The organism is Paracoccus aminophilus JCM 7686 (assembly GCF_000444995.1).
GTDB classification, from domain to species: domain Bacteria; phylum Pseudomonadota; class Alphaproteobacteria; order Rhodobacterales; family Rhodobacteraceae; genus Paracoccus; species Paracoccus aminophilus.
Genome location: NC_022044.1, coordinates 114,742 through 171,472, shown reverse-complemented (window position 1 = coordinate 171,472; position 56,731 = coordinate 114,742). Strand labels below are relative to the sequence as shown.

50 protein-coding genes and 3 riboswitches (2 of these 53 running past the window's edge) are annotated in these 56,731 nt (G+C 64.4%); of the genes, 31 read left to right on the top strand and 19 right to left on the bottom strand.

The genetic code is table 11. The features are described from left to right. The 7 genes from JCM7686_RS22115 to JCM7686_RS22085 form a co-directional block, all read left to right on the top strand. Positions 1-2,957, top strand: partial view of a hypothetical protein gene (locus JCM7686_RS22115; RefSeq protein ID WP_020953246.1) — the end only. 3,391 nt of this gene lie to the left of the window's left edge; 2,957 of the gene's 6,348 nt are visible here — the last part of the coding sequence; the start codon falls outside the window, past its left edge; its stop codon occupies positions 2,955-2,957. Between the two features lie 96 nt (positions 2,958-3,053). Continuing rightward, a complete protein-coding gene (gene tssK / locus JCM7686_RS22110) occupies positions 3,054-4,388 on the top strand; it encodes a type VI secretion system baseplate subunit TssK (protein ID WP_020953245.1) in 1,335 nt (444 codons plus the stop codon). Further along, positions 4,388-6,238 (top strand): type VI secretion system protein TssL, long form, encoded by a 1,851-nt coding sequence (gene tssL / locus JCM7686_RS22105; protein ID WP_020953244.1) that lies wholly within the window; start codon positions 4,388-4,390, stop codon positions 6,236-6,238. Before tssK ends, tssL begins: the two co-directional genes overlap by 1 nt. Next, positions 6,235-9,873, top strand: coding sequence for a type VI secretion system membrane subunit TssM (tssM, locus tag JCM7686_RS22100; RefSeq protein ID WP_020953243.1), 3,639 nt, complete (start codon positions 6,235-6,237; stop codon positions 9,871-9,873). Before tssL ends, tssM begins: the two co-directional genes overlap by 4 nt. Continuing rightward, positions 9,852-10,601 (top strand): type VI secretion system-associated protein TagF, encoded by a 750-nt coding sequence (gene tagF, locus JCM7686_RS23730; RefSeq protein ID WP_020953242.1) that lies wholly within the window; start codon positions 9,852-9,854, stop codon positions 10,599-10,601. Before tssM ends, tagF begins: the two co-directional genes overlap by 22 nt. Beyond that, the gene (locus tag JCM7686_RS22090; RefSeq protein ID WP_020953241.1) at positions 10,598-11,362 is read left to right on the top strand and encodes a PP2C family protein-serine/threonine phosphatase; all 765 of its coding nucleotides are present in this window, start codon (positions 10,598-10,600) and stop codon (positions 11,360-11,362) included. Before tagF ends, JCM7686_RS22090 begins: the two co-directional genes overlap by 4 nt. Continuing rightward, a complete protein-coding gene (locus JCM7686_RS22085; protein ID WP_020953240.1) occupies positions 11,359-13,464 on the top strand; it encodes a serine/threonine-protein kinase in 2,106 nt (701 codons plus the stop codon). Before JCM7686_RS22090 ends, JCM7686_RS22085 begins: the two co-directional genes overlap by 4 nt. Before the next feature lie 17 nt (positions 13,465-13,481). Here JCM7686_RS22085 and JCM7686_RS22080 read toward each other — a convergent pair whose 3' ends face one another. Then, the gene (locus JCM7686_RS22080; RefSeq protein ID WP_020953239.1) at positions 13,482-13,988 is read right to left on the bottom strand and encodes a MarR family winged helix-turn-helix transcriptional regulator; all 507 of its coding nucleotides are present in this window, start codon (positions 13,986-13,988) and stop codon (positions 13,482-13,484) included. Positions 13,989-14,094: 106 nt separating this feature from the next. Here JCM7686_RS22080 and JCM7686_RS22075 point away from each other — a divergent pair, with 106 nt between their 5' ends. Continuing rightward, the gene (locus tag JCM7686_RS22075; protein ID WP_236635915.1) at positions 14,095-15,669 is read left to right on the top strand and encodes an MDR family MFS transporter; all 1,575 of its coding nucleotides are present in this window, start codon (positions 14,095-14,097) and stop codon (positions 15,667-15,669) included. Positions 15,670-15,816: 147 nt separating this feature from the next. On the opposite strand, the gene JCM7686_RS22070 is transcribed toward JCM7686_RS22075, so the two are convergent. Continuing rightward, positions 15,817-16,704, bottom strand: coding sequence for an NAD(P)/FAD-dependent oxidoreductase (locus JCM7686_RS22070; protein ID WP_020953237.1), 888 nt, complete (start codon positions 16,702-16,704; stop codon positions 15,817-15,819). Between the two features lie 3 nt (positions 16,705-16,707). Beyond that, a complete protein-coding gene (locus tag JCM7686_RS22065) occupies positions 16,708-17,151 on the bottom strand; it encodes an Rrf2 family transcriptional regulator (RefSeq protein WP_020953236.1) in 444 nt (147 codons plus the stop codon). Positions 17,152-17,272: 121 nt separating this feature from the next. After that, positions 17,273-17,472: riboswitch (cobalamin riboswitch) on the top strand. A 126-nt stretch (positions 17,473-17,598) separates the two neighbouring features. Here JCM7686_RS22065 and JCM7686_RS22060 point away from each other — a divergent pair. From JCM7686_RS22060 to JCM7686_RS22040, 5 genes are read left to right on the top strand one after another with little or no spacing between them, the layout of a single operon-like run. Then, on the top strand, positions 17,599-19,527 hold the full coding sequence (locus tag JCM7686_RS22060; protein ID WP_020953235.1) for a TonB-dependent receptor plug domain-containing protein: 1,929 nt from the start codon (positions 17,599-17,601) through the stop codon (positions 19,525-19,527). After that, the gene (locus tag JCM7686_RS22055; protein WP_020953234.1) at positions 19,521-20,387 is read left to right on the top strand and encodes an ABC transporter substrate-binding protein; all 867 of its coding nucleotides are present in this window, start codon (positions 19,521-19,523) and stop codon (positions 20,385-20,387) included. Before JCM7686_RS22060 ends, JCM7686_RS22055 begins: the two co-directional genes overlap by 7 nt. Continuing rightward, positions 20,384-21,385 carry a FecCD family ABC transporter permease gene (locus JCM7686_RS22050; RefSeq protein ID WP_020953233.1) on the top strand — a complete coding sequence of 334 codons (1,002 nt, stop codon included), beginning with the start codon at positions 20,384-20,386 and terminating at the stop codon, positions 21,383-21,385. The genes JCM7686_RS22055 and JCM7686_RS22050 overlap by 4 nt, the downstream gene beginning before the upstream one ends. After that, on the top strand, positions 21,382-22,149 hold the full coding sequence (locus JCM7686_RS22045; protein ID WP_020953232.1) for an ABC transporter ATP-binding protein: 768 nt from the start codon (positions 21,382-21,384) through the stop codon (positions 22,147-22,149). The genes JCM7686_RS22050 and JCM7686_RS22045 overlap by 4 nt, the downstream gene beginning before the upstream one ends. Beyond that, positions 22,146-23,159 carry a DUF6925 family protein gene (locus JCM7686_RS22040; protein WP_020953231.1) on the top strand — a complete coding sequence of 338 codons (1,014 nt, stop codon included), beginning with the start codon at positions 22,146-22,148 and terminating at the stop codon, positions 23,157-23,159. Before JCM7686_RS22045 ends, JCM7686_RS22040 begins: the two co-directional genes overlap by 4 nt. A gap of 42 nt (positions 23,160-23,201) precedes the next feature. On the opposite strand, the gene prpB is transcribed toward JCM7686_RS22040, so the two are convergent. From prpB to JCM7686_RS22020, 4 genes are read right to left on the bottom strand one after another with little or no spacing between them, the layout of a single operon-like run. Further along, complete coding sequence (prpB, locus tag JCM7686_RS22035) at positions 23,202-24,113, bottom strand: methylisocitrate lyase (protein WP_020953230.1); 912 nt, start codon at positions 24,111-24,113, stop codon at positions 23,202-23,204. Positions 24,114-24,116: 3 nt separating this feature from the next. After that, positions 24,117-25,286: a bifunctional 2-methylcitrate synthase/citrate synthase gene (prpC, locus tag JCM7686_RS22030; protein ID WP_020953229.1), complete on the bottom strand. Its 1,170-nt coding sequence runs from the start codon at positions 25,284-25,286 to the stop codon at positions 24,117-24,119. Positions 25,287-25,296: 10 nt separating this feature from the next. After that, positions 25,297-26,838 (bottom strand): MmgE/PrpD family protein, encoded by a 1,542-nt coding sequence (locus tag JCM7686_RS22025; protein ID WP_020953228.1) that lies wholly within the window; start codon positions 26,836-26,838, stop codon positions 25,297-25,299. A 15-nt stretch (positions 26,839-26,853) separates the two neighbouring features. Next, complete coding sequence (locus tag JCM7686_RS22020; protein WP_020953227.1) at positions 26,854-27,246, bottom strand: acyl-CoA thioesterase; 393 nt, start codon at positions 27,244-27,246, stop codon at positions 26,854-26,856. A 119-nt stretch (positions 27,247-27,365) separates the two neighbouring features. Here JCM7686_RS22020 and JCM7686_RS22015 point away from each other — a divergent pair, with 119 nt between their 5' ends. Then, positions 27,366-28,754: a short-chain fatty acyl-CoA regulator family protein gene (locus JCM7686_RS22015; protein WP_020953226.1), complete on the top strand. Its 1,389-nt coding sequence runs from the start codon at positions 27,366-27,368 to the stop codon at positions 28,752-28,754. Positions 28,755-28,824: 70 nt separating this feature from the next. Here the strand turns inward: JCM7686_RS22015 and JCM7686_RS22010 are convergent, their stop codons facing one another. Beyond that, positions 28,825-29,664, bottom strand: coding sequence for a CbtA family protein (locus JCM7686_RS22010; protein WP_020953225.1), 840 nt, complete (start codon positions 29,662-29,664; stop codon positions 28,825-28,827). Positions 29,665-29,675: 11 nt separating this feature from the next. Then, positions 29,676-29,879 carry a CbtB domain-containing protein gene (locus tag JCM7686_RS22005; protein WP_407946446.1) on the bottom strand — a complete coding sequence of 68 codons (204 nt, stop codon included), beginning with the start codon at positions 29,877-29,879 and terminating at the stop codon, positions 29,676-29,678. A gap of 47 nt (positions 29,880-29,926) precedes the next feature. After that, positions 29,927-30,019, bottom strand: a riboswitch (adenosylcobalamin (AdoCbl) riboswitch). Between the two features lie 80 nt (positions 30,020-30,099). Between JCM7686_RS22005 and JCM7686_RS22000 the strand changes: the two genes are divergently transcribed. Continuing rightward, complete coding sequence (locus JCM7686_RS22000; protein WP_020953223.1) at positions 30,100-30,648, top strand: histidine phosphatase family protein; 549 nt, start codon at positions 30,100-30,102, stop codon at positions 30,646-30,648. Between the two features lie 114 nt (positions 30,649-30,762). Here the strand turns inward: JCM7686_RS22000 and JCM7686_RS21995 are convergent, their stop codons facing one another. Then, positions 30,763-32,373, bottom strand: a complete 1,611-nt coding sequence (locus tag JCM7686_RS21995; RefSeq protein ID WP_020953222.1) for an isocitrate lyase — start codon at positions 32,371-32,373, stop codon at positions 30,763-30,765. A gap of 126 nt (positions 32,374-32,499) precedes the next feature. Further along, positions 32,500-34,107, bottom strand: coding sequence for a malate synthase (locus JCM7686_RS21990; protein WP_020953221.1), 1,608 nt, complete (start codon positions 34,105-34,107; stop codon positions 32,500-32,502). A gap of 148 nt (positions 34,108-34,255) precedes the next feature. On the opposite strand from JCM7686_RS21990, the gene JCM7686_RS21985 reads away from it, so the two are divergent. From JCM7686_RS21985 to JCM7686_RS21965, 5 genes are all read left to right on the top strand, one after another. Continuing rightward, positions 34,256-35,713: a helix-turn-helix domain-containing protein gene (locus JCM7686_RS21985; protein WP_020953220.1), complete on the top strand. Its 1,458-nt coding sequence runs from the start codon at positions 34,256-34,258 to the stop codon at positions 35,711-35,713. A 51-nt stretch (positions 35,714-35,764) separates the two neighbouring features. Then, a riboswitch (cobalamin riboswitch) is annotated at positions 35,765-35,959 on the top strand. Between the two features lie 141 nt (positions 35,960-36,100). Further along, a complete protein-coding gene (locus JCM7686_RS21980) occupies positions 36,101-37,111 on the top strand; it encodes an ABC transporter substrate-binding protein (protein WP_020953219.1) in 1,011 nt (336 codons plus the stop codon). Beyond that, positions 37,108-38,148 carry a FecCD family ABC transporter permease gene (locus tag JCM7686_RS21975; protein ID WP_020953218.1) on the top strand — a complete coding sequence of 347 codons (1,041 nt, stop codon included), beginning with the start codon at positions 37,108-37,110 and terminating at the stop codon, positions 38,146-38,148. Before JCM7686_RS21980 ends, JCM7686_RS21975 begins: the two co-directional genes overlap by 4 nt. 10 nt (positions 38,149-38,158) lie before the next feature. Continuing rightward, the gene (locus JCM7686_RS21970) at positions 38,159-38,932 is read left to right on the top strand and encodes an ABC transporter ATP-binding protein (RefSeq protein ID WP_020953217.1); all 774 of its coding nucleotides are present in this window, start codon (positions 38,159-38,161) and stop codon (positions 38,930-38,932) included. Next, positions 38,929-39,345, top strand: a complete 417-nt coding sequence (locus JCM7686_RS21965) for a pseudoazurin (RefSeq protein WP_020953216.1) — start codon at positions 38,929-38,931, stop codon at positions 39,343-39,345. The genes JCM7686_RS21970 and JCM7686_RS21965 overlap by 4 nt, the downstream gene beginning before the upstream one ends. A 36-nt stretch (positions 39,346-39,381) precedes the next feature. Here JCM7686_RS21965 and JCM7686_RS21960 read toward each other — a convergent pair whose 3' ends face one another. The 6 genes from JCM7686_RS21960 to JCM7686_RS21935 are packed head-to-tail and all read right to left on the bottom strand — an operon-like array spanning position 39,382 to position 42,558. Further along, the gene (locus JCM7686_RS21960) at positions 39,382-39,660 is read right to left on the bottom strand and encodes a hypothetical protein (protein WP_020953215.1); all 279 of its coding nucleotides are present in this window, start codon (positions 39,658-39,660) and stop codon (positions 39,382-39,384) included. Further along, the gene (locus tag JCM7686_RS21955; protein WP_020953214.1) at positions 39,657-40,310 is read right to left on the bottom strand and encodes a hypothetical protein; all 654 of its coding nucleotides are present in this window, start codon (positions 40,308-40,310) and stop codon (positions 39,657-39,659) included. The genes JCM7686_RS21960 and JCM7686_RS21955 overlap by 4 nt, the downstream gene beginning before the upstream one ends. Before the next feature lies 1 nt (position 40,311). Further along, the gene (locus tag JCM7686_RS21950; RefSeq protein WP_020953213.1) at positions 40,312-41,706 is read right to left on the bottom strand and encodes an APC family permease; all 1,395 of its coding nucleotides are present in this window, start codon (positions 41,704-41,706) and stop codon (positions 40,312-40,314) included. 1 nt (position 41,707) lies between these two features. Next, positions 41,708-41,878: a hypothetical protein gene (locus JCM7686_RS24840; RefSeq protein ID WP_020953212.1), complete on the bottom strand. Its 171-nt coding sequence runs from the start codon at positions 41,876-41,878 to the stop codon at positions 41,708-41,710. A 6-nt stretch (positions 41,879-41,884) separates the two neighbouring features. Beyond that, positions 41,885-42,262: a hypothetical protein gene (locus JCM7686_RS21940; RefSeq protein WP_020953211.1), complete on the bottom strand. Its 378-nt coding sequence runs from the start codon at positions 42,260-42,262 to the stop codon at positions 41,885-41,887. After that, positions 42,259-42,558, bottom strand: a complete 300-nt coding sequence (locus tag JCM7686_RS21935) for a hypothetical protein (protein WP_020953210.1) — start codon at positions 42,556-42,558, stop codon at positions 42,259-42,261. The genes JCM7686_RS21940 and JCM7686_RS21935 overlap by 4 nt, the downstream gene beginning before the upstream one ends. Positions 42,559-43,195: 637 nt before the next feature. On the opposite strand from JCM7686_RS21935, the gene JCM7686_RS21930 reads away from it, so the two are divergent. The 5 genes from JCM7686_RS21930 to JCM7686_RS21910 all read left to right on the top strand — a co-directional run bounded on the left by JCM7686_RS21930 (position 43,196) and on the right by JCM7686_RS21910 (position 48,315). Next, the gene (locus JCM7686_RS21930; RefSeq protein WP_020953209.1) at positions 43,196-44,083 is read left to right on the top strand and encodes a class II glutamine amidotransferase; all 888 of its coding nucleotides are present in this window, start codon (positions 43,196-43,198) and stop codon (positions 44,081-44,083) included. Between the two features lies 1 nt (position 44,084). Beyond that, the gene (locus JCM7686_RS21925; RefSeq protein ID WP_020953208.1) at positions 44,085-44,768 is read left to right on the top strand and encodes a GltB/FmdC/FwdC-like GXGXG domain-containing protein; all 684 of its coding nucleotides are present in this window, start codon (positions 44,085-44,087) and stop codon (positions 44,766-44,768) included. An 11-nt stretch (positions 44,769-44,779) separates the two neighbouring features. Beyond that, entirely contained in the window at positions 44,780-46,105 is a 1,326-nt protein-coding gene (locus tag JCM7686_RS21920; protein ID WP_020953207.1) for an FMN-binding glutamate synthase family protein, read from the top strand. A gap of 70 nt (positions 46,106-46,175) precedes the next feature. Then, complete coding sequence (glnT, locus tag JCM7686_RS21915; protein WP_020953206.1) at positions 46,176-47,480, top strand: type III glutamate--ammonia ligase; 1,305 nt, start codon at positions 46,176-46,178, stop codon at positions 47,478-47,480. Between the two features lie 187 nt (positions 47,481-47,667). Beyond that, positions 47,668-48,315, top strand: coding sequence for a FadR/GntR family transcriptional regulator (locus JCM7686_RS21910; RefSeq protein ID WP_041528367.1), 648 nt, complete (start codon positions 47,668-47,670; stop codon positions 48,313-48,315). Here the strand turns inward: JCM7686_RS21910 and JCM7686_RS21905 are convergent. Continuing rightward, positions 48,299-49,585: an ABC transporter substrate-binding protein gene (locus JCM7686_RS21905; RefSeq protein ID WP_020953204.1), complete on the bottom strand. Its 1,287-nt coding sequence runs from the start codon at positions 49,583-49,585 to the stop codon at positions 48,299-48,301. The two genes, JCM7686_RS21910 and JCM7686_RS21905, sit on opposite strands and share 17 nt — an antisense overlap. A gap of 165 nt (positions 49,586-49,750) precedes the next feature. Between JCM7686_RS21905 and JCM7686_RS21900 the strand changes: the two genes are divergently transcribed. The 3 genes from JCM7686_RS21900 (at position 49,751) to JCM7686_RS21895 (ending at position 53,529) form a co-directional block, all read left to right on the top strand. Further along, positions 49,751-51,094, top strand: coding sequence for an NAD(P)-binding domain-containing protein (locus JCM7686_RS21900; RefSeq protein WP_020953203.1), 1,344 nt, complete (start codon positions 49,751-49,753; stop codon positions 51,092-51,094). A 59-nt stretch (positions 51,095-51,153) separates the two neighbouring features. Beyond that, positions 51,154-51,438: a hypothetical protein gene (locus JCM7686_RS24565; RefSeq protein ID WP_148292715.1), complete on the top strand. Its 285-nt coding sequence runs from the start codon at positions 51,154-51,156 to the stop codon at positions 51,436-51,438. Positions 51,439-51,723: 285 nt separating this feature from the next. After that, positions 51,724-53,529: an APC family permease gene (locus JCM7686_RS21895; RefSeq protein ID WP_051201749.1), complete on the top strand. Its 1,806-nt coding sequence runs from the start codon at positions 51,724-51,726 to the stop codon at positions 53,527-53,529. A gap of 60 nt (positions 53,530-53,589) precedes the next feature. On the opposite strand, the gene JCM7686_RS21890 is transcribed toward JCM7686_RS21895, so the two are convergent. Beyond that, on the bottom strand, positions 53,590-54,564 hold the full coding sequence (locus tag JCM7686_RS21890; RefSeq protein WP_020953201.1) for a GlxA family transcriptional regulator: 975 nt from the start codon (positions 54,562-54,564) through the stop codon (positions 53,590-53,592). 137 nt (positions 54,565-54,701) lie between these two features. On the opposite strand from JCM7686_RS21890, the gene JCM7686_RS21885 reads away from it, so the two are divergent. The 3 genes in view from JCM7686_RS21885 to JCM7686_RS21875 are tightly spaced (at most 8 nt apart) and all read left to right on the top strand, a layout consistent with a single transcriptional unit that may run on beyond the window. Next, a complete protein-coding gene (locus JCM7686_RS21885; protein ID WP_020953200.1) occupies positions 54,702-55,952 on the top strand; it encodes a sarcosine oxidase subunit beta family protein in 1,251 nt (416 codons plus the stop codon). 8 nt (positions 55,953-55,960) lie between these two features. Further along, complete coding sequence (locus JCM7686_RS21880; protein WP_020953199.1) at positions 55,961-56,254, top strand: sarcosine oxidase subunit delta; 294 nt, start codon at positions 55,961-55,963, stop codon at positions 56,252-56,254. Further along, positions 56,251-56,731: the beginning of a sarcosine oxidase subunit alpha family protein gene (locus JCM7686_RS21875; protein WP_020953198.1), read on the top strand. It continues 2,447 nt past the right edge of the window; only the first 481 of its 2,928 coding nucleotides appear in the window; the start codon lies at positions 56,251-56,253; its stop codon lies off the right edge, out of view. Before JCM7686_RS21880 ends, JCM7686_RS21875 begins: the two co-directional genes overlap by 4 nt.

The window sequence follows — 56,731 nt, the reverse complement described above, 5'->3', positions numbered from 1 at the left end:
GCGGCAACGGCCGTCTTGCGGGATCGGTGACGAACCAGAGCGGAGGCCGGATTCAGGCCGACAGCGGCAATACGCTGAGCTTCGATCAGCCGCTGTCGAACCGCGAAGGTGGCACGGTGACCTTCGCTGGCGGCACGATCGCGGGCGGGATCAACAACAGCGGCACGGTTTCGGGCTTCGGCACGCTCGACGGCTCGATTGCCAATGCGGCGACGGGGCTCGTCTCGATCGCCTCGGGCCAGCAGCTGGGCTTGGCGGGGCAGGTGCAGAACGCCGGTCGCGTCGATCTGGCGGGCACGCTCGCGGGCGGCATCGACAACCTGAGCGGCGGCGCTGTCGCGCTCAATGGCGGCACCGTCGACGGGGTGGTGCGCAATCAGGGCACGCTGTCCGGCACCGGCACGGTGACGGGCGCCGTGGCCAACCTTGCCGGCGGCACGATGCAGCTCGCGGGCACGGTGCGCGGGCAGATCTCGAACCTCGGCAGCCTGATCACCACCGGAGACCTCGGCGCGGGCGCGGTCGTCAACGGCGGCAATGCGCGTGTAAGCGCGGGGACCAAGCTGGCCGTGCGCGATGTCGTGCAAAACGATCAGGGCGGTCATCTGACCGTCAACGGCACCATCCGCCAGCAGACGGCAAGCCGCGCGGGCGAGGCTTTGGCCGCGCCGGTGCCGGGCAAGGCGCTGGTCGTGAACGCGGGCCTCTTGGACGGCGCGGGGGTGATTTCCGGGCTGGTCGGCAACCTCGCCTCGGGCGTCTTCAGCATGAGTGGGACCGTCGACGGGCTGAACAACCGCGGCACGGTCGAGCTGGCCGCGGGCGATGCCCTGACCGCAACCAAGGGGCTTTACAACGCGGGCACCGCGCGGATTGCCGGGACGCTGACCGGCGCGGTCGAAAACGATGCCACGCTGATGCTGACCGGGCGGATCATCGGCTCTGTGCTGAACACGGCGAAGGGCTCTGCCGATCTGTCGGGCCGGGTCAACGGGCTTGTCGCCAACGAGGGCAAGCTCAATGTCCGGCGCAATCTGACCGTCGGGCAGCTGGACAACCGGCGCGGTGGGCAGGTGACGATCGGCGCGGATCAGCGTCTGACCTCGACGGCGGCGGTGCGCAACAATGGCCGGATCGATCTGGCGGGCACCCTTGCGGGCGGTCTCAACATCCTCGACGCCGGGCGTCTGGTGCTCGATGGCGGCACGGTCGAGGGCAATGTCGTCTCGAAAGGGACGCTGGATTTCAAGACGGCAGAGAGCACCGGGCAGATCAATGGCACCTTCGCCAACCTGACCAATCTGACGCTGGACAAAGGGCATCTGACCGTCGCGGCGCTGGACAACCGCGGCCATCTGAAGCTTGAGGACAGCGGCGATCTGACCGTGAGCGGTGCGCTGGACAACTATGGCACCTATGACCAGAGCGGGCGTCTGCGCGGCACTCTGGCCAACCAGGAAACCGGCAAGGCCAATCTTGCGCACCGGGCGGTCGTGACCGGCGACATCCGCAATGCGGGGCTGTTGTCGCTGCTCGGCTCTGCCACGGTCAATGGCAAGCTGGTCAACTCGGGCACGGTGAACATGGCCGACGGCAAGGTCGGCGGCGTGTTGCGCACCAGCGGGCTTCAGGGCAACGGGCGGTATGAGCTTGATGTCGATCTGCGCAATATGACGGCGGACCGCATTCAGGTTTCGGGCGGGGCTGCGACCGGGAACTATTACTTCCACTTCAACGAGCTTGGCGCCTCGGCGGTCAGCCATATCGGCGAGCGCGTGACCATTCTTGAGGTCGATCCGACCCAGAACAACCGCTTCGGCTATTCCTTTGACCCGATCTCGCTGTCGTCGAACCGGATCACCTATGATCTCGTGACCGAGAGCAATGGCGATCTGGCGCTGACGAGCGGGCCGAACCCGGCCGTGGGCGCGCTTCTGGGCAACATCGCGCTGACCCATTCGCTGATCGGCTCGGTCATCAACCGACCCTCCAGCCCCTATGTCGTCGGCATGGCCTATGAGGACAAGGAAAAGCCCTGCGGCGTCGGCTCTTGGGGGCGTGCGCTTGGCGGGACGGCGACGGCGACCGGGGCGACCGACAACGGCGTTGCCAAATATGACAGCCGGGTCAAAGCCAGCTACTACGGTATGCAGGTCGGCACCGATCTGGCCTGTTTCGACAATTCTTACTACGGTTGGAACATGGCGTTTGGCGCGCTTCTGGGCGTCAACCAGGGCAAGACCGATCAGCCGAACTTTATCGGCCGGGGCGACAGCCGCAGGCTCGACAGCATCACCAAAGCCGACTTCGATCAATTCTACGGTGGGCTTTATGTGACGGCGAGCCGCGACAACTGGGCGCTGGATCTGCAATATCGCTATGAGAAAACCGACTTCAAACTCAACAACCGCGCCGTTGAGGGCGAGGGGCTGGGGCTTGAGGACAAGGGCTTCTCCAGCCGCGCGAATACGATCAGCGGCTCGGTCAGCTATGTCGTCCCGATCGAGAAGGACGGCTGGCAATTCGTGCCCTCGGCCGGTTTCGCTCTGTCGAAAATCAGCATCGACACCATCCGCTTCACCGATGGCTATCGCCTTGATTTCAAAGACACCACCCGCAAGGTCGGCTTTGTCGGCGGCACGGTCACCAAGACCTTCGTGAAGCCCGAAAGCGACAGCGCGCTCAACGTCTTTGCGACCGGGACCTATTACAAGGATTTCGCGAAAGAGACCGAATCGACCTTCACGCCGGGCGATGGCTCGCTCGATCCCCAGCATCTGAAGTCGAGCAATCTGGGCGCTTACACCGAGCTGAGCCTCGGGGTGAACTGGGTGAAGGTGCTGACCGGCGGCCCGGGCCGTCCGCGTCAGCTGAGCGCGGGCGCGCGGATCGACGGGCGCTATGGCGACAGCCTTGACAGCGTCGGCCTGACCGGCCAGTTCCGGCTGCAGTTTTAAATCTGATTGGTCTGCTCGCCGAGAGTGCTAATCTAACGCCCGGGCCGTGCGTCGTGCGGCCCGGGCAAAGTCAAAACGAATGGGAAGTCGAAGCGCATGTCCTGGTTCAGCAAGGTCGCCTGGAAAGAGGGACTTTTCCTTCAGCCGCACCATCTCCAGCAATCCGACCGCTATGTCGAAAATCTGATTCAGGCGCGCAACCGTGTCACCACGCCCTATCCCTGGGGCGTGATCGAGATGGTGATGGACCGCGATCAGGCGCAGCAGGGCCGGATTGCCTTGCGCGCGATTTCCGGGCTGATGCCCGATGGCACGCCCTTCGATGCGCCGGGCACGAGCCCGCTGCCGGTGCCCGCAGATGTGCCCGATGATGCGGCGGGAATGTTCATCTGGCTGACCTTGCCCGATGTCTCGCCCAACAACCGCGACGCCGCGCCCTATGACGATGAAGGCTCGGCGACGCGCTGGGGGATCGTGGCCGAGACGGTCAGCGATTCGAGCTCGGCCCTGCGCTCGGAGCAGGTGCTTGAACTGGCCGTGCCACGCCTCGAGCTTGCGGTGCGCAAAACCCCGCGCCCCGGCTATCAGAACCTGCGCCTTGCCCGGATCACCGAGGTCCGCGACGGCGTCGTCACCATCGACGAGACCGTGCCGCCGCCCGCCATGGTCGTCGGCGCTCATCCGCAGATCCTTGGCTATCTGACCCGCGTGATCGGCTGGGTCGAGGCGCGGTTGGAAACCTTGGCGCGCTATGCCGCCGATCCGTCCTCGGGCGGCGGGCTTCAGGCCTCGGACTTTCTGATGCTGATGATGCTCAACCGCGAAATCGGCGCGCTGCGCCATCTCGCGCGGACCTTCGCCATCCATCCCGAGCGGCTTTACGAGCGGCTGGTCTGTCTGGCCGGAGAGCTTGCGACCTTTGACAGCGGCAACCGCCAGGCCCCGGATTACGAGGGTTACGACCACGGCGATCTCAAGACCTGCTTCTCGCCGATCGTGTCCGACATCCAGCGGCTTTTGTCGCGCGACATCGGCCGCGCCATCCGGCTTTTGCTGCGTCAGGTGCGCCAGAACTCCTATCTGGCCGAGGTCAAGGACCGCAATCTCTTCCGCGAGGCGACCTTCATCGTCGAGGTGGAATCCGCCAAGCCGCTCACGCAGGTGCAGCAACAGTTCCCCGAGCTGTGCAAGGTCGGCCCGAACACCCGCATGTCCGAGATCGTGAACAACAACCTGCCCGGCATCGGTTTGCAGCATCTGCCGAACCCGCCGCGTCAGATCCGGGTGCTGTCCTCGAACGTCTATTTCCGGCTGGAAAAGAACTCTCCGCTCTGGCGCGAGTTTTCGACCGCGCCGGCCATCGGCATGCATTTCGCCGGTGACTGGCCCGAGTTGAAGCTTGAGCTCTGGGCGATCCCGGAGAAAGCCTGATGGCCGGGCGGGACGAGGATCGCGACAAGACGGTGTTCGGCGGTCCGCTGACGCGTGGCGATGTGACCTCGGACAGCCCTTTCGACAGCGCGGGGCGGGGCGGTGCCGGTCGGGCCGGATCTGGTCAAATTGGTGGCGCGCCGCCGCCTGCCTCTGATCGCACCGTCATCGGCAGGCCCGCGCCGGGCGCGAGCGCCTATCCCGGGAGCGGCGGTTTCGCGCCGCAGGGCAGCGGCCAGCCCTTCGGGCGACCCGCGCCGCAGGGTGGCGGGCGCGGCACGGGGCATGAGGACACCTGGATCGGGGCGGGCGCGCCGCAGGGCTATGCCGCGCCGCCTGCGCAGAGCCCGGCTCCCGCCTATCCGTCTTATCCGCCACCGGGTCAGGGTGCCTCGGCACCGGGCCATTATGCGGGCATTGGCATTGGTCGCCCAACGGCGGCGGACAACGGCTTTTTCCCGGATTACCAGCGCGACCGCCAACCGCAGGTCCAGCGCAATGTGCCGCGGATCCCGCTTCAGGACGCCTTGCGGGTCAGCGAGATCGGCGCGGGCAGTTCCTCGAACCCGCTTCTGGCGGCGGCGGCGAGCCTGTTGATTCTGCTTGGCCGGTTGCGGACCGGCATGGTCGAGCTGCAAGTCGCGCCGCTGATGGAGCATGTCACGCGCGAGATCGACCGCTTCGAGCGCACCGCGATCAGCGCGGGTCTCGATCCCCATGAGGTGCTGGTCGCGAAATATGCGCTCTCGGGCACGGCCGATGACATCGTCCAGAACCTGCCCGGCTCGGATCGCGGCAGCTGGCAGCAATATTCGATGGTCGCGCGCTTTTTCGGCAAACGCGATTCCGGCGTGGGCTTTTTTCAAGAGGCCGAAAAGGCGATGCAGGCCCCGGCGCAGCGTTACAATCTGCTCGAGCTGATGCTGGTCTGCATGTCGCTGGGGTTCGAGGGCCAGTTCCGCACCATGCCGAACGGCTCGGTCGAGCTCACCCGGATCCGAACCGCGATCTACGAGACCCTGCGCCGCGTCAATCCGCGCCCGGATGAGGATATTTCCGTGCAATGGGTGCCGGTGGTGCAGGACCGCGGACGGCGCTTTGGCGCGGTCTCGGTGCCGATCATCCTTGGCGTGGCCGCTTTGGCGGTGGTTGCCCTCTTCGCCGGGCTGACGACCCTGATCAACCGGGGCGGCGCGCAGGCCTCGGAAGGGTTGGTGACGCTGCACACCGGCGCGCCGGTTCTGTCGATCCAGCGCAATCCGGGCGCGGTCTATGTCGCCGAAGTCCCCCAGCTTGAACGCATCCGCACCGCTTTGGCCAATGAGATCGAGGCGGGCATGGTCTCGGTCGAGCCCAAGGGCGATTACATCGCGCTGCGCGTTGGCAACCTTCAGCTCTTCGATCTCGGCAAGACGCAGGTCAAAGAGGGCTTCGAGCCGATGGCGGCGCGGATCACCCAGATCCTGAACCAGGAAGGCGGCCCGGTGCTGATCCAGGGCTATACCGACAACCTGCCCTTGTCGGGACGCGGGCAGTTCAAGGACAATTACCAGCTCTCGCAGGCGCGGGCCAAGGCGGTCGAGGCGGTTCTGGCGAAAACCATCGACGACGCCACCCGCATCACGGTCGAGGGCAAGGGCGAAGAGGATCCCGTGGCTGACAATACCACCGAAGAGGGCCGCGCCCAGAACCGCCGCGTCGAGGTGATGCTGGCGCGCGAAGGCACCTATACGCCGAAGGCCGGTGCCGCGCCTGCCGGTGCGGCTCCTGCGACAGCCACCCCGGCTGCGCCCGGCGCCGCCCCTTCCGGCACCCCGACAACCGCCCCCGCACAAGAGGCCGGACAGTGAGATTTTTCGGTATTTATGTCCCCCGGCTGCGGCTGCGCGATCACGCCTGGCTGCGCTGGACCCTGCTGATCTTCGGGCTGGCGGCCTTCGGGATTGCCGTCTGGATCGGCGGGCCGATGACCGGATGGGCGCCGCTGGCCTCGGTCTTCTGGCGCGTCATCATCATCGGCGTGGTTTATCTCTTCTTCTTCACCATCTTCTTCATCCGCTGGCGCCGTCGCGTCCGCGCCGCCCGCGCGCTCGAAGAGGCGCTGATCCCGGCCGAGCCCGAGGGCGACGGCAAGGTGCTGGCCGAGAAGATGACCGAAGCCATGGCGGTTCTGCGCAAGACCGGCGGCGCGTCTTATCTGTATGACCTGCCGTGGTATGTGATCATCGGCCCGCCCGGCGCGGGCAAGACCACCGCGCTTGCGAATTCCGGCATCGAGTTCCCGCTGGCGCAAAATCAGGGCGTCTCTGGCTTTGGCGGCACGCGCTATATCGACTTCTGGTTCTCGGAAGAGGCGGTGATGATCGACACCGCCGGGCGCTATACCTCGCAAGACAGCGATGCGGTGGCCGACAAGGCGAGCTGGACCGCGCTGCTTGAGCAGTTGAAGCGGACCCGGCCCAACCGGCCGATCAATGGCGTGATCCTGTCCTTCTCGGTCGAGGATCTGATGAAGGACGACGCCACCGCGCTCAAATCCCATGCCGAGACCGTGCGCGCCCGTCTGGCCGAGATCCACGAGGCGCTCAAGATCGATTTCCCGGTCTATGTCATGTTCACCAAGGCCGATCTGATTGCGGGCTTCCGGGAATATTTCGCCTCGTTCAGCCTCAACCGGCGCAAGCTCGTCTGGGGCACGACCTTCCAGAACAAGGACCGCAAGGCGATCACGGTCGAGGCTGTGCCCGCCGAATTCGACCGCCTTGTCGCGCGGCTCTCGGATGAGATCATCGACCGCATGTCGGAAGAGCCCGACGGGATCTCGCGGATCTCGATCTTTGGTCTGCCGGGCCAGATGGCGCTGCTGCGCGGTCATCTGACCGAATTCATGAAGCGCATCTTCGAGCCGACGCGCTACAAGACCAATGCGATCCTGCGGGGCTTTTACTTCACCTCGGGCACGCAGGAAGGCACGCCGATCGATCAGGTTCTCGGCGCGATGAACCGGGGCGACGAATATGGCGGCTTCCAGCCCTCGTTCATGTCGGGGCGCGGGAAAAGCTTCTTCATCCACGACCTACTGACCCGGGTGATCTTTCCCGAACAGGGCTGGGTCTCGCATGACCGCAAGGCGGTGCGCCGGGCGATGATCCTGCGCGGCACGGCGATCGGGCTGATCCTGTTCGCATCCGTGGGGACGGCGGGTGCGCTCGGGTATAGCTATTGGAAGAACCGCAGCCTCGTGAACACCGCCGAGGCCGAAACCGCCGCCTATCACCGCGCCGCGCAAAAAGAGCTCTCGCGCGAGGTCATCGACGACACCGATCTGCGCCCGATCGCACCGCTGCTTGGACGGCTCGCGGCGATGCCTGCGGGTTACGGCGACAGCGAAGAGCCGGGCTTTTTCGAGGGGCTCGGCCTTGGCCAGCGCGAGCGGCTGAACCGCGCCGCCACCGCGACCTATTCGGATGCGCTCGAGCGGATGTTGCGCCCGCGCATGGTGCTGGATCTCGAGCGGCGGATGCCCGGCATCGTCGCCAGCGGCGAGATGACCGACATTTACCGCGCGCTCAAGGTCTATCTGCTGCTGGGCGGGCAGGGCCAGAGCCCCGATGACACCGCCGTCGAAAGCTGGTTCGACCAGATCTGGCGCGAGGAATATCCCGAACGCGCCGATGTCGACATGCGCGACCAGCTCAAGCGCCATTTGATCGCGATGCTGAAGCTTGGCAAGGACCGCAAGCTTCTGGTGACACTTGACCAGACCACGGTCGAGGCCGCCCGCGCCGCGCTGTCGCAACTGCCGCTGGACGAGCAGGCCTATGCGCTGATCCAAGACGGGATCGCCGCGACCAGTCTGCAGGAATGGAGCCTGACGCAAGTCGTCGCCAATTCCGGGCAGGTCTTCAAGACCCGCGACGGACAGGACCTCGCGAGCCTCACCGTGCCCGCGCTTTATACCTATGAGGGCTTCTGGGGCTATTTCTTCGACCAGCTCGCCGTCGTGCAGGATCAGCTGCGCAAAGACCAATGGGTGCTGGGCGATCTCGGCAACAGCGACGAGATCGAGATCCGTCTGCGCCGGCTCGATCGCGATTTGATGGAGCGTTACAAAAACGACTTCATCGCAAGCTGGAACAAGGTTCTGAACAATCTTGAGCTGGCTTCGATGGTCGCGGACAAGCCGCGTTATGCGGCGCTTGGCACGGCGGCCTCGGCCTCGGCCTCGCCGATCCTCGAACTGGTCAAGGCGGTGGACGACCAGACCTATCTCTCGCGCGAATTCGACGGGATGGATGATCTCTCGGCCGATCAACTGGCCGGGCTGACCGCCGCGCCGGGGCAGGGCGGTTCGGTCGAGGGCGGCGCGAAGGATGTCGGCAAGGCCTTGGCCAGCCGCTTCCAAAGCCGCTCGAGCGGGATCCAACGCATGATTCTGGACGCGACCGCGCGGCAGGCCAAGAAGGGCCAGACCCGCGCAGGCGGCGCCGCGCCCGAAGAGAATTACAGCTTCCGCCGCCCGATCGACCAGATCTCCGAGGCCTTCAAGGGCTGGCACGATCTGGTTCAGGGTGATCCCGGCAAGCGTCCGATCGACACGCTGATCGGCAATTTCGGCGCGATCTGGGAAAACCTGCGTCTGGCCGAGCACAGCCCCGACCAATCAGCGGCCGCCTTGCCGACGCTGCTGAATGCGCTGACGCAGTATAATTCGCAGCTGCCCGCGCCTTTGGCCCAGATCGTGAATGATGCGGATGGCTATTTCCGTTCGGGCGCGAGCGATGCGAGCCTCGAGACGATGAACCGTGCGCTGACCAATCAGATCACCTTCTTCTGTCGCGACAATATCACCTCGTCCTACCCGTTCTCGAAATCGACGCGCTCGCTCTCGATGGACAATTTCGCGCGGTTCTTCGGGCCGGGCGGCGAGATGGACAAATATTTCACCCAATATCTCGAACCCTATGTCGAGCGCAGCGATGGCGGGCTCAGCTATCGCGCCGACAAGGAAATCACCGGGCGCTTCAATGCCGCAACGCTCAAGCAGTTCGAGCGCGCCGAGCGCATCCGCCGCGCCTTCTTCGCGGGCGGGGGCAGCCAGCCGCAGGTCGAGATCACGGTGGCGCAGGTCGATGCTCATCCGACCGTGCAAGAGGCGCTTTTGTCGATCAATGACGAAAAGATCCAGACCGTGACCGGCTCTTTGCCCCAGACGGTGACTTGGCCGGGCAAGGGCAAATCGACGCTTCTGCAGATCATGCCCTCGCTCGACCGGCCCTCGGCGCTGCTGTTCGAGGGCAGTTCCTGGACCTTCATGGAGCTTTTGGCGGCGGCGAGCTCCAAGCAGCAGATGGGCGACACGTTGCGCGCGACCTTCACCATCGGCGGGCGCAACATCACCTATGATTTCACCGTGAACGCGGTCGCCAATCCTTTCACCATGCCCGAAATCAGGGATTTCCAATGTCCCCAGAGCATCGATTGATGGAGCAGCCGCCCGCCTTTGTGCCGCCCGGTCCGGTGCCGGTCGCGCTGTTTGGCAAGCATCCCGGCCATGGCGATTTCGTCTCGGCGGGGATGCCGGACGGGCTGGCGCGGTTGCTGTCGGATTGGCTTGGCTCGACCCTGGGCGAGGTGCGCGATCTCTTGGGCCCGGACTGGGAGGGCGTGACCCGCAGCCCGGGCGGGCTGCGCTTCTGGCTGGGCGCGGCCTTTGGCGAGGGGCAGGCGTGGCGCGGCACCATGCGGATGTCGGGCGACAAGGTCGGGCGGCATTATCCGCTGGTCCTGCTGCAGCCCTCGGCCCCGGACGGCCTGCCACTGATCTTTCCCTCGCAAGAGTTCTACCTTGCCGCGGAAGAGGCGCTTGGCGATCTCATCGATCAGGCGGTGCTGGCGCTCCCCGAGACGGCGGCGGCGCTGACCGCGCGGCTTGGCCAATGCCCCGGCGCCGAGCAAGGCACATTGCGCCATGAGCATATGTTCTGGGCGATGAAGCAATCGAGCGATGTCGCAGAGCTGTGTCGCGAGGTGGGGATGACCGATCTTGTCTGCGGCGCGACGGCGCGCAGCTATTGGTGGTTCGCCAATCCGCGTGCGGGCCAATCGGGGATTTTGGGCTGTCAGGGCCTGCCCGATGCCCAGGCTCTGGCCTGGCTGATTGCGGGCAGCAGCGGAGAACATGCCGTGTCAGAAGGCAGCGAGGACCAATGACCGAAGAAGAGGCAGGCTTTCTGTTCGAGACCGGCGCCGCCTCGGATCGGGGCGTGGTGCGCGAGCATAACGAGGACAGCCTCGGCGCCTTCCCCGAGGCCGGGGTCTGGGCTGTGGCCGATGGCATGGGCGGGCATCAGGCGGGCGATCTCGCCAGCCGGACGATTGTCGAAGAGCTCGCCTCGCTCGGGCTGCCGGTCTCGGCGATGGATCTGCGCGCGCGGGTGCTCGAACGGATCGAGCGCGCCAATCTGCGCATTCTGGCGCTGGCGCGCGAGCGGCAATTGGCGACCGTCGGCTCGACCTTGGCGGCGCTGCTGATCCATGGTCAGGAATTCGCCTGCACCTGGGCCGGAGACAGCCGGGTCTATCTGCTGCGCAAAGGCATCCTGCACCGGCTGACCACCGATCACAGCGAGGTCGCTCAGCTGATCGCGCGCGGCGGGCTGACCGAGGAAGAGGCGCGCAGCTATCCCAACCGAAATGTGATCACGAAAGCCATCGGCATCCAGATGAACCCGCGCCCCGAAACCGTGACCGGGGTGGTCGAGGGCGGCGATCTGTTCCTGCTGTGCTCGGATGGGCTGACCGAACATAACAGCGACGAGGATCTGCGTCAGGCCATGCTGACCGCCGAGCCCGCCCAGCTCATTGCCGCGCGATTGATCGAGCAAACCCTGATGCGGGGCGCGCGCGACAATGTCTCGGTGTTGATCGTGCGTTGCATCCTCTCCGAGACCGAGGATATGGCTGAGCCATGAGCCAGCCCGAAGACGACCCCAAGACCGGGACGAGCCCGCCCGCGGCACAGCCTCCGTCCCCGGACCCGTCGCATGACGACCGCACCCGCATCGCCTTGCCCGCCGCCACCGACGCGGCGGAGCCGACGCGGATTGCGAGCGCGGGACCCGCCACGCCGACCCCGGATGCCGAGGCCGATCGCACGCGGTTTGCCGCACATCCGCCCGAGCTGCCACCCGAGTCCCCGGCCCAGATCGTCAAGCCCGGCACGGTCATCAACGACAATTACCGCATTCTCGAAACCATCAGCGCGGGCGGCATGGGCGAGGTCTATCGCGGCGAGAACCTCTTCACCGGCGACCCGGTCGCGGTGAAGGTGATCCTGCCCAATCTCGCCCGCGATCAGGCGATCATCGACCTTTTCCGGGGCGAGGCGCGGATTTTGGTGCAGATGCGCGACGATGCGATCGTGCGCTACCACAACTTCGTGCGCGACCGCGGGCTCGATCGCTATTGCCTCATCATGGAATATGTCGAGGGCCAGCATCTGTGGGATTTCGTGAAATCGCGCGGACCGCTGTCGGCGGCTGAGGCGCTGATCCTGTTGCGCCGTCTGGGTCATGGTTTGGCCGAGGCCCATGCGCGCGGCATCACCCACCGTGACCTTTCGCCCGACAACGTGATCTTGCGCGACGATCAGCTTGATCAGGCGGTGCTGATCGACTTTGGCATTGCCCGCTCGACCGAACTTGGCGACGGGCTCGGCGGGCGGTTTGCGGGCAAATTCAAGTATATCGCGCCGGAACAGCTTGGTCATGCACGGGGCGTGATCGGGCCGCAGGCCGATGTCTATGGGCTCGCGCTGATGATCACGGCGGCGGTGCGCGGCACGGCGCTGGACATGGGCAGTTCGGTGGTCGAGGCCTCCGAGACGCGGCGGCGCATTCCCGATCTGACCGGGATTCCGCATGAGATCTATCCGCTGCTTCAGCATATGCTGGAACCCGATCCGGCGGCGCGGCCCGAGTCGATGGAGGCGATTTTGCGCATCCTCGACGATCCGACCCATCTGCCCGCGCGCTATCGCCTGCCCCTGTGGGAGAGCGGCGAAGCGGGCGCGGTTGCACCTGCCGAGACGACCGGCACCTCGGGTCTTTTGACGGGCAGCCTTGGCGGAGAACTGGCCTCGGCCAGCCCCTTCGCCACCATCGCGGCCGAGCAGGCAGGCACCGCCCCCGCCGAGCGGAAAACCTCGCGCGGGATGCTTTATTCGGGGCTTATCGTGGCGGCCTTGGTCGCGGCGGGCGGCGGCTTCTATGCGATGCGCGGCGCGGCGCCCTCCGATCTGCCGCCGGGTCCGACGGGCGCAGGCGCGGACAGCCCGACCGAGACGATCGCGCTTCCGGCGCGCGATCCGGCCTCGCGCGACGGTTTTCTGGCCGAACAGCCCTTGCCCGCCTGCAGCTACGCGGCGCGGATCGTCAAAGGCGTCGATGCGGGCAAGATCGGGACTTTGGCCGATGGACCGCGCGATTTCACCGCGCTGCAAACGGCCTATTCCGGCAAATTCAGCAGCAATCCGGCCTTGGTTGAGGGGCTGGTCTCGAATGCGCAATGCCCGGCGGTCGAGTTCCTGCATATGCTCTCGGGCCGCGAGGCCGCGCCGCCTGCGCTCTCGCTGGACGAGCTGGTCGTGACCAGCGGCGGCGAGGCTTCGGGGCGGATCCGCGATCTTGCCGGGCGCAGTCTTTGGCTGTTTCTGGTCTCGCCTAAGGGCGGGATTTACGATCTTTCGAAGATCGTCACCGCCGAGGCCGATGGCTCGTTCACCTTTACCTTCGGAATCTCGCTGGCGCCGGATGAAACCGGGCCGCAGCCGCAACTTTTATTGGCACTGGCCTCGGACAAGCCACTGGCAAGCGTCGCGGCTGCGCCCGCTGGCAGCACCGCCGCGCGGCTTTTGCCCTTCGCGCTGGACGAAATCCGGGCAGGGGGCGGCAAGGCTGCGGTCGATGTCGCCCGGTTCGAGGTCGCGGCTGTGGCGACCGCTGATGGGCCGGTCAATGAGCCCGCGCGGGCCCCGCAAGAGGACGCGTCAGCCGCGTCCGTCACCGAGAATTGACGCCCTAGCCTCGGGCGTCAGCTGCGATCAACCTCGGCGCGGGTGCCCGCTTCCAGACCCTCAACGAAACGCGCCAGAAGCCCGGCGAAGGTCTCGACCTCGGCAGGGGTCCAGCCGCGGGTAATCTTGCCCAAGAGATCGCGCTGAATCGCGCGCTTGGCCTGAAAGAAGCCCTCGGTCTTCTCGCCCAGCTCGACCACCGCGCGCCGCCCGTCGCTTTGCGAAACCGCGCGCTTGAGAAGTCCGCTCTCGACCAGCTCGCTGACCATCCGGCTGGAGCGCGAGGGGTCGATATTGATGATCTCGGCAATCGAGCCGACCGTCGCCTCACCACGCCCCGACAGCCGATGCACCGCCTCCAGCACATCGAGATGAGCGTGTTTCAGCCCCGGCGCCACGCTTTCGAGCGCGCCGCGCCCGATATAGCGGCGCGAAAAGACCAGCCGCCATTGCGACATGGCATCGGCGATCCGCTCGATCGAAGCCGAGGCCATGGTTCTGTCGTCTTGCGGGGCGTCGGTCATGTTATGGGGCTCGTTCCGGGCGGAGTTATCTGCTCTTGTCAGTTATATGCTATGAGCATACATCTGCAAATGGCAAATTGCCGCAGCATCCGATGAGCGATTCCCGATGACATCCAGTTCAGACAGCACATCCCGTTCCATGGCGGCAGAGGCAGCGGACAAAGCGGGGGTCGGTGTCGGCACCCGCACTGGCGCTGGCACTGGAACTGCGCCCGAGCATCGCCAGCGTCTGGTGATCTTTGCCTTCCTGATGACGGCGATGTTCATGGCCACGCTCGACAATCAGATCGTGGCGACCGCTTTGCCGACCATCGTCGGCGAATTCGGCCAGCTTGAGCGTTTCGGCTGGGTCGGCTCGATCTATCTGCTGGGATCGAGCGCGGTCATGCCGGTTTATGGCAAGCTGGGCGATCTCTTCGGCCGCAAATATGTGATGATGGCGGCGGTTCTGATCTTCACGCTCGGCTCGGGGATCTGCGCGCTGGCGGTGTCGATGGATGCGCTGATCGCAGCGCGCTTGCTGCAAGCCTTGGGCGGCGGCGGGATCGTGACCTCGATTTTCGCGATCAACGCCGATCTGTTCCAACCCCGAGAAAGGGCGCGTTATCAAAGCTATGCCAGCCTGATGCTGATGCTCGCAAGCGCGATTGGCCCGGTGCTCGGCGGCTTTATGAGCGACATGTTCGGCTGGCGCTCGATCTTTCTCATCAACCTGCCGATTGGTGTGCTCGTGCTGACCGGGCTGGGCATGATGCTGCCCCACAAACGCCCCGAGCGGACCCCGACAATCGACTATCTCGGCGCGGCCCTGCTGGCGGGCTGTATCGCCAGTCTGGTGCTCTGGGCGGATGGCTCGCAGCTTTTCGGAGGCCTGTTCTCGCCAACCGGTCTGGCGGTGATCGGCGCGGGGATCGTGCTGGCCATCGCTTGGGTGCAGGTCGAGAAACGCGCGAAAGAGCCGGTCGTGCCGCTGAGCCTGTTTTCCAGCAAGACCGTCAATCTGCTGCTGCTGATCTCGATGGCCTCGGGCTCGATCGGGATCGGGCTTTCGACCTATTTCGCGCTGTATCTGCAATCGGTGACCGGGCTGACGCCGACCGTGGCAGGGCTTTTGTTCGTGCCGCTGACCGGAGGCATCGTGCTCGGCTCGCTGACGGCGGGGCGGATCATGTCGCGCACCGGGCGCTATCGGCCCTTCGCGATGCTGTCGAGCGGGTTGAGCTGTCTCTGCCTGCTCGCGATTTCCGCGCTGCATCCGCCGGTGACCTTATGGCTGATCACGCCCCTGATGCTCTTTCACGGCATCGGGATTGGTGTCGGCCAGCAGGTGCCGCTCTTGGGCGTGCAGAATGCGGCGCTGCGCCGCGACACGGGGGCTGCAACCGGAGCGGTGTCGCTGACGCGGATGGGCGGGGCCTCAATTGCGATTTCGGTCTATGGCGCGATTGTCGCCGCGCTGGTGGCGCATAGCGCCGTGACCTTGCCCGCCGGGCTCGACCTCGAAAAGCTCTCACCGGCAGTGGCGGCGGGTCTGCCGACCGCGACGCGAGATCTGATCGCCAATGTCTATGCCGGGGCCTTCCAGGTGCTGTTCCTGGTCGCGGCGGGAATTGCGGCGCTGGCCTTCGTCGCGGCCTTTTCGCTGAAGGAAGAGCGGCTGGAGGTGCATTCCGGCGCCTAAGCCCGGAGGCACCCGCTTTGGCACAAGATCGGCCACCCGCGTCGAAATGGGGGTGGCTGATCTTTCATTTGCGCCTGAACTGTTTGTAACTCGAATTATGTCACGGAAAGCGCAACCCGCGTGACCCGTGCTTTCGCGCGGTGCGGATCAGCCGTCTGGCCACACCAGCGAGCGGTGGAGCTGCGCCCCCGCCCAAGCGCCATCGCCCACTGCCAGCGAGACCGTGTGCGGCGCGCGGGCGACATCGCCGCAGGCGTAAACGCCGGGAATGCTGGTTTCCTTGCTGTCGCCTGTCTGGATCTGAAGGCCGAAGATGGTTTCACTCAGCGCGCATCCCAAGGCGGCGGCCACCGGGCTGGCCGGGCTCGTGCGCGTGGCGGTGAAAAGCCCCGCGAAAGGCAGGATCCGTCCGTCCGCCAGCTCGACATCGGCGAGGCCCGTCAGGCGCGCGATCGGGGTTTCCTCAAGCGTCACGCCACGGCGGGCGAGATCGGCGCGCTGATCGGCATCGGGCGAAAACCGGTCATTCGTCAGGAAGGTGATCTCGCCCCATTCCGGCAAAAGCTGGGCCTGATGGATCGACATCGGGCCGGTGGCAATGACGCCGATGCGGCCCTGATCGAGCTCGTAGCCGTGGCAATAGGGGCAATGGAAGACGCCCTTGCCCCACCGCGCGGCAAGGCCCTCGATCTCGGGAAGCTCATCGGAGACGCCGGTCGCGAGCAACAGTCGCCGCCCCGCAAACTGCTCGCCCGTCGTGGTCGTCACGCGGAAATCATCCTTGGCTCCGCTGACCTCTGCGGCGGTCGCTTCGACCCAGCTCAGCGTCGGATAGGCCCGCAATTGCGCGCGCGCCTCGGCCCAGATCCGCGCCGGATCGACGCCGTCCTGCCCGAGAAAGCCATGCGAGGCGCTGACGAAGCGATTGCGCCTTTGCCCGGCGTCGATCACCAGAACCTTGCGGCGGGCACGCAGAAGCTGCAGGGCCGCTGCCATTCCGGCGTAGCTGCCCCCGATCACGATCACATCTTGCATCTTTCACTCCTTGGCGGCGCGATACTCTTGATGGCGGCGCGCGAAATCCTCGGCCAGATCGGCCAATGTCACATGGGCGAAACGAGAGAGCAGCAGCGCCTCGGCCTCGGCGAAAGCGTGATCGAGCGCGGCATTCACGGTCTGCTCGACCAGACATTTGGGATGCTCGCTGTGATTGCCGATGGCAAAGATCGCGGGCTCGCCCAAAGCGGCATGAAGCTGGAGCAAGGTAACCTGCGCCAGATCCGCCGAGATCCGCCAACCGCCTGCATGACCGCGCTCGGCCGAGACCAGCCCGGCCTCGCGCAAAAGCCCCATGGTGCGGCGCACCACGACCGGATTGGCGCTCAGGCATTCGCCGAGCTTTTCAGAGGTCATCGGCCCGTCATGCTCGGCCATATGCAGCAAGGCGTGAAGGACGGCGGAGAGGCGGCTGTTCTGTTTCATGTAACTTCATATGTTACGATTCGCGCCGAAAGTCAAGGTGGGCGGGGTCTGAAAGGCGCGCCACCCCCAACCAAGGCCGTAACTCGGTTGAATGGTCTTGACAAAAACCGGGGTGACGGACCAAGGCTCGGGCAGCTTTGGTTCCGGGGCAGCCCCTCGGATTAAAAGGGAACTGCGGTGCGCCTATCAGGCAAATCCGCGGCTGCCCCCGCAACTGTAAGCGGCGAGCGACGGCCGACGATGTCACTGGGATGATCCCGGGAAGACCGGCCCGAGCGCTGACCCGCAAGCCAGGAGACCTGCCCAAGCCCTCACCCATTTCCGGCGCGGGGCGCGCATGGAAAGCGGCCTTCCGCAGCGGTGACCGTCACGGGTCTGCGCGGGGCAATCCTTTCCGCAGGCCGAACTGGGATCCGCAGGCGCCGCCTGCGTTGGAAAGGCATGGATATGGTCCGACTTCAGACCTCTTGGCTTGCAATTTCTGCGGTGCTGCTGCCGCTTGCCGTTATGGCACAAGACGTCACGCAGCCCGTTACTCCGGCCGTGGCGCAGGATGATGAGACCGCAGGTCGCGTCACGCTGGAGACGGTGGTGATCTCGGGCGGGCTCTCGCCGATTCCGGCCAATGCTTATGGGCGCGCCTATACGATCCTGACCGCCGATGAGATCGAGCGGCGCGGCATCCGCAGCGTGCAGGACGCTCTGCGCGATGTCCCGGGCGTGGCGGTCAGCTCGACCGGATCCAGCTTCACGCAGGTCCGCATTCGCGGCGCCGAGGCCAATCACACGCTGATCCTGATCGACGGCGTCCCCGCGACCGGCGGCAATGACGAATATATCCTGAGCGGGCTCGAGACCGCCAATATCGACCGGATCGAGATCCTGCGCGGGCCGCAATCGGTCTATTACGGCGCGAATGCCTCGGCGGGGGTGATCAATATCATCACGCGGCAGGGCCAGCCGGGCACGCATTATGGCGGCGCGGTCGAGGCCGGGAATGGCTATGCGGTCTCGGGCTGGTTCACCCAGCGCACAGAGCGCGGCGGGCTGGCCTTCACGGCGTCAAAGCGCGACGATCACGGCTATAATCAGGCTTTCACCGGCCATGAAAAAGACGGCATCGACCGCGCCACCCTTGGCCTGACCGGCGATTGGCAGGCGAGCGACGAGGTGAAGCTTGGCTTTACCTTGCGCCGCGCCAAAGAGAAATATGATTACGATTCAACAAATTACGCCGCCACCAGCTATATGGATTATCTGATCGACGATCCCAACCAGCACAGCACACGCAACGAGACTCTGGGCTCGATCTGGGGCGAATATGCGATGCTGGACGGGCGGGTGCTGCACCGGCTCGACTATCAGGACACGGTCTACAAGCAAAGCTCGAACGGCGGGCCCGAGACGCGGGGCCAGACCCGCGCGTTGAAATATCGCCTGAGCGCGAGCCTCGACGGCCAGCAGGTGGCCGAAGCGCGCCAGCTGGTGAATGTGATGGTCGAGCGGGTCAAGGATGACAACACCGCCGCCCCCGATTACCGCCGCGCCAACACGTCGGTGGCGCTCGAATATCGCGGCTTCTTCGACAACGGGCTCGATGTGCAGGCCGGGCTGCGCCACGATCGCTTCACGAGCTTTGACGATTTCACCAGCTGGAACCTCGCTTTGTCCTGGCAGGTGCCGAATGCGCCCTATCGGGTTCATGCCTCCGCCGGGCGCGGTCTGGTCAAGCCGTCCTATTACGAGCTTTTCGCCAATGACAGCTATACGCTCGGCAATCCGCACCTGAAGCCCGAGCGCAACACCGGCTTTGACATCGGCATCGAGGCCGAGCTGCTCGGCGGGCGCGGCACGGTTGATCTGACCTATTTCAACGAAAAGATGGATGACGAGATCACCTATGCCTATGGCGCGGCCCCCGATGGCAGCGGGCGGGCGAGCTATGTCAACCAACACGGCAAAAGCCCGCGCGAAGGCATCGAGCTGGCCGGACAGTTGCAGGCGACCGAGGCGCTGCGCCTTGGGCTGAATTACACCTATCTTGACGCCAAGAACCCCGATGGCAGCGTCGAGATCCGCCGTCCGCGTCACGAATTCGGTCTGCGCGCGAGCTATGATCTCGACGGCGGGCGCGGCAATCTGAGCGCCGATCTGCGCCATGTCGCGGGCAATTATGATACGCAGTTCTGGGGCAGCTATCCGACGCGCGAACTGCCAAGCTATACCGTCGTCAATCTCGCCGGAGGCTATGACATCAACCAAAACCTGCGCGCGACCGCCCGTGTCGTGAACCTCTTCGACAAGGACTACATGGACGCTTGGGGTTATCGCTCGCAGGGGCGCACCGCCTATGTCGGGCTTGAGGCGAAATGGTAAGACGGCTGACCTTGGCTGGGTGCATCGCACTCGGCCTTGGCCTTCTGGCGCCGGCGGCTTGGGCGGTTCCGGCGGCAGAGCCGCCCCGGCGCGTCGTATCGATGAATCTGTGCACCGATCAGCTCGCGATGATGCTGGCGGCGCCCGGTCAGCTGATCTCGGTGAGCTATCTGGCGCGGGATGCGCGCAGCTCGGCCATGGCGGATGAGGCGGCGCTTTATCCGGTCAATCATGGCCTCGCCGAAGAGATCGCCGCGCTGCGCCCCGATCTCGTGCTGGCGGGCAGCTATACCACGCCCGCGACGGTTGCCATGCTGCGCCGCTTGCAGATCCCGGTGGAGCAATTCGCGCCGGAAGATGATTTCGAGGCGATCCGCGCCAATATCCGCAAGATGGGCGCGGCTCTGGGTCGCGCGCCCGAGGCCGAGGCGATGATCGCCGTATTCGACCGCGATCTGGCGGCTTTGCAAGACAGCGCCCCCACCCGCCCGCGCGCGGCGCTTTACGGCGCGAATGGCTATACCTCGGGCGATCAAAGCCTCGCCGGGCAGATCATCGCCGCGGCGGGGCTCGACAATATCGCGACCGAGGCCGGTCTGTCGCAGGGCGGCATCCTCTCGCTTGAGCAGCTGGTGCGGGCCAATCCCGATCTCTTGATCCGTGGGCAGGGCTTTGGCGGCGGCTCGCGCGCGGAAGACATTCTCGATCACCCCGCCGTGCAGGACCTCGCCGCGCGGGCGGGCGTTACGGCTATGGCCGATCCCGATTGGGTCTGCGGCACGCCTCATGTTCTCGCCGCCATCGCAAAACTGCGTGCCGCCCGCCTTGCGGTGCAGAAGGAGCAAAAGGAAAGCCCATGAGAGATCCCGCTTCCTATCCCCGCGTGCTGGCGGCTTTGGGCGCGCTGGTCCTCGCGCTCTTCATGGCCTCCTTGCTGATCGGCACAGTGCCGGTCGCGCCGGGCGCGGCGCTCGCAGCGCTGGTCGGCGCGGGCGATCCGCTGCTCGGTATGGTCATGCAAGAAATCCGCCTGCCCCGCGCCATTCTTGGCCTGCTGCTTGGCGCAAGCCTTGGCCTCTCGGGCGCGGCGATTCAGGGCTTTCTGCGCAATCCCCTCGCCGAGCCCGGGTTGATCGGCACCTCGGCGTCGGCGGCTTTGGGCGCGGTTCTGGCGATCCAGACCGGGCTTGCCGCCGCCCTGCCGCTTGGCCTGCCCGTCGCGGCCTTGGCCGGGGCGCTTCTGTCCGTGCTGGTCATCCTGACGCTTGCGGGCGGGCGCGGCGGAGCCCTGCCGCTGATCCTTGCGGGCATCGCGATTTCGGCGCTCGCTGGGGCGGCGACCTCGCTGGTGCTGAACCTCTCGCCCAATCCTTTCGCCGCCAATGAGATCATTTTCTGGATGATGGGCTCGCTTGCCGATCGCTCGATGCTGCATGTCTGGACCATGTTGCCCTTCTTTGTGATCGGCGCGGGGCTGCTTTTGTCGACCGGCAAGGGGCTCGAAGCGCTGACCTTGGGCGAGGATGCGGCGGCCTCGATGGGGATCGGCCTTGGGTCCCTGCGGCTGCGGCTGGTGCTGGGCGTTGCCGCGCTGGTCGGCGCGGCGACAGCCGTTGCGGGTGCGGTCGGCTTTGTCGGTCTGGTCGTGCCCCATCTGCTGCGCCGCGCGGTCGGCGCCAGCCCGGCGCGGCTGCTGCCCGCCTCGGCTTTGGGCGGCGCGGCGGTCATTCTTGCGGCCGATATCGCAGTGCGGGTGATTGCGCCGGGCCGCGATCTCAAGCTTGGCGTGTTGACCGCCTTGATCGGCGCGCCCTTCTTTCTCCATCTGATCTGGCGCAGCCGGAGCGAGGGGCCATGAGCGTACTGTCCCTCAAGAAACTGTCCCTGCGCCGGGCAGGGCGTGGCGTCTTGGCGGGCATTGATCTCGATCTTGCGCCCGGCGAGTTTGTGGGCCTTCTGGGCGCGAATGGGGCGGGCAAGACCACACTCTTGCGCGCCGCTTTGGGGCTTTTGGCGCATGAGGGGCGATCCTCGCTGACCGGGCTTCGCCCAGCCGAGCGCGCGCGCCGCGCCGCCTTCATGCCGCAGGGGCGCGAGATTGCCTGGCCGGTCTCGGTCGCGCGGCTGGTTGCGCTTGGCCGCGCGCCCCATGGCGACGCAGGTGATCGCAATCGCGGCGAACACCCCGCCGTCTCCCGCGCCCTTGCCGCGCTGGGGCTGGAGCCCCTGCGGCATCGCCCCGCCACCGCGCTTTCGGGCGGCGAGCAAGCGCGCGTCCTGATCGCGCGGATGCTCGCGCAGGACACGCCCCTTCTGATCGCGGATGAGCCGATTGCCGGGCTTGATCCCGCCGCGCAGATCCGGGTCATGTCCTGTTTCGCGGCGCTGGCCGCCGAGGGGCGGACGGTGCTGGCCTCGCTGCATGATCTGGGCCTTGCCGCGCGTCATTGCTCGCGGCTGATCCTGCTGCATGAGGGCCGGATTCTCGCCGATGGCCCCCCGCTCGATGTCTTAAGCCCCACCCACCTTGCCCGCGCCTTCGGCATCACCGCCTATCGCGCGCAAACCGCCGAGGGGCCGGTGCTTCAGCCGCTCGATATTCTGACCGGAGACCTGCCATGACCGTCCCGCAACCGACGCTCGACCAGCATCTGAAGGCCGCGCTGCCCGATCCGGATGCGGGCTGGTCGATGGGCTCTTTCGGCGCGATTGCCGAGTTTCACCATGTCGCGGGCGATCCCGCCCCTGCCCTGCTTGCGGGCTGCGCGGCGGTCTCTGCGCGCGGCGGGGTGCGGCTCGAGGAGCTCGACCGGGTCACGCCCATCGCCTGGGAGGCGCTGAGCCCGCGCCCCGATCGCTGGCAGCAAGGCGTGGCGCTGTGCCTGCCCGCGCCCGAGGCGGCGATGACGCAGCGCGCGGTCCTGACCGAGCTTGGCCCCGACCATGACGCCTTGCGTGCTCAGGATCGTGCGGGCGTGCTTTTCGACATGGGGCTTGACCAGCCGCAAGTCGATTTCTGCATCCGCACCGCCGATCCCGAGCTGCTGGCGCTGCTGCGCGCCCATGTCGGACGCCCGGTGATGGCGCCCGGCAATCCGGCGATGGCCGCGATCCTCAAGGCCCATCCCCATCGCGTGGCGCAGAGCCGGATCGGGCGGGTCGAGGTCTATCAAAAGATCGGCGGGCCGGACACTGGCGGCACCTCTCCGACCGGGCCGCATACCCATGTCCTGCCCAAGCTCTTGCGCGCGCGGCGCAGCCATTCGGCGAATATGCCGATCCCCGAGGGGCTGGTGCCGGTCGCGGGCTTTCATCCACCCAGCCCGATCATGGGCACGCTGGCAGAAGACCGCGCCTTCGATCCGGAGATTTTCGCGGCGTTTCAGGCGTTTCTGTCGGCTTGGGGCGATCCGGTCAATCTGGCGATCAAGCAGCGGCTCTGGGCGGCCTTGGCGGGCGGCGCCGAGCCCGGCGATCTTGCCCCGCCCGAAGATCGCGCGGGTCGCGTCGCCTTTCGCGTGGCCTTGCGTCAGGCGGGGCGGCGCGAGGGCGAAAACGCACGGCTGGCCCGCTGGCGCGCCGCCTATGACCGCGAGCTTGACCACGCCGATGAAGATGCGCCGGGCCATTAGGCCCGACGCGTGCCCCGCGAGGGAGGTGCGGAGAAAGGGAAATCAGCCGAGTTTCGGCAAAACGCTGCGGGCAATGCTGGCGTCGAGCGCCTCGAAGTCATTGAGCCCGATCAGCGCGTAAAGCTCGGCCCGGGTCTGCATCTCGGGCAGCATGGCGGTGGTCGCGCCGTCGCGTTTGAGCGTGGCGTACAGCTTTTCCTGCGCCTTGTTCGCGACGCGCAAGGACGAGACCGGCCAGATCACCATATCATAGCCAAGCTCTTCGAATTCGCGCGCGGTGAGCGCGGGCGTGCGGCCAAATTCGGTCATATTCGCCAAGAGCCGCACGCCGGGCAAAGCGGCGCGAACCTCGCGAAACATCTCGACGCTGGTCAGCGCCTCGGGGAAGATCGCATCCGCGCCCGCCTCGACGTAAAGCTTCGCGCGCGCGACCGCGCCTTCGATGCCTTCCGAGGCCGCCGCATCGGTGCGCGCGATCACCACCAGATCGCGCCGGGCGCGTGCCGCCGCCGCAACCTTGGCCGCCATATCCGAGGCGCTGGCCAGTTTCTTGTCGTTCAGATGGCCGCATTTCTTGGGCAGGAGCTGGTCTTCGAGGTGAACCGCGCCTGCGCCTGCCTCCTCGAACACCCGCACCATATGCATGACATTGAGCGCCTCGCCATAGCCGGTATCGCCATCGACGAGCAGCGGCAGCCCGCTCGCCCGCGCGATCTGGCGGATGAAGAAAGCGACCTCATCGACGGTGATGATGCCGAGATCGGGCAAGCCCATGCTGGCCGTCATCGCCGCGCCCGAGAGATAGAGCGCCTGAAACCCCGCCGCCTTCGCCTGAAGCGCGGCCATGCCGTTTTGCGCGCCGGGCAGTTCCAGAATGCCCGGCCGGGCCAAAGCCGCGCGGAACCGGGCCCCCGCAGGGGCCTCGGGCAGGTCGTTTCCGATCAGATAGGGCATGGCTTACTCCGCTGCGGTAGCAATGAGGCGGTCGCGCAGGTCGATCGGCTGAAAATCGCGGTTCTCGGGGCCGATGTAATTGGCCGAGGGCCGGATGATCTTGTTGTCGATACGCTGCTCGATCACATGAGCGCCCCAGCCCGCCGTTCGCGCGATCACGAAGAGCGGCGTGAACATTGCGGTCGGCACGCCCAGCAGATGATAGGACACCGCCGAGAACCAGTCGAGGTTCGGGAACATGCCCTTGGCATCGGCCATGACCGTTTCGATCCGGGCGGCGATCTCGAACATCTTGGTGCTGTTTTGCGCCTCGGCCAACTGGCGTGCGACCCGCTTGATGACGACATTGCGCGGATCCGAGATCGTATAGACCGGATGGCCAAAGCCGATCACCACCTCTTTCGCGGCGACGCGGGCGCGAATATCGGCCTCGGCCTCGTCGGGGGTCGCATAGCGTTTCTGGATCTCGAAAGCGACCTCATTGGCGCCGCCATGTTTGGCGCCGCGCAGCGCTCCGATTGCGCCTGCGACCGTCGAATAGACATCCGAGCCCGTTCCCGCGATGATCCGCGCGGTGAAGGTCGAGGCGTTGAATTCATGCTCGGCGTAAAGGTTCAGCGTGGTCTGCATCGCCCGCACCTCGCCCGCCGAGGGCGGGGCACCGTGCAGAAGGTGCAGGAAGTGGCCGGCGATGCTGTCCTCGGAGCTCTCGACCTCGATACGGCGGCCATTCTGGGCGAAGTGATACCAGTAGAGCAGCATCGAGCCCTGCGAGGCGATCAGCCGGTCGATGATGTCGCGCGCGCCGGGCGTGTTATGATCCGCCGCTTCCGGCAGCACGCAGCCCATCGCCGAGACGCCCGAGCGCAGCACATCCATCGGATGCGCCGAGGCCGGGATCGCCTCGAGCGTCTGGCGCACCGCCAAAGGCAGGCCGCGCAGACCGCGCAGCTTGGCCTTATAGGCGCGCAGCTCCGCGCCAGAGGGCAGCGCGCCATGGATCAGCAGATGGGCGATTTCCTCGTATTCGCAGGCCTCGGCAATCTCGAGGATGTCATAGCCGCGATAATGCAGGTCATTCCCGGTCTGGCCGACGCTGCAGAGCGCTGTATTCCCGGCCACCACGCCCGAAAGCGCCACGGATTTCTTTGGTTTTCTAACAGGTTCCGACATGTTCTTCCCCTTATGACCAGTCAAAGATGCCCGTCGGGCGCGGTGCGCCAAGACGATCCGGCGAGACGGTGAAATTGAGCTGCCCCAGATCGCCGCGCCCCAGATCGCTCAGGTTTTCGGCGGCATTGAGGAAGCGGCGCTGCTCTTCGGGGGTGATGATCCCTTCCGAGAGCGTCAGGAATTTCTGGACGTAATTGGCGCGGACAAAAGGGCGCGCGCCATCGGGATGGGCATCGGCCAAGGCAAGCTCGTCGCTGATGACGCGGCCATCCTTCAGCCGCACCTCGACCCGACCGCCAAAGGCTTTCTCCTTGGGATCGCGGGCGTGATAGCGGCGCGTCCATTCGCCGTCCTCGACGGTCGAGATCTTGTGCCAGAGCGCCACGGTCTCGGGGCGGTTGGCGCGCTCGGGGGCATAGCTTTTCTCGTGATGCCAGCCGCCGTCTTCCAGCGCGACCGCGAAAATATACATGATCGAATGGTCCAAAGTCTCGCGCGAGGCCTTCGGGTCCATCTTCTGCGGGTCTTTCGCCCCGGTCCCGATGACGTAATGGGTGTGATGCGAGGTGTGGATGATGATGCTGTCGATCTGGCTCAGATCACCGATCCGTGGCCCCATGCGCCGCGCCAGATCAATCAGCGCCTGCGACTGATATTCCGCCGAATGCTCCTTGGTATAGGTGTCAAGGATCGCGCGTTTGGCCTGACCCTTGGCGGGCAAGGGCACCTGATAGCGCGCCTCGGGGCCCGACAGCAGCCAAGCGATAAAGCCGTCCTCGCCTTCCCATGCGGGCGACGGCGCGCCCTCGCCGCGCATGACGCGGTCCACCGCCTCGATCGCCATTTTGCCCGCAAAGGCCGGGGCAAAGGCCTTCCACGAGGAAATCTCGCCCTTGCGGCTTTGGCGCGTCGTCGTGGTGACATGCAAAGCCTGCTGGATCGCCTGATAAATCACCTCGGTCGGGAGTTTCAGCGCCGTGCCAATCCCGGCAGCGGCTGACGGCCCGAGATGGGCGATATGGTCGATCTTGTGCTCGTGCAGGCAGATGCCTTTGACCAGATTGACCTGAATCTCATAGCCCGTCGCGAGCCCCCGGATCAGATCGCGGCCCGAGAGCACGCAATGCTGGGCCACCGCCAGCAGCGGCGGGATATTGTCGCCGGGATGGCTGTAATCGGCGGCGAGGAAGGTGTCGTGGAAATCCAGCTCGCGCACCGCCGTGCCATTGGCCCAGGCCGCCCATTCCGGGCTGACGCGGGTCGCATCCGACATGCCAAAGACCGTCGCGCCGCGCTGATAGGGATGGCACAGCGCCTGTGCGCGCGCCGAGGCGACCGGACGCCGCGCCAGGGATGCCGCCGCCACCGCCGCATTGTCGATGATGCGGTTCACGATCATCTCGGTCACTTCGGGCAGAACCTCGACCGGATCGGCGGCGACCTCGGCGATTTTCCAGGCGAGCTGGTCCTCGCGCGGCAGATGTTCGGCGGATTTGTAGCTGCGCAGATCATGCAGGACGGTTGCGGCAGAGATCTTGTCGTGAATGGTCATTTCGCTTTCCTTTGTTCAGATCGGTGTGGCGAAGGGGGCGGGCGTCAGCGCCTGCGGGCGGCCTTTGTCATCGACCGCCACCATCTCGAAGCGCCCGCGCAGGACCTCGCGCCGGGTCGCAGAGCTCAGCGGTGCTGCCTGCCCCACGACCTCGACGGTCATCGAGCTGCGCCCGGTGCGGATGACCCTGGCCTCGAGCTCCAAGAGCGCGCCGACCGCAATCGGGGCGCCGAAATCGACCCGCTCCGAGCGCGCCATGACCACTGCGGTCCGGGCATGACGCGAGGCGGCGATAAAGGCCGCCTTGGCCATCAGCGCCAAGGCATTGCCGCCAAAGAGCGTCCCGTAATGGTTCGCCTGTTCGGGAAAGATCACTTCGGTCAGGGTGGTCGTGGCAGGTGCGGTCATGTCGATTGCCCTTCGCAAGATTGGCAATCCCATCTATTCACATCCGGGATACCGCGATAAACTCCTGAAAAAGCGGTGATCTGCGAAGGTCATTCTTGCAAATTGCAAAGGTTGCGAAGATGGCAAAGACATTCATGGGCGTGCGCCTGCGCCGCTTGCGCGAGGAACGCGGGCTCACTCAGGCGGCGCTGGCCCGCGCGCTCGAGATCTCGCCGAGCTATCTCAACCAGATCGAGCAGAACCAGCGTCCGCTGACCGTGCCGGTGCTTTTGAAGCTCAATCAGGCCTTCGGGCTGGATGTGCAGCTCTTTTCCGATGCCGATGAGGGGCGGCTCATCACCGAGCTGCGCGGCGCCTTGGCCGATCAGGGCGCGGGGGCGTCTTTGGCCGAGGTGCGCGAGCTCGCCGCCAATATGCCCGCCGTCGCTCGCGCGATTGTCGCGATGCAGCGGCGTCTGCGCGATACGGCAGAGCGCGCCGATCTTCTGGCCGGGCGGCTCGACAACCGCGACAGCGCGGCCTCTCCGGCGGCGTTTGAATCGGTGCGCGACTGGTTTTACGAGCGGCGCAATTACATCCCCGAGCTCGACGAGGCCGCCGAGGCCATCGGCGCGGCCCTGCCGCCCGGTCGCATGACGCCGGGGCTGATCGACCGGCTGGCGGGGCGGCATGGCATCCGCATTGCGCTTGCGCCCGAAAGCGGCAGTCTGCGCCACTTTGACCCGGCGGCGCGGCTCTTGCATCTCGCCGCTCATCTGAGCGAGGGCCAGCAGGCCTATCAGATCGCGACCCAGCTGGCCTTTCTCGAACAGGATGAGCTGATCCGGCGGCTCTCGGATGAGCCGGGGCTCGGCCCCGATGCCCGCGCCTTGCTGCGCATTGGGCTTGCGAACTATTTCGCGGGCGCGCTGCTGCTGCCCTACCGGCTGTTTCTGGCGACGGCCGAGGCGCTTGGCTATGACATCGACCTGCTCGGGCGTCGCTTTGGCGTGGGGTTCGAGACCACCTGTCACCGGCTCTCGACCCTGCAACGCCCCGAGGCGCGCGGCGTGCCGTTTTTCTTCATCCGCACCGACCGCGCCGGGAATATCTCGAAGCGGCAGTCCGCCACCGATTTCCACTTTTCGCGGATCGGCGGGTCCTGCCCGCTGTGGAATATCTACGAGGCGTTCTCGCGCCCCGGAGAAATCGTGCGGCAGGTCGCGCAAATGCCCGACGGGCGCAGTTATCTGTGGATTGCGCGGCTGGTGCGGCACGGTCAGGGCGGGTTTGCCGCCTTGGAAAAGACCTTCACGGTCGCGGTCGGTTGTGATCTCGCCCATGCCGAGCGGCTGGTCTATGCGCGCGGGCTCGATCTGCACGATCCGGGTCTTGCGACGCGGATCGGCCCGGGCTGCAAGGTCTGCGAGCGGCCCGCCTGTCCGCAGCGCGCCTTTCCGATGCTGGGCCGCGCGCTGGATGTCAGCCCGACCGATGCACGGTTCGCGCCCTATTCCAGCGGGGCCTGACAGAAAAACGCGCCGACGGGAGGGCCGGCGCGTCAGATGTGTCAGGATCGCTGCGTGTTAAGGGGGCGTCTTAAGCGAGCCGCGTGCGATGGGCCGGCGTGTGGTTCCACGAACGCTGGACCAGCCAGCCGAAGATCAGCCCGATGCCGCCCCAGAGCACCGCCTCGATCACCAGCGAGACCGTGCGGAAGTGCCAAAGCAGATCGCCCGGGAAATCCGCAGGAACTTCGTTGATCGTGGGCAGCACAAAGCCCGCCGCCGTGACCAGCCCAAGATAGGCGATGGTGGCGATGATGCCCGACTGCCAGCGGTTGGTGCTGCTGCGCGCGATTGCGACCGCGATCACCATGGCGATGATCGACAAAAGCAGCATCGCGAAATAAAGCTGCGTGCGCATTCCGATGGTCTCGCCGTGGCCGACCGCGGGCGGGTTGGCCGGGTATTTGAGCTGCGGCACGATGATGACCATGACATAGCCAAGCCCGGCCATGATCGCCGAGGTCGCCTGTGCCGAGAGATGCGAGAAACGCCCCTCGATCAGCGCGAAGGCCAGACCGAAGATGCCGCCAAGCCCCGCGCCAAAGACCAGCATCCCGGTCAGCAGGCCAAAGCCCGCCTGAGTCTCGCGCGACACCAGCGCCTCTTCGTCGCCGCCATGCGAATGCCCGGCAGGCGCCGCAGATTCGCTTGATGCGACCACGGTCGAACCCGCGTCGGTCGTGCCATGTTCATGGGTCGCGGCCTCATGGGTGGCGGCGTGATCGGCCTCGGCTTCAGCGGCGGAATTCGCCTCTTCGATGGCAATGGCGGCGGCAACCGGGGGCTCGCCCCAGACGCGGCCCACGCCAAACGCCAATAGGCCAGCGATCAGCCCGGCAATCATGCCGAGCAGCAAATAACGTCCAGTCATGTCAGATCCCCTCAGTGGCAGGGGAAGCCGAGGAGGTGACGGGCATCATGCACGAATTCATGCACATACATGCCGTCGAACAATGCCACCGCGCCTTGCTCGGTGGTGACGAAATACATGGCGAGCAGCATGATCACGCCCGCAAAGATCGCCCAAGGCGCCCATTTGCTCAGCGGGATCGGCTCGACCTGAAAGTCGGGGGCGACGGCAGACATAGCCATAATTTCTCTCCTTCGGATACGCGTCCGGCGTGGATTTCTGCTTGCCATGAACAGGGGTCTGACTTCCGCGAGGCTTTCGCGGTTACAGTGGCGCGACCGCGCCGGATTCACACCGGCTTCCACCGTCAGGACAATCTCGAAGATGCTGCGCCTGCAATGTGGCAATGTCAAAGAGAACTTGCCTGACCTAACCCCAATGTCCGAAGCTCAACTGATGACGATCCGACTTTCCCTGATTTGCGCCGCGCCCCCTGACGGCACGGCTTTCCCCGCCGATCAGCCAGCCTCTCGGCCTGCGCTGGACAAGCTGACCCCGCTTGCCGGGGCGGACCTCTGCCTGATCTCGCCCCTGCGGCGCGCGCGCGACACCGCGCAGGCGCTTGGCTGTCAGGGCGTGCTGGTCCCTGCTTTGGCCGAGACCGATTTCGGCGCCTGGGCCGGGCGCGCGCCCGCCGATCTGCTGGCCGAAGCCCCCGCCGATTTCGCGGCCTGGCTGGGCGATCCCACCGCCGCGCCGCATGGGGGCGAAAGCTTCGCGCAGATGGCCGCGCGGGTGACCGGCTGGCTTGACGCCCTGACGCCCGAAAGCGGAGAGCTGATCGCCATTACCCATCCCGGCCCGATTCAGGCGCTGGTCCTGTCGGTGCTCGACGCGCCCCTGAGCGCCGCCGCGCGGGTCAGCGTCAAGCCCCTGTCGCGCACGCGGCTGAGCCATGACGGGCGGCGCTGGTCGCTCCATCCCGGCGCCGCGCTCTTCGACTAACCGGCGCGGGCAGGACGGCGAAAACAGATGCGCCGCCCCCGGAAGGGACGGCGCAGAGAGGGCCGGTTTACCGCGATTCCCAAGGAAACCCCGGCCCCCTATCCGGGGCGCGGCTTATTCCGCCGCGAATTGGTTCATCGTATTGGCATGGCCGCCCGCTTTCAGCGCGCGCTCGCCCGCGACCATTTCCTTGAACGTGTCGCCCAGATCCGAGCCGACCTCGTGCTGGTGCTTGACCGCCGAGATGCCGCGCCGGATTTCCTCGCGCTGGACCGTCTTCACATAGGCCAGCATCTTGTCCTCGCCGAAATAGCCGCGGCTGAGTTCATCGACCGATTTCGCGGTGAGGTGGAAGGTCGGCAACGTGATGAGGTTGTGGAAGACCCCCGCGCGCGCCGAAATATCGGTCTGGAAGCGTTGCAGACGCGCATCTGCCTCGCGGCCGAGATCCGTCGCGTCGTAATCGGCCTTCATCAGCTCATTGCCCTCGGGGTAATCGCGCGCGCTGATCTTGCCCTCGGCCAGCCATTGTGTGCGCACCTGTTTGCGCAGGTTGAGCGTCCAGTTGAAGCTCGGCGAGTTGTTATAGGTCAGCTTGGCTTTCGGCACCTCCTTGCGGATTTCATTCACCATGCTGGCGATCTCATCGACATTCGGCGTGTCGGTTTCGATCCACAGGAGATCCGCGCCGCCATCGCGCAGCGAGGCCACGCAATCCTCGATCACCCGGGCGCGGCCGGTGCCTTCGATGAAGGGGAAGAGCCCGTTCGGCAGGCGCACCGGCTTGACGAATTCGCCGCCCTGATAGAGCGCAAGTTCGCCCTCGCGGATCGGATTGGCCTCGGTGATCTGCTCGGTCTTCAGCCATTTGAGATATTCGGCGGCGTGATCGCCCGGCTTCTGGCTGACCGGCACTTTCTGGGTCAGACCGGCGCCAAGGCTGTCGGTGCGCGCGACGATGACGCCATGATCGACGCCGAGCTCTTCAAAGGCCAGACGGCAGGCGCGGAGTTTCTCGATGAAATCTTCGCGCGGCACGGTGACCTTGCCGTCCTGATGGCCGCATTGCTTGGCATCCGAGACCTGGTTCTCGATCTGGAGCGCCGAGGCCCCCGCCTTGATCAGCTCTTTCGCGAGCAGATAGGTCGCATGTTCATTGCCAAAGCCCGCGTCGATATCGGCGATGATCGGCACGACATGGCTTTCGAAGCTATCGATGGCCTCGATCGCGGCGCGGCGCGCCTCGTCGGTTTTCGCGGCCTTGAGATCCTTGAAAAGATCGTTCAGCGCGACCTCATCGGCCTGACGCAGCGAGACATAGATCTCGTTGATCAGATCGGCGACGGCGGTTTTTTCATGCATCGATTGGTCAGGCAGATGGCCCCAGCGGTTGCGCAGACCGGCGACCATCCAGCCCGAGAGATAGACATAGGTGCCCTTGACCGTGCCGCGCAGGCGCTTGACCGATTTGATCATCTGCTGGGCGTGAAAGCCCGACCAGCAGCCAAGCGATTGGGTGAATTGTGCGCTATCCGCGTCGTAAGCGGCCATATCGGCGCGCATCACCGCCGCCATGTCGCGGGCAATATCGAGATGGGTGTCGTAGGGGCTTTGCAGGCGCAGCTGCGCAATCGCGTCAACCGAAACCCCGCCCGGCGCCTGACCGGAGGGGTAGCGGGACAGGAGCTCGCCATGGATCTCCGAAAAAGTCTTTCGTTTGGTCATGATGTTTCCTTTCACGTTCAATCTGTTGGGTTTTGTCCTGCGGCGCGGGTACAGCGCGCGGCAGTGGTTCGGGTTGAGGTTCGGGAAGCGGGCCGCCAAAGGGCGAAAGCGTAGTGACCGGGTCCATCAGTCGAGCGCATTCAGCAGGTCATAGGCGGCAAGCGTGATGAATTCGGGCAAAAGCCGCGCGGTGGCGGCCTCATGGACCAGCCGGGCCGCCGGGGCGTAATGGCCGCGGTGGAAGGCATTGGGGCCGATCCGGTCGAGAATGCGGACGATCTCGGCCTGAATAAGCTCGCCCAGCCAATCGGCGGTCAGAAGCCGTTCTTCGCCATCCGAGAACTCGACCGGCGCGCGATGATGGACCCATTGCCAGAGCTGCGCACGGCTGGTCTCGGCGGTGGCGGCATCTTCGAGCAGATGCGCAATCGGCACCGTGCCGCGCCCCATCAGCCAGTTCGAGAGATATTCCATCGCAATCGCGATATTGGCCTGAACCCCGCGCAAGGTGATCTGGCCCTGATGCGGGCGCAAGAGCATGGCGGGCTCGATCCGCCATTCCTGACGCGGGCGGCTGATCTGATTGGCGCGCGGCATCTGGCGGTCAAAGACCTCTTGCGCGACGGCGACCAGCCCGGGATGCGCGACCCAGCAGCCATCAAAGCCCATGCTGACCTCGCGCTCTTTGTCATGGCGGACCAGATCGAAGGCATGGCGATTGGCATCAGTGTCATTGGCGACCGGCAGCGCCGCCGACATGCCGCCGATGGCATGGATGCCGCGCCGGTGGCAGACCTTGACCACCCGTGCCGTATAGGCGGCCAGAAAGGCGCTTTCCATGTGCAGCGCGTCGCGGTCGGGCAGGACATAGGCCGCGTGATTGCGCAAGGTCTTGATATAGCTGAAGGTAAAGTCGCGCGCTCCGCAGCAGAGCCCGGCGATATGATCCTTGAGCTGCCAGACGATCTCGTCGGTCTCAAAGGCGGCTTGCAGGGTCTCGATGATGACCGTGGCGCGGATGGTGCCGGGGGCAAGGCCGATCTCTTCCTGCGCGAACAGGAAGACATCATTCCAGAACCGCGCCTCGTCTTGGCCTTGAAGCTTCGGCAGATAGTAGAACGGCCCCTGCCCGCGCTCGGCCAGCGCCCGCCCGCAGTGGTAAAGCGACAGGCCAAAGTCGAAGAGCGCCGCCGAGATCGGCTGACCCCCGGCGAGAATGTTGGCTTCGTTGAGGTGAAGGCCGCGCGGGCGGATGATGAGCGCGGGCGTTTCCGTTCCTGCGGGGCTGTCCTCGGCGGGATGCAGCGCGCCGTCGCGCAGGTCGATCAGATTGGCATGTCCGGTGACGATATTGGCAAAGCCCGGCGAGGTCGTATCCTCGAAATCGGCGATCATCACCTTCGCGCCCGAGCCGAGCCCCGCAGCAAGGCTTTTGCGATCGACCGGGCACAGGATCTCGACCCGGCGGTCGCGCAGGGCCAGCGGCGCGGGCGCGGCCTCCCAGATGCCCTGACGGATCGAGGTGGTTTCGCTGAGGTAATCGGGCAGCTCGCCCCGGTCGATGCGCTCTTGATGGCGGGCGCGGGCAATCATCATAGCGTGCAGGCGCAGCCCGAAACGGGCTTGCAGCGTGCCGACAAAAGCCAGCGCCTCGGGTGTCAGCACCCGCCCCGCTTCCGGAGCGGCGCGCAAGACGATGGGCAGGCTGGTCTGGGCAGAGCGGTCAAGCGGCATGTCATCCTCCGACGGTTCAGATCCGGTGATTCAGATCATGATGTCACCTTAGTAATGTCACTTTGACTTCGCATTATTCTCTTGAAATAACCGGGTGCTATCGTGTGTAGTGTCACGCGTCAGAGCGCGGTTATGTAAGGTTTGTAAGATGAGTCAGCGCGGCGAGAAGCTGATAATCGGCCAAAGGCTTCGGGTTTTGCGCCAGTCTTTGGGGCTGACGCAGGCGCAAATGGCGAGCGAACTTGGGATCTCGCCGAGCTATATCACCCTGATCGAAGCCGATCAGCGCCCGGCCTCGGCGCGGCTTTTGATGAAGATCGCCGAGGTCTATGATTTCAATATCTCCGAGCTTGCGCCCTCGACCGACACCCAGCTTGCCGCCGATTTCTCGGCCGCGCTGAAGGATTCGGCGCTGGGTCTGGCGAGCCTGCCGCGCGCCGAGATCGCGGCGGTGCTTCAGGCCTCGCCGCGCCTTGCGGCGGCTTTCGTGCGGCTTCATGACAATCACCGCGAAACGCTTTTGCGCGAACAGGCCGATCTCAACCCGCTGACCGACCGCGACAAGGTCGAGGCTTTGGCCGATCCGACCCGCCCGGTCGATATGGTGCGGCGCTGGTTCTACGAGCGGCGCAATCATGTCGATGTGCTCGATCATGCCGCCGAGGCTTTGGCCGAAGAGCTGGCGCTGCACCGCAACGAGCCCCATGCTGCGCTGACCGCCCGGCTGACCGCGCAGGGCATTCGCGCGCGCATCGTGCCCTCGCGGGTGATGGGCAGCCAGCTGCGCCGCTTCGATCTGCACCGCCGCGAGCTGCTGCTCTCCGAGCTTTTGCGTCAATCGAGCCGCCGCTTCCAGATCGGCACGGTGCTGGCGACGCTGGAGCATGGCGATTTGATCGCGCGGCTGGTCGATGAGGCCGGGCTTGACGATGCCGCCGCGCGCGCGCTTTTGCGGGTCAGCCTTGGCAATTACTTCGCCGCCGCGCTGATCATGCCCTATCGCCGCTTTCTCGCCGCCTGCGAGGCCGAGCGCTATGATGTCGAGGCCCTGAGCTATAAATTCGACACGAGTTTCGAGCAGACCGCCCATCGCATGTCGACGCTGCAACGCGATGGCGCGCGCGGCATTCCGTTCTTTTTCGTGCGCGTGGACCGGGCGGGCAATGTCTCGAAACGCTTCAGCGCCGGGCGCTTTCCCTTCTCGCGCTTCGGCGGCACCTGTCCCTTGTGGAATATCCATTCCGCCTTCGAGCGCCCCGACCGCGTCCAGACGCAGGTCATCCGGATGCCCGAGGGCGCGACCTATTTCTCGATCGTGCGCACCGTCACCCGCGCGGGCGGCACCTATAGCGCGCCCGCGCAACGGCTGGCGATCGGGCTCGGCTGTGACATCGCTTACGCGCCGCGGCTGGTCTATGCCGATGGCATTGATCTCGCCCATAGCCGCCCGGTCGATATTGGGCTGAACTGCTATCTCTGCGAGCGGCCCGATTGCTCGGCCCGCGCCCATGCCCCGGTCAACCGCCGCCTGCGCGTCAATGAGCGCGAGCGCAGCGTGGCGATTTTCGAATTCGAGACCGAGGAGAGCGGCCCGAACGCAAGCTAAAGCCTGCGCGCTTTTGCCGTCGTTTTGCTGACTTGCGCAGCCGGGATAGCATCGCTACGGAAGGGCGTCGGTTTCCGTAAGGAATTGAAAGGGAATCCGTCACGGGCTTACCCCCGTGAACCGGAACTGCCCCCGCAACTGTAGGCGGCGAGGCCCTGCACAAGACCACTGTGACGCAGGTCATGGGAAGGTTGCAGCGGCTTGTGACCCGTCAGTCAGGAGACCTGCCGACAGGTGTAACTTTAGCGACCCGGGCGGGGTGTCCGGGAAGGTGTCGGATGAAACCTCTGTGCTGGGCCTTTGGGCCAATGAGATTCCGCAGGCGGCCCTTTGGGCTTGCCGTGCCTTCCCTCCGGTCTTCGGTCGCATCCATGACCGGAGAGTCTCATGCAATCTAAATCGCTTTTCGCGGCGCTGCTGGTGTCGGTGGCCTGTGCCGCGCCCGCCTTTGCCGAAACCAAATATCCGCTTGAGCTGCGCAATTGCGGCGTCGATGTCCGCTTTGACAAGGCGCCCGACAGCGTCGTCAGCGTCGGTCAGGCCGCGACCGAAGTGCTCTATTCGCTGGGTCTTGCCGAGAAGGTCACCGGGACCTCGGTCTGGTTCACCGAAGTCCTGCCCGAGTTCAAAGAGGCCAATGCCAAGATCGAGCGTCTTGCCGACAATGATCCGAGCTTTGAAAGCGTGGTCGCCAAGCGTCCGGGTCTCGTCGCGATCCAATATGAATGGCATATCGGCCCGCAGGGTATCGTGGCGACGCGCGAGCAGTTCGGCGATCTCGGCATTCCGACCTATATCCTGCCCTCGGATTGCACCGGCAAGGACAACACCGTCGGCTCGGACGGCACCCGGACCGAGATGTTTTCGATGGCGCCAATCTATCAGGGCGTGACCGAGCTGTCCGAGATCTTTGACGTGCCCGAGCGCGGCACGGCGCTGGTCGAGGGGCTCAAGGGCCGCGAAGAGGCTGCGATTGCCAAGGCCAAGGCGCTCGATCTGAAAGACAGCTCGGCGGTCTTCTGGTTCTCGTCGGCGGAAATGGACATCGACCCCTATGTCGCCGGTCGCAAAGGCCCGCCCGCTTACATGATGGAGGCGCTTGGCCTGCGTAATGTCGTCGAAAGCGACGAGGAATGGCCGGTGGTGAGCTGGGAGACCATTGCCCGCGCCAATCCCTCGGTGATCGTCGTGGCCAAAATGGACCGCCGCCGCTTCGAGGCCGATGATGTCGAGAAAAAGCTCGCCTTCCTCAAATCCGATCCGGTCACCAAAGAGATGGATGCGGTCAAGAATGACCGGATCGTGGTGATGGATGCCCATGCGATGGATCCCTCGATCCGCAATGTCTCCGCGCTTGAAACGCTTGCGGATGCGCTGCCGCAGTTCGGCCTGAAATGAGCCGGACCGCCAGCCCGCGCAGGCTGTTCGTCTCGGTCACGCTGGTGGCGGCGGCCGGACTGGCGGTGCTTTTGCTGGCCATTCTCTCGGGCACGGTGATCGGAGAGGCGCCTCTGCCGTTCTCGACCGTGCGCGAGGTTCTCGCGGTGCGGCTTTTCGGGGCGAGCCATGTGCTTGATCCGATCGACGCCGGGATCATCTGGGCCTATCGCCTCCCCCGCACCCTGGTCGCCGCCGCCTGCGGCGCGGCTTTGGCTTTGTCGGGGCTGGTGCTGCAATCTCTGGTCCGCAACGCTTTGGCCGATCCCTATCTGCTCGGCGTCTCGGCCGGCGCCTCGACCGGCGCGGTCGCGGTCACCATTCTGGGCGTCGGCGGCGGGATGCTGGGCATTTCCGCCGGGGCCTTTACCGGTGCGATGCTGGCCTTCAGTCTGGTCGCGCTGCTGGCCCGCGCGGCAGGCGGAGGGCCTGCGCAGATGGTACTGGCCGGGATTGCGGGATCGCAGCTTTTCAATGCGCTGACCTCGTTCTTCATTGCGAAATCTGCCAATGCTGAACAGGCACGCGGCATCATGTTCTGGCTTTTGGGCAATCTCTCGGGCGTGCGCTGGCCTGATGTCTCGCTGGCCGTGCCGGTGGCGGTCTTGGGCTTTGTCGTCAGCCTGATCCATGCCCGCGCACTGGATGCCTTTGCCTTCGGCTCGGAATCCGCGGCAGCCCTTGGCGTGCCGGTGCGCCGCGTGCAGCTGGTGCTGATCGGCGCGGTCACGCTGATGACGGCGGTCATGGTCAGCCTTGTCGGCGCGATCGGCTTTGTCGGGCTGGTCATCCCCCATGCGGTCCGCTTTCTGGTCGGCGTGCGCCATTTCCGCCTGATCCCGGCAACCGCGCTGACCGGCGCGGTCTTCATGATCGCGGCGGATATCGTCTCGCGCAGCCTGATCGCGGGTCAGGTCGTGCCGATTGGCGTCGTCACTGCTTTGGTTGGCGCGCCGGGTTTTGCGCTGATCCTTGTGCGCAACCGGGTGCGGATGTGAGGGGCGCGCGATGAAAATCGAAGCACAGGGTCTCGGATGGCGCAGCGCCGGGCGGTCGATTGTCTCGGGCGTCGATCTGGCGCTTGAACCGGGCGAGACCTTTGGCCTGATCGGGCCGAATGGCTCGGGAAAATCGACGCTGCTGCGGCTGATCGCGGGGCTTTTGCCGCGCGCCGAGGGGCAGGTCCGGCTGAACGGCACACCGCTTGGCCAGATGGCGCGGCGCGACATTGCCCGCAAGATCGCGTTGGTCTCGCAGCATGTCGACACCGCCGAAACCCTGAGCGTGCGCGATGCGGTCGAACTGGGCCGCACGCCCTGGCTCTCGGCCTTTTCGCCCTTTGGCGCGCAGGACCGCCAGATCGTCGCGGCCGCGCTCGAGGCGGTTGAGATCACCCATCTGGCCGATCAGCTTTGGCCCTCGCTCTCGGGCGGAGAGCGTCAGCGCGTCCAGATCGCCAAGGCTTTGGCGCAATCGCCCGAGCTGTTGATCCTCGATGAGCCGACGAACCATCTGGATATCCACCATCAGCTCTCGCTGCTGTGGCTGGTCGGCGGGCTAGAGATGACCGTGGTGATGGCGCTGCACGATCTCAATCAGGCGATGGGCTGCGACCGGGTCGGGGTCATGCAGGGCGGACGGCTGATCGCCTGCGGGCGGCCCGCCGAGGTGATCTCGCCCGAGCTTTTGTCCTCGACCTTCCGTGTCGCGGCCTCGTGTCTCACCGATCCGCGCGACCAAAGCCTGCTTTACCGCTTTCATATTCTGGAGAACGACCGATGAAATATGCCTTTTTCGCGTTCGCGCTGATGACCGCCCCGGCCTTCGCCGAGGTCCATGAGGTCAAGATGCTGAACCGCAATGAACAGGGCTCGATGATTTACGAGCCGCAATTCCTGCGCATCCAGCCCGGCGACAGCGTGAAGTTCCTCTCGAGCCAGCCCGGCCATAATGCCGCGACCATCGAGGGCATGTTGCCCGAAGGCGCGACCGCCTTCAAAAGCAAGATCAACCAAGATTTCGAGGTCAGTTTCGAGGTGCCCGGCACTTACGGCATCAAATGCTCGCCCCATTATGCGATGGGCATGGTGATGCTGGTGCAGGTCGGCGCGGAAGAGATCGGCCCCCTACCCGAAGGTCTGCCCAAACGCGCCGAGGACCGGCTGAAAGAGATCATCGCGGCTGCGGCGCAGTAAGCGCCCGGCATTCGCGCCCGGGATCAGGAGCAGGCGTCAGGCGGCGTGGCGCGCCGCCCATTGCCATTTTTCATAGCGGATGCGGGCGCGCTTATAGGCGTCGAAAATCGCCATGGCCCAGACGAAGAAGCCGCCGGCGAATTTGCCGATGAAGGAGACATCCGGCGCGGCGGTCATCAGGGTGAAGCCGCCGAGCAGGCACAGGAAGAAGAGAAAGATCAGCCCGCGCACGGGCTCTCGGTTTAAGACCTGTCCCGAGCCGGGCAGCACAATCGAGGCGGCCAGCACCAGATAGGGGTTCGGCGGCGTTTTCATGCGGCGGCCTCCAGAATATCGCGGCGCAGCGCGTGAAGATGGGTGAGCAAGGGATCGAGGGATGCCGGATCAAGCGCCTCGCGCCCGATTTCGGCATCGCGAAACAGCAGATAGCGGCCGCGATTGGCCTCTTCGGCAAGCCAGGTGATGCGCAGCCCCTTGGGCGAGACCACCAGCTCTTTCACGCGCGGATCGGCGAAAAGCGCGAGATGGCGGGCCAGAAGCGCGGCCTCATCCGGGTCGAGCGGCTCTTCGCTGCGCAGCGCGGCATGGGGCGGAAAGCTGTCCGGCAGGTGCGTCTGATGGGGCAGTTCGCCGAAATGCGAAAACGCCTCGGTGCCGCTGGGGCGGATCATCAGATTGAGCCTTTGGCGCAGGGGCAGGCTTTCGGGCAGCGTCACAAGCAGCCAAAGCGCGGGCAACTTGCGATAGCTCAGCATGTCGGGCACCGCTTGCAGATCGACGGTGACCCCCTCGCGCTCGCCGCTCGCCCGGGGAAAACCCGATGCGGCGACGATGCGGCGGTCATTGTCCAAGGCGATCCGGTCGAGCCAGCTTTTGCGGGCCACGCGGCGCGCCTTGTCTTCGCGTTGCAGGCGAAGGGCCAGCCAGACCAGCCCCCCGCCCAAAGCTATGGCAAGCCATAGCATCTCAGTAGCCCTGCGGTTTCGGCCAGGGCATGGTGAACTGCGCGCCCCGGTTCACGAAGCGGTAGCGCCAGAAGTGGAACCACAGCGAGACGACGATGTAGAAGACGATCATCGCGACAAGCTGGGTGCCATAGCCGAGGAACACCGCGAAATAGGTGATGCCGCACAGGCCCAAGAGCACATAGGCCGGCACCGGATGGAACGGATGTTCATAGCCGCGCTTGATCGAATGCAGCGGCCATTTGCGGCGGAACAAGATGATGTTCAGCGGCATGAACGTATATTCCAGCAGTCCCGACAGGATCGAGAAGGTCACGACCTGATCGAGCGGCGCGCCAAGCGCAAAGATCAGCGCGATCGGCACAAGGAAGATGATCGCGCGGTAGGGCGTGTGGTATTTCGGGTGAACCGCGCCGAACCAGCCCGGCAGATAGCGGTCGCGGCCCATGGCGAACCAGGCGCGGCTCGCGTCATTGATGCAGCCATTGGCCGAAGCCAGCGTCGCGAAAAGCGTGCCGATCCCCAGGAAGACCATGAGCGTGGTCGAGCCCGACAAGCGGCCCGCATCGAACAGCGGCACGCCCGATTGACCAAGATATTCCCACGGCATCAGACCGGCACAGACATACCAGCTGAGCGTCGCGGCAATCGCCAGCGTCATCACCCCGGCGAGCGTGCCGAAAGGAAGGGCGCGGGCGGGGCTGCGAACCTCTTCGGCGGCTTGGGTCGTGCCCTCGATGCCAAGGAAGAACCACAGGCCGAAATGCATCGCCGCCAGCACGCCAAGCCAGCCATAGGGCAATGACGCCTGCCCCGAGAGCAGATCCGCATGGCGCAGCGCGCCGGTGCCGAGAATGCCCGAGGTGCTCAGGAACAGCACGATAATCGCGGTGAAGGCGATCGCGGTGATGACGAGGTTGAAGGTCAGCGTCGCCAGAACCCCGCGATAGTTCAGCCAAGCGAGGAACATGATCGCGAGAATGATGAACGGCCTCTGGTCGATCCCGCCCTGATGCCCGCTGATCGTCGCCACCGTATCGACGAGAAAGCCGACGGTGATCGCATTGGCGGCTTCGAGCATCGTATAGGCGAAGACGAGGTAAAGCCCGACGTTGAAGGCCATCAGCGGCCCGACGATATGTTTGGCTTGGGTATATTGACCGCCCGCCGCCGCCACCGTCGAGGTGACCTCGGAATCGATCATCGCCACGCAGGTGTAAAGGATGCCCGCGAACCAGCAGGCGAGCAAAGCGGCATAGGCGCCGCCCTTCCCGACCGCGAAGTTCCAGCCCATATATTCGCCAACCAGAACGATGCCCACGCCCAGAGCCCAGACATGGGCAGGGCCAAGGACACGCGCGAGGCCGACCTGCTCGATCTTATCTGTATGGGACATGTCAGCTCCGGCTCTGTTCTTCGGTCAGGGCCTCAAGCTCACCTTCGCGCGAAGAGGTTAGCATCTCTTCGCTATAGGTGCTGTCGGTCTTGATCCAGTCGATGACGATGAAGAAGCCGAAGATTGCCGAGGCAATCCAGGCGAGAATTTCCAGATAGTTCCAGAGATCCATAAGGGCCTACTCCCCGAACTTTTCAGCGATGACTTCGCGGTATTCCTTTTCCGAGAAGCGCAGCAAAATCGCGTAATAGCCGACAATGACGACGACCATGACCAGAAGCGCGATCCACGAGAAGCTATAGTCATAGCGCGCGGTGATCAGGCTGTTGGCGGCGGCGGGATCGGTGAAGCCCAGCTTGGCCCATTGCTCGACCATGACCGGGTTCTGGCCCAGGCTTTCCCAGGTTGGGTTCTCGATCGGATGGGGCACCTTGTCCGAGCCGGCAAGGCCAAGCAGCAAGGGCAGGTAAAGCGCGCCGATTGCCAGGACCAGAAGCACGATCACGTCGATGATCTGTCCGATCTTTCCCTGAACGGGAGCTTTATAATGGGTCATTGCGGGCCTCCGCGTTTCAGGGCGCGTTTGGCGTCCAGGAACTTGATATCAAGGCCATACATGAAGTCGCGATCTTCGCGGTAATGGCGCAGCATCGCCACGATCGCGGCGGTGTTGAACAGCAAAACCACGCCGCCCGCGATCAGCAGAAGCGTGCGCGCGAGCGGGTTTGGCGCAATCGACCAAGTCCCCCAAGCGACGAAGATGATAGAAAACCAAAGTCCCAGAACGAAGGCCCATGCAACCGCCATGTCACGGCGATGCATTGCCCCGATCCGACTATCCAGATCCGACATTGAAACTCCTCCCTGGGCACCCTTCTTCCATCGAAGAGGGCGCGTACCGAGCAGATGATGCTTTCTTATTGGAGAATTTAGTTTCTTGAAAATAAATTGCGTTTTTTCGGCCTGTCAACAAATTTTCGGTCAGGGGCTGGGACTTTCGGCCGATACCTGCACAAAAAGACGGGTGGAACAGGGGGGCGTCAGACCGTCCCGTAGGGGGGTGCGGCGTCGCGTGCTTTTCGTGCAAAAGCAGGTAGGTGACCCCGATTGTCCGCGCGGCGATGCCGGGCCGCTGCGCAAGGGGCGGCGGGGATCTGCCGCAAGCGCGACGCGCCGAGATCTGAACCACCCGGTCATCAAATGTTAGCTGATTCTGCTGCAATGCAGCGACTCAAATCCGGCGACGGCGCGCGGATGAAGATGTCGTCTGGATGCGACGATCAGGCGATACTTTTGCGTCTTTGATTGCTAGTCTCGAGTTGGGACCCAGACTCGCCGTTCCAACTCTGGCTGATTTTGCTCACTTTTTCCGCTGGAAGTTCCTCACAAGAAAATTGTTCTCCTCCAGCGAAAGTTTCTCTTGAAGCAAATAGGGTTCCTGTGACTAAATTTAGGAAGAGGCTTCCATAAATCAGAATGGAGATAAGAGATGTGCGGCATCGTTGGCCTGTTCCTGAAGAACGAGGACCTTCGCCCCAAGCTTGGTGACCTGCTTACAGATATGCTGATCACCATGACGGATCGCGGCCCGGACAGCGCCGGGATCGCAATCTACGGCGATGACAGCAGCAAACTGAAAGTCACTGTGCAGTCGGATACCCCCGATGAAACCTTCCGCGGTCTGGACAAAGCTCTGTCCGACGCGCTTGGCGGGCCGGTTTCGATGCGGGTCGTTGACACCCATGCGGTGTTGACCCTGCCCGAAGGGACCGAAGCAGAGGCGCGCGCCTATCTGAACGAAAAAGGCGTTCGGGTCATGGGTGCGGGTCATTCCATGGAGATCTTCAAGGAGATCGGGCTTCCCAAGGATGTCGCCGCACGCTTCCATGTGCGCGAAATGGGCGGCAGCCACGGCATCGGCCACACCCGGATGGCGACTGAAAGCGCGGTGACGACGCTTGGCGCACACCCGTTCTCGACCGGCGATGACCAGTGCCTCGTGCACAATGGCTCGCTGTCGAACCACAACCAGATGCGCCGGATCCTGACCGAGAAAGGTTTCGCGCCGAAGACCCAGAACGATACCGAGGTCGCGGCCTGCTATATCTCGTCGCGTCTGGCCGAAGGGGCCAATCTCGGTGAGGCGCTGGAAGGCACGCTCGACGATCTCGACGGTTTCTTCACCTTCGTCGTCGGCACCAAGAACGGCTTCGGCGTCGTGCGCGACCCGATCGCCTGCAAACCCGCCGTCATGGCGGAGACCGACGATTATGTGGCCTTCGGCAGCGAATACCGCGCCCTGGCCAACCTGCCGGGCATCGAAACCGCCCGTGTCTGGGAACCCGAGCCCGCCACCGTCTATTTCTGGGAACGCTGATATGCAGACGATCGACCTTTCCACCACCCCCTTGCGCGAACTCAATTCGTCCCTGCAAGCCCAATCGGAAAACACCAACCAGACCGAATGGGTCATCACCAATCCCAAGGGCGCGCATGCGATTGCCGTGGGGCTGGACGCGCCGATCGAAGTCACTGTCAAAGGATCGACCGGCTATTACTGCGCCGGGATGAACCAGCAGGCGACGGTGAAAGTCACGGGCTCGGCCGGGCCGGGCGTGGCCGAGAACATGATGTCGGGCACGGTCATCATCGACGGCGACGCCAGCCAATATGCGGGCGCCACCGGTCAGGGCGGCCTGCTTGTGATCAAGGGCAATGCCTCGTCGCGTTGCGGCATCTCGATGAAGGGCATCAATATCGTCGTTCACGGCAATATCGGCCACATGTCCGCCTTCATGGCGCAATCGGGCAATCTGGTTGTGCTGGGCGATGCGGGCGATGCGCTTGGTGACTCGCTTTACGAGGCGCGTCTCTTCGTGCGCGGCAATGTCAAATCGCTCGGCTCGGACTGCATCGAAAAAGAGATGCGCCCCGAACATATCGAGATCCTGAAAGACCTGCTCGAACGTGCGGGCGCCGATGCAAAACCGGAAGAGTTCAAACGCTACGGCTCGGCCCGCAAACTTTACAACTTCCACGTCGATCACGCTGGCGCCTACTGATGAGGGACATCATGGAAAAGACCCCGCAAACTCTGCCCCGCAACAGTTGGACCTATAGCCCTGAAATCAACGCGGAAATCCGTCGTGCTGCCGATACCGGCATCTACGACATCCGCGGCGGCGGCGCGAAACGCCGGGTTCCGCATTTCGACGACCTGCTGTTTCTCGGCGCCTCGATCAGCCGCTATCCGCTCGAAGGCTACCGCGAGAAATGCGACACCTCGGTCACTTTGGGAACGCGTTTCGCGAAAAAGCCGATCGAGCTGAAGATCCCGATCACCATTGCGGGCATGAGCTTCGGCGCACTGTCGGGCCCGGCGAAAGAGGCTCTGGGTCGCGGGGCGACCATGGCGGGGACCTCGACCACCACCGGCGACGGCGGCATGACCAACGAGGAACGCGGCCATTCGGAAAAGCTGGTTTATCAGTATCTTCCCTCGCGTTACGGCATGAACCCGGACGATCTGCGTCGCGCTGATGCGATCGAAATCGTGGTCGGTCAGGGCGCGAAACCCGGCGGCGGCGGCATGCTTCTGGGCCAGAAGATCACCGAGCGCGTTGCCAAGATGCGCAACCTGCCGATCGGCATCGACCAGCGTTCAGCTTGCCGTCACCCCGACTGGACCGGCCCCGATGATCTGGAGATCAAGATCCTCGAGATCCGCGAGATCACCAATTGGGAAAAACCGATCTATATCAAGATCGGCGGCGCACGTCCCTATTACGACACCGCGCTTGCGGTGAAGGCCGGGGCCGATGTCGTCGTGCTTGACGGGATGCAGGGCGGCACCGCCGCAACGCAGGACGTCTTCATCGAAAACGTCGGTCAGCCGACGCTGGCCTGTATCCGCCCCGCCGTGAAGGCGCTGCAGGATCTGGGCATGCACCGCAAGGTGCAGCTGGTCGTCTCGGGCGGGATCCGTTCGGGCGCCGATGTCGCCAAAGCGCTCGCGCTGGGTGCGGATGCTGTTGCCATCGGCACGGCCGCGCTGATCGCTCTGGGCGAAAACGATCCGAAATGGGCCGCCGAATATGACGCGCTCGGCGTGACCGCAGATTCCTATGACGATTGGCACGAAGGCAAGGACCCTGCGGGCATCACCACGCAGAACCCCGAGCTGATGAAGCGCCTTGATCCGGTCGAAGCGGCGCGCAAACTGCGCAACTTCCTCGCGGTGATGACGCTCGAGTGCCAGACGATTGCTCGGGCCTGCGGCAAAAGCCACGTCCATAACCTCGAGCCGGAAGACCTGTGCTCACTGACCCTCGAAGCGGCTGCCATGGCTGGCGTCCCGCTGGCAGGAACGAGCTGGATCCCTGGTCAGGGTGGCTTCTGAGCAAGAAATAGAAGGGCGGGGCATCGCACCCCGCCCCGGCTCTATCCGTATTCAACAGGGACCCACCCAAATGACTGATCTAGCCGAGTTCGCCCGGGAAAAAGGCGTAAAATATTTCATGATCTCCTACACCGACTTGTTCGGTTCGCAGCGAGCCAAAGTCGTCCCCGCCCAAGCCATTGCCGATATGCAGGAAAATGGCGCGGGCTTTGCGGGTTTCGCGACCTGGCTTGACCTGACCCCGGCCCATCCGGACATGCTGGGAATGCCCGATGCTTCGACAGCGATTCAGCTGCCGTGGAAAAAAGAGGTGGCTTGGGTCGCCTCGAACTGCGTGATGCTGGGGTCTGGCCCGCTGGAGCAGGCGCCGCGCAACATGCTGACCCGCCTGACCGAAGAGGCCGCCGCGATGGGCCTTGTGGTGAAGACCGGTGTCGAGCCCGAATTCTTCCTGCTCACCCCCGAGGGCGACAGGATCTACGACACGGCCGATACGGCCGCCAAGCCCTGCTACGATCAGCAGGCCATCCTGCGCCGCTTCGATGTGATCGCCGAAATCAGCGATTACATGCTCGAACTCGGCTGGGACGCCTATCAAAACGACCATGAGGACGCGAATGGCCAGTTCGAGATGAACTGGAAATACGACAACGCTCTGGCGACCGCCGACAAGCATTCCTTCTTCAAATTCATGACCCGCGCCGTCGCCGAGAAACACGGGCTGCGCGCGACCTTCATGCCCAAACCCTTCATGGGCATGACCGGCAACGGCTGCCATGCGCATATCTCGGTCTGGACCAAAGACGGCAAGAACGCCTTTGCCGATGACAGCAAAGAGCTGAGCCTCTCGGATCAGGGCCGTCACTTCCTTGGCGGGATTATGAAACACGCCTCGGCTTTGGCCCTGCCCTGCTGCCCGACCGTGAACAGCTACAAGCGCATCAACGCACCGCGCACCTCGTCGGGTGCGACCTGGGCGCCGAACTCGGTCACCTGGACGGGCAACAACCGCACCCATATGGTCCGCGTTCCGGGTCCGGGCCGGTTCGAGCTGCGTCTGCCCGATGGCGCGGTCAACCCCTACGTCCTGCAAGCCGTCATCATTGCCGCCGGTCTGTCGGGCCTGCGCAGCAAGGCTGATCCGGGCAAGCGTTGGGACATCGACATGTATGCCGAAGGCCATCTGGTGACCGATGCGCCGAAGCTGCCGCTGAACCTGCTTGACGCAATCCGCGCCTTTGATGCGGATACAGATCTGAAAGCGGCGATGGGCGACAGCTTCTCTGAGGCGTTCATCAAGCTGAAGACCAAGGAATGGAATGCCTATTCCTCGCATCTGACCCAATGGGAGCGGGACAACACGCTCGACATCTAAACCGAGCGCTGACGGGGCTTGCGTCAAAATGTAAATTGGCTCAATTGGTTCCTTTTTGGACTGGCAGGCTCCGGAACGAGACGCTACAAAAGGTGTATTCCGTTTCGGGGTTTGTTCCTTGTCTTCTTCCTTGCCGTCGCCGCAATCTCCGGTCCCCGATAGAACCGCGTCCGGATCGGCAGTGCAGATGATCGTCGAAGAGCTGAGCGCCCGGCTTGCCGCGGGGGATTACCCGCGTGGCAGCCGACTGCCGGCGGAACGACAGCTTGCCGCAAGCTTGCAAGTCGCCCGCAATACCTTGCGCGAAGCTCTTGATGTTCTTGAAGAAAATGGCCTGATCCGTCGTCGCGCCGGGGCAGGCTCTTACGTGTCAGAGCCCGAGCTTCCCGGAAGCAGCGCCTCGGTTGCAGTGACCACCGGGCCGCTGCATCTCCATGTCATGCGCGGGATTCTTGAGCCCGAAATCGCCCGGCTGGCCATTCTGAACATGCCGTCTGCGACGCTCGACGCGCTGGTTCAGCTTAGCGATGCGATGCGCACGACCTCGGACCCGACCGGTTTTGCCCGTCTGGAAGAGGAATTCCAGCTCAAGCTCGCGGAAGGCACGGGCAATCCGCTGCTGCTCGCCTGCTATCATCTCATCGTCAAGACGCGCCGCCAGCCACATCGCGCCGCCATGCTGCGCCGCCAGATGACGAGCGAACGCATCCATTATCTGTGCCAAGCCCATGCCGCGCTGGTGAGCGCGCTGGTCTCACGCGATGTCGCCGAGGCTTCGGAGCTGGTGCAGGACATGCTGATCGAAGAGCAGCGCCTGCTCATGCAAGAGGATTGATCGCCGCCCCCGCCATGCGCGCCGCGCGTTGCGGCCAGAGCAGGCCAAGCGCCTCCATTTCGCGGCTCAATCGGGCTTCGTGACGGCCAAGCCAATCGAGAATAGAGCGGAATCCCGCGATGCGCGCGACGCCGCCGGTTACCCGCACCACCGGCCAATTGCCAATCAGCGCATTGTCGATCCCGAACAGCGTTTCGCCTGACCAGCGCGCCGGGCCGAAGGCATGCATCATCTGCCCGCCCCGTTTCATCGCCTCAAGCACGCGGCGCGGGTCGGTGGTCCCGGCGATCTCGACCGCCTGCTGCCACAGATCCAAAGCCCCGGCATATTCCCAACTCACCGCCGACCAATGGCCGGGAAAGCGCTGCTGATAGGCGGCGTGGAAGGCGGCGGGCTGACAGAAGTAAAAGGCGCGGCCTGCCAAGGCGGGATCGTCGAAATCGGGGAATTGGAAGATGAAATTCTCCATGAAATCAACGGAGGTGCGCGCGACCATACGTTGATATTGATCGCCGGTGCAGCACAGGATCGGGCCGCGGAAACCGGCCTCGAAGGCGGCTTCGGTCAGGGCATGGACCATATAGGGCTCCGACGAGCACCAGCACAGAATATCCGGATCATCGGCCAGCATCGCCGCGACCATTTCTGTCGCATCGGCGCCGGTGGCGGGATAGCGCAGCTCGCGGGTGATGCTCATGCCCTCGGCAGCAAAGGCGGCGCGATAGGTCGCGAGCGAGGGCAGGCCCAGCATATCCTCTTGCGAGCACAGCGCGACGCGGCGCAGATCGGGGCGGTTCTCGGCCAGCCATTCGACGCCGGTGACGACCAGAAGCGGATGGATCTCGGTCGGCGCGATCAGGGTCGGTGTGTCGGGCGACAGATCGAAGGGCAGAAGCGTGGTCGTCAACACGCGATGCGCCATCAGCCAGGGCAGCGCGAGCGAAAGCGTATCGCCGCCAAGCGTCAGCAGGATGCGCGCGCCGCAGCGCTCGACCAGCTCGATCGCGGCCATCCGGGTTTCCTCGGGGCCGAGCGCCGCATCGCGCGCCAGCAGTTCGACGCGTTGGCGGCGCGGGCCGACGATCAGCCCGCCCTGCTCATTCACCCAATCCGCCCAGATCTGGCAGCCTTCCAGCCCCGGCTTGCCCCAAGGCGCAGAACGCCCGCTGAGCGGCGCGATCAGGCCGATTCGGACCGGAGCGGTGGCGCGGTGCAGATTTCGCGGCAGGGTTCCGGCCACCGCCAGCCGTTGTGCCAAAGAGATTTGCATAGCCCCATCCTGATTTGCCTGAATTTATGCCGAGTTTCGCCAAATTTCAAAGCGGGCATCTTCCCAGCAATAAATATTCTTGACCCGTGGAGAAGCTGGGCTACTAATTGGTCCATGCCAAACGCATCGGATCTGTAAATTGGTCCGAACCACCGGGAGTGAAGTATGACGAAGCGAGTCGCCGTTATCGGCGCCGGCCCCTCTGGCCTTGCCCAATTGCGTGCCTTTCAATCTGCCGCCCGCAAAGGCGCCGAGATCCCAGAGGTTGTCTGTTTCGAGAAACAGTCGAACTGGGGTGGCCTGTGGAACTACACCTGGCGCACCGGGACGGACGAACATGGCGAGCCGGTTCATGGCTCGATGTATCGCTATCTCTGGACCAACGGCCCGAAAGAGGGGCTCGAATTCGCCGACTATTCCTTCGAAGAGCATTTCGGCAAGCAGATCGCATCCTATCCGCCGCGCGCCGTCATGTTCGACTATATCGAAGGCCGTGTGCTGAAAGCAGGCGTTCGCGACTGGATCCGCTTCAATTCGGTCATCCGCTGGGTCGAGTTCGATCCGCAGGCCAATGATTTCACCGTGACCGTGCATGACATGGAAAATGACCATGTCTACAGAGAGCGTTTCGATCATGTGATCGTCGCCTCGGGCCACTTCTCCAGCCCGAACGTGCCGGAATATCCCGGGTTCAACCAATTCTATGGCCGCATCACCCATGCCCATGATTTCCGCGATGCGCGCGAATTCTCGGGTCAGGATGTGCTTGTCGTCGGCTCCAGCTATTCGGCCGAAGATATCGGCTCGCAGGTCTGGAAATACGGCGCGAAATCGGTGACCTCGTGCTATCGCTCGTCGCCGATGGGCTTCAAATGGCCCGACAACTGGGAAGAAAAGCCCGCGCTGGTGCGTGTCGAGGGCAAGACGGTCTTCTTCAGCGACGGCTCGAGCAAAGAGATCGATTCGATCATCCTGTGCACGGGCTACCGCCACTACTTCCCCTTCCTGCCCGACGATCTGCGGCTCAAGACCGCGAACCGGCTGGCGGCGGCGGATCTCTACAAGGGCGTCGTCTACGTCAACAATCCGCGCATGTTCTATGTCGGCATGCAGGATCAGTGGTTCACCTTCAACATGTTCGACGCTCAGGCCTGGTATGTCCGCGACATTATCCTGGGCCGGATCGAGGTTCCGACCGACAAGCAAGTGCTGCTTGATGATGTGACCGAGCGCGAAACGCGCGAAGAAGCTGATCCGGATGTTAAATATGCAATCAAATATCAGGGCGATTACGTCAAAGAATTGATTGCAGAGACCGATTATCCAAGCTTCAACGTAGACGGAGCCTGTGACGCCTTCTATGAATGGAAGCATCACAAGGCCGAAGACATTATGGCATTCCGCAATCACCCCTATCGCTCGGTCATCACCGGCACCATGGCGCCCGTGCACCATACGCCGTGGAAGGATGCGCTGGACGATTCGATGGAAGCCTATCTGAAGAACTGACGTGACTCTGCGGGCGGCGTTTTGGCGCCGCTTGCATCCCTTCGGCACCGGAGGCCCCGATGAGCGCCATCTCCCGCCTGCAGCATCTCAGGGCAGTCCCGCCCGGATCGGGCGGAAGTTTTGCGCAAATCGGGGTGCTGCCGCTGCCGGGCGCTCAGCGCCATTCTGTTTCCGACCGGGCCCCTGCCCGCCTTATGCCGCGCTGGACAAACCAGCCCGTGCTGACCGGGACGAACCCCGGAGAGATCGAAGCCGAGATATGCGACGGGCCCGGGATCGACCGGCTGCGACGCGTCTCGGCCTTCCCACATGACGACCCCAAGAAAGAACGATCGCGGTCCTGAAACCGCGGCGCGCTTTGTCAGAGAGGTTCGATATGATGGCAGCCCGGTATGTTCCGATGCTGGCCAGCTCCGAGCCCCCCGCCCGTCCAAGGTGGGGTTTCGGGGATCAGCACATCAGCCCCGCCGCTTTGCGGTCGGGGCCGAAGGCGTCTGATGCTCTGACAAGGACCACAAGCGACGACAGCCGGGACATGGAGGATGCCCCGGGTGAGCGACATACCAAGCCGGCCTTACAAGGACCGCGACAAGGTCATGAAGCGGCTTGTCCAACAGGGAAACGCAAATATGGTTGATCAATCAACATCCGGCCCGCTGGCCGGGACAGGCGAGGGCGCGGGGACGACGCATCGGTTGCATCGTACCCTCACCTGGCGAGGGGCTTTCTGGGTGGCGGCTGGCGTGCCGCCTCTGGTGCTCTTCTCGATCGGGGGGATTGCGGGCGTGGCCGGGAAGGCCGCTTTCGTCGTCTGGATGCTCTCGATGTGCATGGGCTTTCTGCAAAGCTTCACCTATGCCGAAATGGCCGGGATGTTCGGCAATAAATCCGGCGGCACCTCGGTCTATGGCGCGACCGCATGGCTGCGCTATTCCAAGCTGATCGCACCGCTCTCTGTCTGGTGCAACTGGTTCGCCTGGAGCCCGGTTCTCTCGCTCGGCTGTGCGATTGCGGCGGGCTATATCCTGAACGCGCTCTTTCCGGTGCCGCTGGCGGAAAGCCAGCAGGTCGTGGCGTGGGTTACGGCCCATCTTGCTGATTACACGGCACAAACCCAATCGGTCGTCGATTATCTGGCCGCCCATCCGGGCCTCTCGGCCGAGGCCGCGATTCAGGCCGTCGCCCAAGCTGATGGCGTCAGCGCGCTGACCCCGGCCTTCCGCACCTGGGAGGCGCTGACCTTCACCATTCCGGGCCTTGGCACGCTGCATTTCAACGCGACCTTCCTGATCGGCGTCGTGCTGATGCTGATCATCTTCGCGATTCAGCACCGGGGGATTTCCTCGACCGCGAAATCGCAAAAGCTGATGGCGCTGGTCGTGCTGATCCCGCTTCTGCTGGTCGGTCTGGTGCCGATCCTGAACGGCTCGATCAACTCGATGAACGTCACCGGAATCGTGCCGCCGACCGCCGCTTATGCCTCGACCGACGGGGCCTGGAACATCGGCGGCTGGACGCTGTTCCTTGGCGCGATGTATATTGCCGCCTGGTCGACCTATGGCTTTGAAACCGCCGTATGCTACACCGCCGAATTCAAGAACCCCGCCACCGATACGTTCAAGGCGATCTTCTATTCGGGCCTGCTCTGCATGGTCTTCTTCTTCCTGATTCCCTTCGCCTTCCAGGGCGTTCTCGGCCATGAGGGCATGCTTGCCCCCGGGATCGTGGACGGCACCGGCATCGGCGCCGCGCTGGCCGGTCTTGTCAACGGCGGTCCGGTGATCACCCAGATCCTCGTGATCCTGATGATCCTCGCGCTCTTCCTCGCGATCATGACCGCGATGGCGGGCTCGTCGCGCACGCTTTATCAGGGCTCGCGCGATGGCTGGCTGCCGAAATACCTCAGCCATGTGAACGAGCATGGCGCGCCGACCAATGCAATGTGGACCGACCTTGGCTTCAACGTCTTCCTGCTGGCGCTGGCCTCGGATGCGACGGGCTATTTCTACGTGCTCGCGATTTCGAACGTCGGCTATATCATGTTCAACTTCTTCAACCTGAACGCCGGCTGGATCCACCGCATCGACAGCCCGCATCTGGTGCGCCCGTGGAAAGCGCCGACGCTGCTCATCGGCTTCAACACGCTGCTGGCCTTCGTCAACGCGATGTTCCTCGGCGCTGGCGCCAAGGTTTGGGGCTATTCCGGCGCCTTGTGGTCGGGGCTGATCTTCGCGAGCTTCATTCTGCCGGTCTTCTGGTATCGCCATTTCTATCAGGACAAGGGCCATTTCCCGCGTGAGGCAATGGAGGATCTTGGTCTCAAGGATGACGGCGATCTCGGGCCGCGTCGGGCGGGGATCTTGCCCTATGTCGCGCTGATTGCCGGGGCGACGGTCGTGCTGGTCAGCAACTGGTTCTTCCAGCTGCCGACCTGAGCCTGTCCTGCCGGAACCGACTGGAAGCGGGGCCCCTCGGGCCCCGTTTGTTTATGGCGGCTATCTGGCCCCTGCTCCCTTGCGCATCGCTTGGCGTCGCCGCGCGGGCGGCATCCCGAACCGCTCGGTATAGAGCCGCGAGAAATGCGCGGCGCTGGTAAAGCCCGTCACCAGCGCGACATCGAGCATCGAGAGCGTCGTTTGCTGCACCAGCTCATCGGCCTTTTTCAGCCGCATCTCGCGGTAAAAGGCCATCATCGAGGCGCCGAGCTGGTCGTTGAACAGCCGCTGGAGCTGGCGCGGGCTGCAACCGACCTGCGCCGCGATCTGGTCGGGCGAGAGCGGGTCGGCGAGATGGCCGAACATCAGATCGACGGCTTGGGCGAGCATCGGATGACGCAGCTCGAACCGTTCGGCGGCGGGCGATTGCTGGGGCTCGTCGGCACCGCGCGCGCGCGAATGGATGAACCATTCCGCGACCTGCCGCGCAAACGCCGCGCCGTGATCACGCGCAATCAGCGCGCACATCATATCCAGCGCCGCAACCCCGCCCGCGCAGCTGTAACGGTCGCGGTCGATGACATAAAGCGCGCGCTCGATCAGCAGATCGGGGTGCTCTTCGGCCAAAGCGTCGATATGGGCCCAGTGGATGGTGAAGCGCCGCCCCTCCATCAGCCCAAGCCGCGCGAGGATCGCCGCGCCGCCAGAAATCCCGCCCAGAGGCAGCTTCCGCGCCTTAAGCGCACGCAGCCCGCGCGCGAGCGCCGTATCCTCGTAAAGCAGCGGGTTGCCGCCCGCGACCACCAGCGCCAGATCGAGATCGCTGGCCGCGGGTAGCTTCGAGGTCTGAAATCCCCCGCCCGAGGTCGAGGCGGCAAAGCCGCCCGCAACCGAGTGATAAGAGGGCCGATAAAGCTCGCGCCCGGCCAGATGATTGGCCGCGCGCAGAGGTTCCACCGCCGAGGTCAGCGACATCAGCGAATAATCGGCGGTCAGCACGAAGCCGATGCGCAGCGGAGGGGTGATGTCGGCCATGATCCATATGTCTGTCAGATGACGAATTATAATCACCTCCGTCCAGAACAGGCAATAATTTGTCCGTGAAGGACAAATGCAGGCCAAAATGCGGCGTATCTTTCTTCTGAGGAAAGACGAATCGGAGTAGGTGCACCGTGCGATATTCGGGGCTGAAGGTGATCAAAGAGGCTCTGACGGGCCACAAGGGTTGGAAGCCGATCTGGCGCAATCCGGAGCCGCAATCCTCCTATGATTATATCATCGTGGGCGGTGGCGGGCACGGACTTGCCACGGCGTATTATCTGGCCAAGACCTTCAAGAAAGCCCGGATCGCGGTCTTGGAGAAAAGCTGGCTGGGCTCGGGCAATATCGGGCGGAACACCACGATCATCCGCTCGAACTACATGCTTCCGGGCAATGAGCCGTTTTATGAATTCTCGATGAAGCTCTGGGAAAACCTCGAGCAGGAATTCAACTTCAACGCCATGGTCAGCCAGCGCGGCATTCTGAACCTGCTCCATACCGATGCGCAGCGCGATGCCTACCGTCGTCGCGGCAATGCGATGATCTTGGCGGGCGCGGATGCCGAGCTGCTCGATCAGGACGGCGTGCGCAAGATGTATCCCTGGCTCAATTTCGAGAATGCGCGCTTCCCGATCAAGGGCGGTCTTCTGCACCGTCGCGGCGGCACGGCGCGCCATGACGGCGTCGCCTGGGGCTATGCGCGCGGCGCTGATCTTGAAGGCGTCGATCTGATCCAGAATTGCGAAGTCACCGGCTTCCGCATCGAGAACGGCAAGCTCAAAGGGGTCGAGACCTCGCGCGGCTATATCGGCGCGGGCAAGGTCGGCGTCGCGGTCGCGGGCTCGTCGGGGCGGGTCATGGCCAAGGCCGGAATGCGCCTGCCGATCGAAAGCCATGTGCTGCAAGCCTTTGTTTCCGAAGGGCTGAAGCCGACGATTGACGGCGTCATCACCTTCGGCGCGGGCCATTTCTATGTCAGCCAATCCGACAAGGGCGGTCTGGTCTTCGGCGGCGATATCGACGGGTACAACTCCTATGCCCAACGCGGCAATATGGCGGTGATCGAGGATGTCGCGCAGGGTGGCATGGCCTTGATGCCTGCGATCGGGCGCGCGCGTCTGCTGCGGGTCTGGGGCGGCATCATGGATATGTCGATGGACGGCTCTCCGATCATCGACAAGACCCCGATCGAGGGGCTCTATCTCAATGCCGGTTGGTGCTACGGCGGCTTCAAGGCGACCCCCGCCAGCGGCTATGCCTTTGCCCATCTTCTGGCCACCGACACCCCGCATGAAACCGCGCGCTTCTATCGGCTCGACCGCTTCGAGCGCGGCCTTCCCATCGACGAAAAAGGCATGGGCGCGACGCCCAATCTGCACTGAGGCGAGACATGCTTATTCCCCATCCCCTTCTTGGCCTGCGCGACTCGGAAGAGTTTGCCTATCTGGGCGACGCCTCGCTTCTGGACCGCCCCGATGGCATGGCCCCCGATGCCGCGCAAAACTTCTACGAATACCAGCATTTGCGCGACAACCCGGCGGGCGTGCACCGCGAGCTGTGGTTTCACGAGCAAGGTGACCGCAGCTGGCTGATCGTCACCCGCAACACCATCACACATGAGATCCTTGGCGCAGAGCTTGCCCGCGACATCAAACTGGCGCGCAGCTCAGGAGGTGCGGCATGACCCGTCTTTCCGGTGGTCTGGTCGACCGCTCGCGCAGTCTGACCTTCAGCTTCGACGGCAAGAGTTATTCGGGCTTTGCCGGCGACACGCTCGCCTCGGCGCTTCTGGCCAATGACGTGCGGCTGATGGGGCGCGGCTTCAAATATCACCGCCCGCGTGGCGTGTTTTCGGCGGGCTCGGAAGAGCCGAACGCGCTGGTCGAACTGCGCGGCGGTGCCTGGCAGGAGCCCAACACCCGCGCCACGGTGGCCGAGCTGTTCGACGGGCTGGAAGCCAAAAGCCAGAACCGCGTCGGCTCGCTGAGCTTTGACCTTCTTGCGGTGAACGACCTTCTGTCGCCCTTCTTCGCGGCGGGCTTTTACTACAAGACCTTCATGTGGCCGCGCGCCTTCTGGGAAAAGATCTACGAGCCGATGATCCGCCGCGCGGCGGGTCTGGGCAGCCTGTCGATGCAGGCCGATCCCGACAGCTATGACT

Coding starts and splice junctions, on each gene's coding strand:
- JCM7686_RS21935 (WP_020953210.1), bottom strand. CDS start 42,558: ATGTCGGATCTGGATAGTCGGATCGGGGCAATGCATCGCCGTGACATG.
- JCM7686_RS22040 (WP_020953231.1), top strand. CDS start 22,146: ATGACCGTCCCGCAACCGACGCTCGACCAGCATCTGAAGGCCGCGCTG.
- JCM7686_RS21990 (WP_020953221.1), bottom strand. CDS start 34,107: ATGCCGCTTGACCGCTCTGCCCAGACCAGCCTGCCCATCGTCTTGCGC.
- JCM7686_RS22070 (WP_020953237.1), bottom strand. CDS start 16,704: ATGCAAGATGTGATCGTGATCGGGGGCAGCTACGCCGGAATGGCAGCG.
- JCM7686_RS21920 (WP_020953207.1), top strand. CDS start 44,780: ATGGAAAAGACCCCGCAAACTCTGCCCCGCAACAGTTGGACCTATAGC.
- JCM7686_RS22020 (WP_020953227.1), bottom strand. CDS start 27,246: ATGACCGCACCTGCCACGACCACCCTGACCGAAGTGATCTTTCCCGAA.
- JCM7686_RS22005 (WP_407946446.1), bottom strand. CDS start 29,879: ATGTCTGCCGTCGCCCCCGACTTTCAGGTCGAGCCGATCCCGCTGAGC.
- JCM7686_RS21880 (WP_020953199.1), top strand. CDS start 55,961: ATGCTTATTCCCCATCCCCTTCTTGGCCTGCGCGACTCGGAAGAGTTT.
- JCM7686_RS21905 (WP_020953204.1), bottom strand. CDS start 49,585: ATGCAAATCTCTTTGGCACAACGGCTGGCGGTGGCCGGAACCCTGCCG.
- JCM7686_RS22045 (WP_020953232.1), top strand. CDS start 21,382: ATGAGCGTACTGTCCCTCAAGAAACTGTCCCTGCGCCGGGCAGGGCGT.
- JCM7686_RS21900 (WP_020953203.1), top strand. CDS start 49,751: ATGACGAAGCGAGTCGCCGTTATCGGCGCCGGCCCCTCTGGCCTTGCC.
- JCM7686_RS22060 (WP_020953235.1), top strand. CDS start 17,599: ATGGTCCGACTTCAGACCTCTTGGCTTGCAATTTCTGCGGTGCTGCTG.
- JCM7686_RS21925 (WP_020953208.1), top strand. CDS start 44,085: ATGCAGACGATCGACCTTTCCACCACCCCCTTGCGCGAACTCAATTCG.
- JCM7686_RS22085 (WP_020953240.1), top strand. CDS start 11,359: ATGAGCCAGCCCGAAGACGACCCCAAGACCGGGACGAGCCCGCCCGCG.
- JCM7686_RS21930 (WP_020953209.1), top strand. CDS start 43,196: ATGTGCGGCATCGTTGGCCTGTTCCTGAAGAACGAGGACCTTCGCCCC.
- JCM7686_RS22090 (WP_020953241.1), top strand. CDS start 10,598: ATGACCGAAGAAGAGGCAGGCTTTCTGTTCGAGACCGGCGCCGCCTCG.
- JCM7686_RS22010 (WP_020953225.1), bottom strand. CDS start 29,664: ATGACTGGACGTTATTTGCTGCTCGGCATGATTGCCGGGCTGATCGCT.
- JCM7686_RS22050 (WP_020953233.1), top strand. CDS start 20,384: ATGAGAGATCCCGCTTCCTATCCCCGCGTGCTGGCGGCTTTGGGCGCG.
- tssL (WP_020953244.1), top strand. CDS start 4,388: ATGGCCGGGCGGGACGAGGATCGCGACAAGACGGTGTTCGGCGGTCCG.
- JCM7686_RS21890 (WP_020953201.1), bottom strand. CDS start 54,564: ATGGCCGACATCACCCCTCCGCTGCGCATCGGCTTCGTGCTGACCGCC.
- JCM7686_RS21965 (WP_020953216.1), top strand. CDS start 38,929: ATGAAATATGCCTTTTTCGCGTTCGCGCTGATGACCGCCCCGGCCTTC.
- JCM7686_RS22080 (WP_020953239.1), bottom strand. CDS start 13,988: ATGACCGACGCCCCGCAAGACGACAGAACCATGGCCTCGGCTTCGATC.
- JCM7686_RS21910 (WP_041528367.1), top strand. CDS start 47,668: ATGATCGTCGAAGAGCTGAGCGCCCGGCTTGCCGCGGGGGATTACCCG.
- JCM7686_RS21960 (WP_020953215.1), bottom strand. CDS start 39,660: ATGAAAACGCCGCCGAACCCCTATCTGGTGCTGGCCGCCTCGATTGTG.
- JCM7686_RS21940 (WP_020953211.1), bottom strand. CDS start 42,262: ATGACCCATTATAAAGCTCCCGTTCAGGGAAAGATCGGACAGATCATC.
- JCM7686_RS21995 (WP_020953222.1), bottom strand. CDS start 32,373: ATGACCAAACGAAAGACTTTTTCGGAGATCCATGGCGAGCTCCTGTCC.
- JCM7686_RS21955 (WP_020953214.1), bottom strand. CDS start 40,310: ATGCTATGGCTTGCCATAGCTTTGGGCGGGGGGCTGGTCTGGCTGGCC.
- glnT (WP_020953206.1), top strand. CDS start 46,176: ATGACTGATCTAGCCGAGTTCGCCCGGGAAAAAGGCGTAAAATATTTC.
- JCM7686_RS24565 (WP_148292715.1), top strand. CDS start 51,154: ATGAGCGCCATCTCCCGCCTGCAGCATCTCAGGGCAGTCCCGCCCGGA.
- JCM7686_RS21980 (WP_020953219.1), top strand. CDS start 36,101: ATGCAATCTAAATCGCTTTTCGCGGCGCTGCTGGTGTCGGTGGCCTGT.
- tagF (WP_020953242.1), top strand. CDS start 9,852: ATGTCCCCAGAGCATCGATTGATGGAGCAGCCGCCCGCCTTTGTGCCG.
- JCM7686_RS21970 (WP_020953217.1), top strand. CDS start 38,159: ATGAAAATCGAAGCACAGGGTCTCGGATGGCGCAGCGCCGGGCGGTCG.
- JCM7686_RS24840 (WP_020953212.1), bottom strand. CDS start 41,878: ATGGATCTCTGGAACTATCTGGAAATTCTCGCCTGGATTGCCTCGGCA.
- JCM7686_RS21985 (WP_020953220.1), top strand. CDS start 34,256: ATGAGTCAGCGCGGCGAGAAGCTGATAATCGGCCAAAGGCTTCGGGTT.
- JCM7686_RS22065 (WP_020953236.1), bottom strand. CDS start 17,151: ATGAAACAGAACAGCCGCCTCTCCGCCGTCCTTCACGCCTTGCTGCAT.
- JCM7686_RS22055 (WP_020953234.1), top strand. CDS start 19,521: ATGGTAAGACGGCTGACCTTGGCTGGGTGCATCGCACTCGGCCTTGGC.
- JCM7686_RS22075 (WP_236635915.1), top strand. CDS start 14,095: ATGACATCCAGTTCAGACAGCACATCCCGTTCCATGGCGGCAGAGGCA.
- tssK (WP_020953245.1), top strand. CDS start 3,054: ATGTCCTGGTTCAGCAAGGTCGCCTGGAAAGAGGGACTTTTCCTTCAG.
- JCM7686_RS21895 (WP_051201749.1), top strand. CDS start 51,724: ATGGTTGATCAATCAACATCCGGCCCGCTGGCCGGGACAGGCGAGGGC.
- JCM7686_RS21975 (WP_020953218.1), top strand. CDS start 37,108: ATGAGCCGGACCGCCAGCCCGCGCAGGCTGTTCGTCTCGGTCACGCTG.
- prpB (WP_020953230.1), bottom strand. CDS start 24,113: ATGCCCTATCTGATCGGAAACGACCTGCCCGAGGCCCCTGCGGGGGCC.
- JCM7686_RS22000 (WP_020953223.1), top strand. CDS start 30,100: ATGACGATCCGACTTTCCCTGATTTGCGCCGCGCCCCCTGACGGCACG.
- JCM7686_RS21950 (WP_020953213.1), bottom strand. CDS start 41,706: ATGTCCCATACAGATAAGATCGAGCAGGTCGGCCTCGCGCGTGTCCTT.
- prpC (WP_020953229.1), bottom strand. CDS start 25,286: ATGTCGGAACCTGTTAGAAAACCAAAGAAATCCGTGGCGCTTTCGGGC.
- JCM7686_RS22025 (WP_020953228.1), bottom strand. CDS start 26,838: ATGACCATTCACGACAAGATCTCTGCCGCAACCGTCCTGCATGATCTG.
- JCM7686_RS22015 (WP_020953226.1), top strand. CDS start 27,366: ATGGCAAAGACATTCATGGGCGTGCGCCTGCGCCGCTTGCGCGAGGAA.